45 protein-coding genes and 1 tRNA gene are annotated in these 55118 nt (G+C 73.7%); 18 read left to right on the top strand and 28 right to left on the bottom strand.

What is annotated here, in order from left to right; translation table 11 throughout:
• Window positions 1-78: 78 nt before the first annotated feature.
• The gene (locus OEB99_RS18175; RefSeq protein WP_263578711.1) at window positions 79-681 is read right to left on the bottom strand and encodes a mycothiol-dependent nitroreductase Rv2466c family protein; all 603 of its coding nucleotides are present in this window, start codon (window positions 679-681) and stop codon (window positions 79-81) included.
• 151 nt (window positions 682-832) lie between these two features.
• Here OEB99_RS18175 and pepN point away from each other — a divergent pair, with 151 nt between their 5' ends.
• Window positions 833-3394, top strand: a complete 2562-nt coding sequence (pepN, locus tag OEB99_RS18170; protein ID WP_263578710.1) for an aminopeptidase N — start codon at window positions 833-835, stop codon at window positions 3392-3394.
• A gap of 18 nt (window positions 3395-3412) precedes the next feature.
• On the opposite strand, the gene OEB99_RS19745 is transcribed toward pepN, so the two are convergent.
• The 3 genes from OEB99_RS19745 to OEB99_RS18155 are packed head-to-tail and all read right to left on the bottom strand — an operon-like array spanning window position 3413 to window position 8448.
• On the bottom strand, window positions 3413-4483 hold the full coding sequence (locus OEB99_RS19745) for an AAA family ATPase (protein ID WP_318011437.1): 1071 nt from the start codon (window positions 4481-4483) through the stop codon (window positions 3413-3415).
• On the bottom strand, window positions 4480-6603 hold the full coding sequence (malQ, locus tag OEB99_RS18160; RefSeq protein WP_263578709.1) for a 4-alpha-glucanotransferase: 2124 nt from the start codon (window positions 6601-6603) through the stop codon (window positions 4480-4482). The genes OEB99_RS19745 and malQ overlap by 4 nt, the downstream gene beginning before the upstream one ends.
• A 54-nt stretch (window positions 6604-6657) precedes the next feature.
• Entirely contained in the window at window positions 6658-8448 is a 1791-nt protein-coding gene (locus tag OEB99_RS18155) for a glycoside hydrolase family 15 protein (protein ID WP_263578708.1), read from the bottom strand.
• Window positions 8449-8610: 162 nt separating this feature from the next.
• Here OEB99_RS18155 and OEB99_RS18150 point away from each other — a divergent pair, with 162 nt between their 5' ends.
• Window positions 8611-9642: an SDR family oxidoreductase gene (locus OEB99_RS18150; protein ID WP_263578707.1), complete on the top strand. Its 1032-nt coding sequence runs from the start codon at window positions 8611-8613 to the stop codon at window positions 9640-9642.
• 28 nt (window positions 9643-9670) lie between these two features.
• Here the strand turns inward: OEB99_RS18150 and OEB99_RS18145 are convergent, their stop codons facing one another.
• The 9 genes from OEB99_RS18145 to OEB99_RS18105 form a co-directional block, all read right to left on the bottom strand.
• On the bottom strand, window positions 9671-10846 hold the full coding sequence (locus tag OEB99_RS18145; protein WP_263578706.1) for a bifunctional 2-methylcitrate synthase/citrate synthase: 1176 nt from the start codon (window positions 10844-10846) through the stop codon (window positions 9671-9673).
• An 86-nt stretch (window positions 10847-10932) separates the two neighbouring features.
• Window positions 10933-11835 (bottom strand): methylisocitrate lyase, encoded by a 903-nt coding sequence (gene prpB, locus OEB99_RS18140; protein WP_263578705.1) that lies wholly within the window; start codon window positions 11833-11835, stop codon window positions 10933-10935.
• 12 nt (window positions 11836-11847) lie between these two features.
• A complete protein-coding gene (locus OEB99_RS18135) occupies window positions 11848-13380 on the bottom strand; it encodes an MmgE/PrpD family protein (RefSeq protein ID WP_263578704.1) in 1533 nt (510 codons plus the stop codon).
• Between the two features lie 172 nt (window positions 13381-13552).
• Window positions 13553-14998, bottom strand: a complete 1446-nt coding sequence (locus OEB99_RS18130) for a cytochrome b/b6 domain-containing protein (RefSeq protein ID WP_263578703.1) — start codon at window positions 14996-14998, stop codon at window positions 13553-13555.
• Window positions 14995-15966: an electron transfer flavoprotein subunit alpha/FixB family protein gene (locus tag OEB99_RS18125; protein ID WP_263578702.1), complete on the bottom strand. Its 972-nt coding sequence runs from the start codon at window positions 15964-15966 to the stop codon at window positions 14995-14997. Before OEB99_RS18125 ends, OEB99_RS18130 begins: the two co-directional genes overlap by 4 nt.
• 11 nt (window positions 15967-15977) lie before the next feature.
• Window positions 15978-16754, bottom strand: coding sequence for an electron transfer flavoprotein subunit beta/FixA family protein (locus tag OEB99_RS18120; protein ID WP_263578701.1), 777 nt, complete (start codon window positions 16752-16754; stop codon window positions 15978-15980).
• Entirely contained in the window at window positions 16751-17848 is a 1098-nt protein-coding gene (locus OEB99_RS18115) for a phosphotransferase family protein (RefSeq protein ID WP_263578700.1), read from the bottom strand. Before OEB99_RS18115 ends, OEB99_RS18120 begins: the two co-directional genes overlap by 4 nt.
• Entirely contained in the window at window positions 17845-19065 is a 1221-nt protein-coding gene (locus OEB99_RS18110) for an acyl-CoA dehydrogenase family protein (protein WP_263578699.1), read from the bottom strand. Before OEB99_RS18110 ends, OEB99_RS18115 begins: the two co-directional genes overlap by 4 nt.
• Window positions 19062-19850 (bottom strand): SDR family oxidoreductase, encoded by a 789-nt coding sequence (locus OEB99_RS18105; RefSeq protein ID WP_263578698.1) that lies wholly within the window; start codon window positions 19848-19850, stop codon window positions 19062-19064. The genes OEB99_RS18110 and OEB99_RS18105 overlap by 4 nt, the downstream gene beginning before the upstream one ends.
• 148 nt (window positions 19851-19998) lie before the next feature.
• Between OEB99_RS18105 and OEB99_RS18100 the strand changes: the two genes are divergently transcribed.
• The 4 genes from OEB99_RS18100 to OEB99_RS18085 are packed head-to-tail and all read left to right on the top strand — an operon-like array spanning window position 19999 to window position 25581.
• On the top strand, window positions 19999-21159 hold the full coding sequence (locus OEB99_RS18100; protein WP_263578697.1) for an acyl-CoA dehydrogenase family protein: 1161 nt from the start codon (window positions 19999-20001) through the stop codon (window positions 21157-21159).
• 8 nt (window positions 21160-21167) lie between these two features.
• Window positions 21168-22376, top strand: a complete 1209-nt coding sequence (locus OEB99_RS18095; RefSeq protein WP_263578696.1) for an acetyl-CoA C-acetyltransferase — start codon at window positions 21168-21170, stop codon at window positions 22374-22376.
• A gap of 14 nt (window positions 22377-22390) precedes the next feature.
• Window positions 22391-24580, top strand: coding sequence for a 3-hydroxyacyl-CoA dehydrogenase NAD-binding domain-containing protein (locus tag OEB99_RS18090; RefSeq protein WP_263578695.1), 2190 nt, complete (start codon window positions 22391-22393; stop codon window positions 24578-24580).
• A 14-nt stretch (window positions 24581-24594) separates the two neighbouring features.
• Complete coding sequence (locus OEB99_RS18085; protein WP_263578694.1) at window positions 24595-25581, top strand: NAD(P)H-dependent flavin oxidoreductase; 987 nt, start codon at window positions 24595-24597, stop codon at window positions 25579-25581.
• Here OEB99_RS18085 and OEB99_RS18080 read toward each other — a convergent pair.
• A complete protein-coding gene (locus OEB99_RS18080) occupies window positions 25556-26176 on the bottom strand; it encodes a TetR/AcrR family transcriptional regulator (protein ID WP_263578693.1) in 621 nt (206 codons plus the stop codon). The genes OEB99_RS18085 and OEB99_RS18080 overlap by 26 nt on opposite strands.
• Before the next feature lie 110 nt (window positions 26177-26286).
• Between OEB99_RS18080 and OEB99_RS18075 the strand changes: the two genes are divergently transcribed.
• Window positions 26287-27786: an aldehyde dehydrogenase family protein gene (locus tag OEB99_RS18075; RefSeq protein ID WP_263578692.1), complete on the top strand. Its 1500-nt coding sequence runs from the start codon at window positions 26287-26289 to the stop codon at window positions 27784-27786.
• A 70-nt stretch (window positions 27787-27856) separates the two neighbouring features.
• Here OEB99_RS18075 and OEB99_RS18070 read toward each other — a convergent pair whose 3' ends face one another.
• A complete protein-coding gene (locus OEB99_RS18070) occupies window positions 27857-29059 on the bottom strand; it encodes a TetR/AcrR family transcriptional regulator (RefSeq protein ID WP_263578691.1) in 1203 nt (400 codons plus the stop codon).
• Window positions 29060-29241: 182 nt separating this feature from the next.
• On the opposite strand from OEB99_RS18070, the gene OEB99_RS18065 reads away from it, so the two are divergent.
• The 4 genes from OEB99_RS18065 to OEB99_RS18050 are packed head-to-tail and all read left to right on the top strand — an operon-like array spanning window position 29242 to window position 32894.
• Window positions 29242-30822 (top strand): long-chain-fatty-acid--CoA ligase, encoded by a 1581-nt coding sequence (locus OEB99_RS18065; RefSeq protein WP_263578690.1) that lies wholly within the window; start codon window positions 29242-29244, stop codon window positions 30820-30822.
• A gap of 46 nt (window positions 30823-30868) precedes the next feature.
• On the top strand, window positions 30869-31363 hold the full coding sequence (locus OEB99_RS18060; RefSeq protein ID WP_263578689.1) for an acyl-CoA thioesterase: 495 nt from the start codon (window positions 30869-30871) through the stop codon (window positions 31361-31363).
• A gap of 36 nt (window positions 31364-31399) precedes the next feature.
• Window positions 31400-31900 (top strand): vitamin K epoxide reductase family protein, encoded by a 501-nt coding sequence (locus tag OEB99_RS18055; RefSeq protein WP_263578688.1) that lies wholly within the window; start codon window positions 31400-31402, stop codon window positions 31898-31900.
• Between the two features lie 10 nt (window positions 31901-31910).
• Window positions 31911-32894, top strand: a complete 984-nt coding sequence (locus tag OEB99_RS18050; RefSeq protein WP_263578687.1) for a mechanosensitive ion channel family protein — start codon at window positions 31911-31913, stop codon at window positions 32892-32894.
• Here the strand turns inward: OEB99_RS18050 and OEB99_RS18045 are convergent.
• The 3 genes from OEB99_RS18045 to OEB99_RS18035 all read right to left on the bottom strand — a co-directional run bounded on the left by OEB99_RS18045 (window position 32870) and on the right by OEB99_RS18035 (window position 34168).
• Window positions 32870-33334: a PTS sugar transporter subunit IIA gene (locus tag OEB99_RS18045; RefSeq protein ID WP_263578686.1), complete on the bottom strand. Its 465-nt coding sequence runs from the start codon at window positions 33332-33334 to the stop codon at window positions 32870-32872. The genes OEB99_RS18050 and OEB99_RS18045 overlap by 25 nt on opposite strands.
• A gap of 127 nt (window positions 33335-33461) precedes the next feature.
• Window positions 33462-33926: a PTS sugar transporter subunit IIA gene (locus OEB99_RS18040; protein ID WP_263578685.1), complete on the bottom strand. Its 465-nt coding sequence runs from the start codon at window positions 33924-33926 to the stop codon at window positions 33462-33464.
• Window positions 33927-33937: 11 nt separating this feature from the next.
• The gene (locus OEB99_RS18035; protein ID WP_263578684.1) at window positions 33938-34168 is read right to left on the bottom strand and encodes a PTS sugar transporter subunit IIB; all 231 of its coding nucleotides are present in this window, start codon (window positions 34166-34168) and stop codon (window positions 33938-33940) included.
• A 160-nt stretch (window positions 34169-34328) separates the two neighbouring features.
• On the opposite strand from OEB99_RS18035, the gene OEB99_RS18030 reads away from it, so the two are divergent.
• From OEB99_RS18030 to OEB99_RS18020, 3 genes are all read left to right on the top strand, one after another.
• Window positions 34329-34724: a globin gene (locus tag OEB99_RS18030; protein ID WP_263578683.1), complete on the top strand. Its 396-nt coding sequence runs from the start codon at window positions 34329-34331 to the stop codon at window positions 34722-34724.
• A gap of 7 nt (window positions 34725-34731) precedes the next feature.
• Window positions 34732-35580, top strand: coding sequence for an acyl-CoA thioesterase (locus OEB99_RS18025; RefSeq protein ID WP_263578682.1), 849 nt, complete (start codon window positions 34732-34734; stop codon window positions 35578-35580).
• Between the two features lie 156 nt (window positions 35581-35736).
• Window positions 35737-37305 (top strand): SDR family oxidoreductase, encoded by a 1569-nt coding sequence (locus OEB99_RS18020; RefSeq protein WP_411910708.1) that lies wholly within the window; start codon window positions 35737-35739, stop codon window positions 37303-37305.
• Window positions 37306-37311: 6 nt separating this feature from the next.
• Here the strand turns inward: OEB99_RS18020 and OEB99_RS18015 are convergent, their stop codons facing one another.
• The 9 genes from OEB99_RS18015 to OEB99_RS17975 form a co-directional block, all read right to left on the bottom strand.
• A complete protein-coding gene (locus OEB99_RS18015; RefSeq protein ID WP_263578681.1) occupies window positions 37312-37821 on the bottom strand; it encodes an acyl-CoA thioesterase in 510 nt (169 codons plus the stop codon).
• Window positions 37818-39437: a GTPase gene (locus tag OEB99_RS18010; RefSeq protein WP_263578680.1), complete on the bottom strand. Its 1620-nt coding sequence runs from the start codon at window positions 39435-39437 to the stop codon at window positions 37818-37820. The genes OEB99_RS18015 and OEB99_RS18010 overlap by 4 nt, the downstream gene beginning before the upstream one ends.
• The gene (locus OEB99_RS18005; protein ID WP_263578679.1) at window positions 39428-41209 is read right to left on the bottom strand and encodes a GTPase family protein; all 1782 of its coding nucleotides are present in this window, start codon (window positions 41207-41209) and stop codon (window positions 39428-39430) included. Before OEB99_RS18005 ends, OEB99_RS18010 begins: the two co-directional genes overlap by 10 nt.
• A 38-nt stretch (window positions 41210-41247) precedes the next feature.
• Complete coding sequence (gene ettA / locus OEB99_RS18000; protein ID WP_263578678.1) at window positions 41248-42930, bottom strand: energy-dependent translational throttle protein EttA; 1683 nt, start codon at window positions 42928-42930, stop codon at window positions 41248-41250.
• Window positions 42931-42978: 48 nt separating this feature from the next.
• On the bottom strand, window positions 42979-43464 hold the full coding sequence (locus tag OEB99_RS17995) for a single-stranded DNA-binding protein (protein WP_263578677.1): 486 nt from the start codon (window positions 43462-43464) through the stop codon (window positions 42979-42981).
• 81 nt (window positions 43465-43545) lie between these two features.
• The gene (locus tag OEB99_RS17990) at window positions 43546-45048 is read right to left on the bottom strand and encodes a GTPase (RefSeq protein ID WP_263578676.1); all 1503 of its coding nucleotides are present in this window, start codon (window positions 45046-45048) and stop codon (window positions 43546-43548) included.
• Complete coding sequence (locus tag OEB99_RS17985) at window positions 45045-46667, bottom strand: dynamin family protein (RefSeq protein WP_263578675.1); 1623 nt, start codon at window positions 46665-46667, stop codon at window positions 45045-45047. Before OEB99_RS17985 ends, OEB99_RS17990 begins: the two co-directional genes overlap by 4 nt.
• Window positions 46668-46805: 138 nt before the next feature.
• Window positions 46806-49916 carry a S8 family serine peptidase gene (locus tag OEB99_RS17980; protein ID WP_263578674.1) on the bottom strand — a complete coding sequence of 1037 codons (3111 nt, stop codon included), beginning with the start codon at window positions 49914-49916 and terminating at the stop codon, window positions 46806-46808.
• A gap of 288 nt (window positions 49917-50204) precedes the next feature.
• Window positions 50205-50690, bottom strand: coding sequence for a hypothetical protein (locus OEB99_RS17975; RefSeq protein WP_263578673.1), 486 nt, complete (start codon window positions 50688-50690; stop codon window positions 50205-50207).
• A gap of 232 nt (window positions 50691-50922) precedes the next feature.
• Here OEB99_RS17975 and OEB99_RS17970 point away from each other — a divergent pair, with 232 nt between their 5' ends.
• From OEB99_RS17970 to OEB99_RS17960, 3 genes are all read left to right on the top strand, one after another.
• Window positions 50923-51384, top strand: a complete 462-nt coding sequence (locus tag OEB99_RS17970) for a MarR family winged helix-turn-helix transcriptional regulator (protein ID WP_263578672.1) — start codon at window positions 50923-50925, stop codon at window positions 51382-51384.
• 132 nt (window positions 51385-51516) lie between these two features.
• Window positions 51517-52932 (top strand): MATE family efflux transporter, encoded by a 1416-nt coding sequence (locus OEB99_RS17965; RefSeq protein ID WP_263578671.1) that lies wholly within the window; start codon window positions 51517-51519, stop codon window positions 52930-52932.
• Between the two features lie 129 nt (window positions 52933-53061).
• Window positions 53062-53137, top strand: a tRNA-Arg gene (locus OEB99_RS17960).
• A gap of 18 nt (window positions 53138-53155) precedes the next feature.
• Here the strand turns inward: OEB99_RS17960 and OEB99_RS17955 are convergent.
• Window positions 53156-54064, bottom strand: coding sequence for a LysR family transcriptional regulator (locus OEB99_RS17955; protein ID WP_263578670.1), 909 nt, complete (start codon window positions 54062-54064; stop codon window positions 53156-53158).
• A 72-nt stretch (window positions 54065-54136) separates the two neighbouring features.
• On the opposite strand from OEB99_RS17955, the gene OEB99_RS17950 reads away from it, so the two are divergent.
• A partial coding sequence (locus OEB99_RS17950; RefSeq protein WP_263578736.1) for an EamA family transporter occupies window positions 54137-55118 on the top strand: 982 nt, incomplete at its 3' end.

The following is a 55118-nucleotide window of genomic DNA, read 5'->3' as shown; positions in this document are numbered from 1 at the left end:
GTCGTCCATCGGCCCGCCGTCCGCACGGCATCGTCGGGGGCGGGGCCGGGCCGCCCCCCCGGGGCGGCGCGGCGATGCTCAGAACGACGGGCCCTCGGTGCGGGTGCGCTTGAGCTCGTAGAAGCCGGGCAGCCGGGTCATCGCGACCAGCCCGTCCCACAGCCGCAGGGCGTCGTCACCGGTCGGCGCCGGGGTCACCACGGGGCCGAAGTAGCCCACGCCGTCGATCGCCACGACCGGCGTCCCGACGTCGTCGCCGACCAGCGCGACCGCCCGCGCGTGGGAGGCGCGCAACGCGTCGTCGTACGCGTCCGACCTGGCGGCCTCGGCCAGCCGGGCGGGCAGCCCGACCTCGGCGAGCGCCTCGGCGAGCACCGCGTCGAGGTCCTTGCGCCCCTCGGGGTGCACGCGCGTGCCGATCGCGTCGTACAGCGGCTTGACCGCCGTCTCGCCGTGCTCCACGCGTGCCGCGGTGACCACCCGCACCGGCGCCCAGGCGCGGTCCAGGAACCGACGGTGCCGCTCGTCGACGTCGCGGTGCTCGTTCAGCAGCGCGAGGCTCATCACGTGCCAGCGCACCGGCACGCCGGAGCGCTCCACCTCGGTCATCCAGCGGGTCGTCATCCACGCCCACGGGCACATCGGGTCGAACCAGACGTCGGCCTCGGCCGCGGTGGTCATGGACGGTCTCCTCTCGACGGTGCGCCGGTCCACTGTGCCGTGCCGACGCCGATCCTGCACGGTGCGTCCACGCGGTACGTCGCGCACGGCGGAACCTTCGGGCACGTCGTGAAAGGATGCGCCGAGCCATCCCTTGCGAAGGAGCACCACCGTGCCCGGTCAGAACCTCACCCGCGACGAGGCGCGTACCCGCGCCGTCCTCTCGGTCTCGAGCTACGGCGTCGACCTCGACCTGACGACCGGGCCCACGACGTTCCGCTCCACCACGGTGGTCCGCTTCGGCGCCCCCGAGGGGTTCTCGACCTTCATCGACCTGATCGCACCCGCCGTGCACGAGGTCGTGCTCAACGGCCGGTCGCTCGACCCGGCGGCGGTGTTCGCGGACTCGCGGATCGCGCTGGACGGCCTGACGGCCGAGAACGAGCTGCGCGTGGTCGCCGACTGCGCCTACATGAACACCGGCGAGGGCCTGCACCGGTTCGTCGACCCGGTCGACGACGAGGTCTACCTCTACTCCCAGTTCGAGGTCGCCGACTCCCGCCGGGTGTTCGCGGTGTTCGAGCAGCCCGACCTCAAGTCGACCTTCGCGTTCACCGTCACGGCGCCCGAGCACTGGACCGTGGTGTCCAACTCCCCCACGCCCGAGCCCGAGCCGGCCGCGGACGGCAGCGCCCGCTGGGTGTTCGAGCCCACACCGCGCCTGTCGAGCTACGTCACCGCGATCGTCGCGGGCCCGTACCACCGCGACCCGGGCACCGTGACCAGCACCGACGGGCGGGTCCTCGGCGCCGACGTGCTGTGCCGGCGCTCGCTCGCCGAGCACCTCGACGCCGACGAGATCCGGGCCGTCACGCAGGCCGGCTTCGAGTTCTACGAGTCCCGGTTCGCGATGGCGTACCCGTTCGCGAAGTACGACCAGATCTTCGTGCCGGAGTTCAACGCCGGCGCGATGGAGAACGCCGGTGCGGTGACGTTCCTGGAGAACTACGTCTTCCGGTCCAAGGTGCCCGAGGCGACCGTCGAGCGGCGCGCCGTGACGATCCTGCACGAGCTCGCGCACATGTGGTTCGGCGACCTCGTGACCATGCGCTGGTGGGACGACCTGTGGTTGAACGAGTCGTTCGCCGAGTACGTCTCGCACCTCGCCACGGCCGAGGTGACCCGGTGGAGCGCCGCGTGGACCACGTTCGCCTCGCTGGAGAAGTCCTGGGCGTACCGCCAGGACCAGCTGCCCTCGACCCACCCGATCGTCGCCGACATCCACGACCTCGAGGACGTCGAGGTCAACTTCGACGGCATCACCTACGCCAAGGGCGCCTCGGTGCTCAAGCAGCTGGTCGCGTGGGTCGGCGAGAAGGAGTTCTTCGCCGGCGTGCAGGCGTACTTCGCGCGACACGCGTGGGGCAACACCGAGCTGCACGACCTGCTGACCGAGCTCGAGGCCACGAGCGGACGCGACCTGTCCTCCTGGTCGCGGCTGTGGCTCGAGGAGGCGGGCGTCACCCTGCTGCGGCCCGTGGTCGACGTCGACGCCCACGGTGTGGTGACCCACGCCGAGATCGTCCAGCAGATCCCCGACGCCCACCCCGTGCAGCGTCCGCACCGGCTCGTCGTCGCGGCGTACGACCTCGTCCCGGACGGCGACGGCTCGCGGTTCGCGCGCACGTCGCGCGCCGAGCTGGACGTGGACGGCCCGCGGACCCCGGTGCCGGACCTGGTCGGCCGGGCCCGGCCGGACCTCGTGCTGGTCAACGACGAGGACCTGGCCTACGCGAAGGTCCGCCTGGACGACGCGTCGTTCGCCACCGCGACCGAGCACCTGCGCGACTTCGCCGACTCGCTGCCGCGGACCCTGATCTGGGGGGCCGCCTGGGACATGACGCGTGACGCCGAGGTCCCGGCCCGCAGCTTCGTGGACCTCGTGCTCGCCAACGTCGCGGACGAGTCCGACTCGAGCGTGGTGCAGGTGCTGCTGCGCCAGCTCGCCACCACGATCGACCTGTACGTCGCGCGCGCGGCGCGGGCCGAGACCTCGCAGGCGGCGGCCGACACGCTGTGGTGCCTGGCCGTCGAGGCGGCACCGGACAGCGACACGCAGCTGCAGCTGGTGCGCTCGTTCGCCGCCCGGGCCACGACCGCGGCACACCTCGACGCCGTCCAGGGGCTGCTCGACGGCTCCGCCCCGCTGGAGGGGCTCGGCATCGACACCGACCTGCGCTGGGAGCTGCTCAGCGCCCTCGTCGCGGGCGGGCGCGCCGGCGAGGCCGAGATCGCCGCGCAGCTCGCCGCCGACCGGACCGCGACGGGCGCGCGCGCCGCGGCCGCGGCACGCGCCGCGGTGCCGACCGCACAGGCCAAGGCCGCTGCCTTCGAGGCCGCTGTGCACGACACCGCCCTGGCCAACGCGCTGCAGACCTCGACGATCGCGGGCTTCGGCCGAGCCCACGACCTCGGGCTGCTCGCGCCGCTGGTCGAGCCGTACTTCGACGCCCTGGTCGACGTGTGGCACGAGCGCACCAACGAGACCGCCCAGAACGTGGTGCTCGGGCTGTTCCCGACCCGCCTCGCCGGCAGCGAGGTGGACGTGCTCGCCCTCACCGACGCGTGGCTGGCCGCGCACCAGGACGCTCCGCCGGCCCTGCTGCGTCTGGTCAAGGAGTCCCGGGACGGCGTGCACCGAGCCCTGGTGGCGCAGGCCCGCGACGAGGGCTGACCGCCGGGGCGGCACCGGTCACAGCGCCCGAAGTGCGCGGCGTACCTGGCTGCGGGTCCGCAGCCTGAGCCAGGGGACGTCGGCCCCTGCCATCAGCCGGGCGAACTGCGCACGTTGTCGGGGACCCATCACCCAGCCCCAGCGCAGGATGTTCTCCTCCGGCTCCCGGCGCAGCCATGACCGGGCGCGTTCGCGGTTGCCGTTCCACAGCTCGCGGCGCAGCGCCGCACGGCCGACCGTGCGGCGCACCAGGCGGGACATCTGCCGGGCCCGCGGCGTGTCCAGCCACACGACGAGGTCGGGCTCGAGGGCCGCGACCGCCGTGAGGCTCGAATAGTTGCCGTCGATGACCCAACCGTCGCGGCCGGGACCGTCGAGGAACGCGCCCAGGGTCGCGGCGACCTGCTCCTGCGTCGCCGGCTGCCAGCCCGGCAGGTGATAGGCCGAGTCGATCTCGAGGAAGGCCACTCCGAGACGCTCGGCGAGCCGGGCACCGAACGTGCTCTTGCCCGCCCCGCTCGAACCCAGCACGCGGACCCGGCGGGGCCGGGGTGCCAGCCGTGCCTCGAGCCACCAGCGTGAGTCCCGCGACGGCACCCGCACCCACCGGTCCGGCTCGGCCGCCGCGAGTCCGGCGTAGCGGGCGGTGCGCTCGGCGTGCCGGCGCCACGTCCACCGGGCGAGGTCGGCGCTCGGCCCGCGCCCGACGAGCAGGCCCCACGTCTCCCGGCCGCCGTGCCACGCCCGCGTGTCGGTGAGCAGGTCGAGCAGCGCCCGCCGCAGGACCCGGCCGACGGCGACGGCCCGCGACACGTCGATCCAGATCACGAGGTCCGCGTCGTCGTAGCGCACGCCCACCTGGTCGACGTCGTCACCGTCGACCACCCAGCCGTCGGTGTGCGTCTGCAGGAAGGACCGCACCGCGGCGCGGTACTCGGCCTGTCCCGCGACCCGGCCACCCGGCAGGCGCATCACCGTGTCCAGGTCCAGGCGCGGGACGCCCAGCCGGTGCGCGGCCTCCCGGGCAAGCGTGGTCTTGCCGGAACCCGGCAGCCCGACCACCCGCACCCGGCGGGGAGCGGCCGTCATGCCTGCAGCACGCGGACCAGGGAGCGCAGCCGGGCGTTGTCGAACAGGTCGTCGACCGAGACGAGGGTCTGGGCGGCGTCGGCGAGGGGGACGCGCCAGTTCGGGTACTCCTGGTCGGTACCAGGCTGGTTCTGGGTACGACGCTCGCCGACCGCGTCAGCCAGCGAGACCCCGACGAGCACCGAGGGCGAGGCGAGCACCAGACGGTGCAGGGCCTCGACGAGCTCCCGCTCCGACGGGTCGTCACCGACCAGGCCTCTCGCGCGCAGCACGTCGACCATCCGGTCACGTTCCGCACGCGCATCCGCGCGGACCTTCTCCAACGGTTCGGACAGCAGCCCCAGCTGGTGGCGCAGGTCCACGTGCTCACCGGCGAGGTACCCCGCGGTCGGCGGCAGGTCGTGCGTCGTGACGGTGGCCAGGGCGAGGCGCCGGTAGTGCTCGGGCGGCATCACGCCACCGTCCTCGTACTCGAACCAGAGCACCGAGGTGCCCAGCACGCCGCGGTCGGACAGGTAGTCGCGCACCCACGGCTCGAACGTGCCGAGGTCCTCACCGATCACCAGCGCGCCGGCCCGCTGCGCCTCGAGGCACAGGATGCCGATCAGCGCCTCGTGGTCGTAGCGCACGTACGCGCCGTCGCGCGCACTGTTGCCGGCCGGGATCCACCACAGCCGGAACAGGCCGATCACGTGGTCGATCCGGATCGCACCCGCGTGACGCAGCACGGTGCGCAGCAGGTCCCGGAACGGCCGGTAGGCGGCCCGCGCGAGGGCCTCGGGCTGCCACGGCGGCTGCGACCAGTCCTGGCCCTGCTGGTTGTACATGTCCGGCGGCGCGCCGACGGACGCCCCGGTCGCCAGCACGTCGCGCAGCGCCCAGACGTCGGCGCCCTCCGGGTGCACGCCGACCGCGAGGTCGTGCATGATGCCGAGCCGCATGCCCGCCTCCCGGGCGGTCCGCTGCGCCTCGGCGAGCTGCTCGTCGGCCACCCACTGCAGCCAGCAGTAGAAGTCGATCCGGTCGGCGAGCTCGGCGCGGAGCTGCTGCACGAGCGGCGAGGTCCGGTCCGACGCGTCGGCCGGCCAGTCCTCGCCGTAGCGCTCGCTCAGCGCGCACCACATGGCGAAGTCCTCCAGGCCGCGGCCCTGCTCGGTCCGGAAGTGCTCGAACCGTGCCTGGCGGGCCGCCGACCTGGGCGCCGCGTGGATCACCTCGAGCGCGACCTTCTTCGTGGCCCACACCGCATCCCGGTCGATCGGGCCCGGGTCGGCCGACAGCGGCCGGGCGACCTCGGCCTGCCACTCGACCAGCGAGCGCTCCGCGATCGGGAGGTACGCGACCTCCGGTACGTCCTCGGGCCGCACGTACAGCGGGTGCACGAACCGGCGCGTGGTCGGCAGGTAGGGCGAGGGGGTCAGCGGCGGCACGCACTCACCGGCGTGCAGCGGGTTGACCAGCAGGAAGTCCGCCCCCGCGCGGCCCGAGCCCCACGCGAGGTCCGCGAGGTCGGACAGGTCCCCCAGGCCCCAGGACCGCGGCGAGCGCACCGAGTACAGCTGGGCCATGAAGCCCCACGCGCGCCGCTGGTCGAGGTCGTCGACGAGCTCCAGGCGACGCGGCGTGACGACCAGCGCGCCGGACGTCCTGGCGCCGTTGGACTCGGCGACCAGACGGTGCCAGCCGAGCGGGAGGTCGTCCGGCACCGCAAAGGTCGCGCGGCCGACGGCACGCCCGTCGACGGTGCGCGGCGGCACGTAGCGGTCCAGCTGCGCGGGCTCGCGGCGCTCGCCGCTGCTCTCGAGCTCGATCCACACCTGCACCGGTGCGCCGTCGTCGACGTGCACCGGGACCTCGGCGCCCTGCCCCTCGCGCAGCACGAGGACGGGCGGCACGCCACGGCGCCACACCTCGTCCTCCGCGTGCCCGAGCTCGACCGCGATCCGCTCCGGGCTCGACGCATCGACGCCCAGGGCGCCGAGCACACCGACGAGGGTCCCCGGTGCGACCCACCGGTGCGTGCCGTCGAAGCCCCAGAAGTCGGGCACCACGCCATGGCGGTTCGCGAGCTCGAGGAGAGCGTCGGTGAGGCCCTCAGGCCGCTCGTCGTCGAATCCCACCCCCTGATCCTGCCAGAGCGCGCGGGTCTGGGAACCCCGCCACTCGGGCCTTCGTCAGGCGTGCTCGCGTTTCGCGGTCGGTTCCCCGGACAGCCGCCGCGCCGTGGTGACCAGACCGACATGGCTGAACGCCTGCGGGGTGTTGCCGAGCTGGCGGCCCGTGCTCGGGTCGTACTCCTCGGAGACCAGCCCGAGGTCGTTGGCGAGGGTGAGCAGGCGCTCGAACAGCTCGACGGCCTCATCGGTCCGCCCGGTCTCCCAGAGCGCGTCCGCGTACCAGAAGTTGCAGGCCAGGAACGCGCCCTCGGACCCCTCCAGGCCGTCGCCCTCGGACCCCTCGTCCGTGCTGTAGCGCAGCACGAACCCGTCGCGCAGCAGCTCGCGCCCGACCGCGTCCACCGTGCCCACCACGCGCGGGTCGTCCCAGGGCAGGAAGCCGACCTGCGGGATGAGCAGCAGGGCCGCGTCCAGGCCTTGGGACCCGTAGAACTGGGTGAAGGTGCCCCGCTCGGGGTCGAAGCCCCGCTCGCACACCTCGGCGTGGATCTCGTCGCGCAGGGTGCGCCATTCGTCGACCGGACCGTCCAGGCCGTGCTCCTCGACCGCCTTGACCATCCGGTCCACGCCCACCCAGGCCATCACTTTCGAGTGCACGAAGTGCCGCTGCGGCCCGCGCATCTCCCACAGCCCGTTGTCCGGCTCACGCCAGATCTCGCGCAGGTGGTCCAGCAGCGCACGCTGCACCGCCCAGCCCTCGTCGGTGGTCCCCACACCGGCCCGCCGGGCCAGGTGCAGGGCCTCGAGGACCTCGCCCCACACGTCGAGCTGGCGCTGGTCGGACGCCGCGTTGCCGACCCGGACCGGCGCCGACCCCTCGTAGCCGGACAGCCAGCCGAGCTCGGTCTCCGGGATCCGCCGCGCGCCGTCCAGCGCATACATGATCTGCAGGTCCGCGGGGTCGCCGGCGACGGCACGAAGCAACCACGCCCGCCAGGCCCGCGCCTCCTCGACGTAGCCGGTGCCGAGCAGGGCCTGCAGGGTGAACGACGCGTCGCGCAGCCAGGAGAACCGGTAGTCCCAGTTGCGTGCGCCGCCGAGCCGCTCGGGCAGCGACGTGGTGGCCGCGGCGATGATCCCGCCGGTGACGTCGTCGGTCAGTGCCTTGAGCAGGACGAGCGAGCGGCGCACCTGGTCGGCCCAACGCCCCTGGTAGCTGAGCTGGTCGATCCAGCCGTCCCAGAACCGCACCGTGTCGCACAGCGCGTCCTCCGCGTCGACCGGTGCGGGCACCGACGACCAGGACGGGTAGTGCGTGAGCACCATCGGGACGCGCTCACCTTCGCTGACGTCGAAGGTCGCCAGAAGGTCGCCGTCGTCGCGCTCGAGGGGCACCGGCGTCGACAGGACGGTGGCGTCCGGGCCCGCGACAGCGGTCGCCCGCCCGTCCTCGAGGTCGAGCCAGGGCACCACGTGCCCGTAGTCGAACCGCAGGCGCAGCGTCGAGCGCATCGTCACGGTGCCCCGCAGGCCCTCGACGATCCGCACGAGGTCCGCGGCCTCGCCGCGTGGCGGCATGAAGTCGATCACCCGGACCGCACCGACGTCGGTCTCCCAGTCGGTCTCCAGCACCAGCGAGTCACCGCGGTAGCGGCGCGCGGTGCACACCTGCGCACCGGCGGGGGCCAGCCGCCAGCGCCCGGCGGCCTCGTCGTCGAGCAGCGCCGCGAAGCAGGCCGCCGAGTCGAAGCGAGGCAGGCACAGCCAGTCGACGCCACCGTCACGACCGATCAGCGCCGCGGTCTGCAGGTCGCCGATCAGCCCGTAGTCCTCGATCCGTGTCCCCACCACCGGTCCTCCCTGGGCGCGCGGCGCCCGACTCCTCCAGATGCCCCACGTCAGGAGCTTGCCTACAGTCAAAGACACGGGGCGACCGCTCGCACGACGACGGCGCCGCCGCCCGCCGCGGCGCCGCGGCACCCCCACCGTCGACCGACAGGAGGACCAGCCATGCCCGTGATCGTGGTCACCGGAGCCAGCGGCGGAGTGGGCCGGGCCGTCGTACGCGAGCTCGCCGGACCCGGTGTCTCGATCGGTCTGGTCGCGCGCGGGGCGGCGGGCCTCGCCGCGGCGGCGGCCGAGGTCGAGGAGGCCGGCGGGACCGCCCTGGTGCTGCCCACCGACGTGGCCGACGCCGCGCAGGTCGCCTCGGCGGCGGACCGTGCCGAGGCCGAGCTCGGCCCGATCGACACCTGGATCAACGTCGCGTTCTCCAGCGTCTTCGCACCGTTCATGCAGGTCAGCACGGAGGAGTTCGTCCGGGCCACCGAGGTGACCTACCTCGGCTACGTGCACGGGACCCGCGCCGCGCTGGACCGGATGCTGCCGCGCGACCGCGGCACGATCGTCCAGGTCGGCTCGGCGCTGGCCTACCGCGGGATCCCGCTGCAGAGCGCCTACTGCGGCGCCAAGCACGCCATGGTGGGGTTCACCGAGTCGCTGCGCACCGAGCTCATGCACGACGGCAGCAACGTGCGGGTGACCATGGTCCACCTGCCCGCGGTGAACACGCCGCAGTTCAGCTGGGTGCTCTCCCGGCTGCCGCGCCACCCGCAGCCGGTGCCGCCGATCTTCCAGCCGGAGGTCGCCGCCCGCGCGATCGTCGCTGCGGCCGCGAACCCGCGCCGCCGGGAGTACTACGTCGGTTCCTCGACGGTCGCCACGGTGCTCGGCAACAAGGTCGCCGGCGGCCTGCTGGACCGCTACCTCGCCCTGACCGGGTACGACTCGCAGCAGACCGCCGACCCGGTCTCCCCCGACCGCCCGTCGAACCTGTTCGCGCCGGTCGACGACGAGCACGACCTCGGCTCGCACGGCGAGTTCGACGCCCGGGCCACCGACCGCTCCTGGCAGGCGTCGTTCACGAGCTCGCCATGGCTGGTCGCCGGCGCCGTGAACCTGGTCGCGCTCGCCGCTGCCGGTGCCGCGATGGTCTGGGGCGACCGGGACGCGTTCGCGAAGGCGCTGACCTGGCGACGGTGAGCGACGACGCCCTCGCGGGTCGGGTGAGCTAGCCCGCGAGCTCCTCCTGGCGGCTCATCGCCTCGAGTGCGGCGGCGTCGGGCACGTACCCGCGGATGTGCCGCTCGGGCTTGCCGTTGTAGGCGCTGAGCGGGCGGATCAGCGAGTTGTCCGCGAGCTGCTCCTGGATGTGCGCCGTCCAGCCCGCGACCCGGGAGGCGACGAACACCGGGGTGAACACCGAGGTGTCGAACCCGATCAGGTGGTACGCGGGCCCCGACGGGTAGTCGAGGTTCGGGTAGATGCCCTTGCGGGTGACGAACTCCGACTCCAGCGTCGTGTAGAGGTCGGCCAGGTCGGGGCGCTCGAAGTGCGCGACGAGCGTGTCGAGCGCGGCCTTCATCGTCGGGACCCGCGAGTCGCCCCGCTTGTAGACGCGGTGCCCGAAGCCCATCACCTTGCGCTTGTGGGCGAGCGCGTCCTCGAGCCAGGGCACCACCTTGTCCGCCGAGCCGATCTCGTCGAAGGTGCGCATGACCGCCTCGTTCGCGCCGCCGTGCAGCGGACCCTTGAGCGCGCCGATCGCGGCCACGACGGCGCTGTAGTAGTCCGACAGCGTCGAGGTCACCACGCGGGCCGTGAAGGTCGAGGCGTTGAAGGAGTGCTCGGCGTAGAGGGTCATCGACACGTCGAACGCCTTCCGGACGACCTCGGACGGCACCTCGCCGAACGTCATCCAGAGGAAGTTCGCGGCGTAGCCGAGATCGTGCCGCGGCTCGATGCTCGGCAGGCCCCGCCGGTGCCGCTGGATGTGGGCGACCACCGCCGGGAGCTTGGCGAACAGGGTGAGCGCCTTCTCCCGGACCGCCTCGGGGTCGCTGTCCCACGCGTCCGGGTCGTCCGCGCCGAGCACGCTCACCGCGGTCCGCACGACGTCCATCGGGTGCGCGTCGTCGCGCAGCGCGTCGAGCATGCGCACCAGGTCCGGGTCGAGCGCACGCCGGGAACGCTCGCGCCGGACGAAGTCCTTCAGCTGGTCGGGCGTCGGCAGGTCGCCGTGCCACAGGAGGTACACGACCTCCTCGAACGACCGCATCGCGGCGAGCTCCTGCACCGGGTAGCCGCGGTACAGCAGCGAGTTGGTCTCGACGTTGACCTTCGACACGGCGGTGTGGTCCACCGTCACGCCGGCGAGGCCCTTCCTGATCTCGGTGGTGTCGCCCATCGTCACTCCTTCGTGGTGGCGGGAACTTCGTGGTGGCCGGAACGTCGTGGAGGCGGGATCGTTCGCTTCGGCGGTGCCGGAGCGGGTCAGTCCTTGGCGACGGTGAAGGTGAAGACACCGCCGTCGAACCGGCTGTAGCCCTCGTAGTCGAGGAGCTCGTACAGGTCGGCGCGGTGCTGCATCTCGGGCAGCCGGTTGGCCAGGTGCCCGTCCCGCACGAGCGAGTCGAGGCCCCGCTCGGCGGCGCCCATCGCCAGGCGCAGCAGCGAGACGGGCCAGATGACGATGTTGATGCCGACGTCGCGCAGCTGGTCGACGGTGAACAGCTCGGACTTGCCGAACTCCGTCATGTTCGCGAGCACGGGCACGTCGACGGCCCGTCGCACCGCCTCGAACTCGGCCAGCGTGGCCATCGCCTCGGGGAAGATCGCGTCGGCCCCGGCGTCGACCAGCGCCTTGGCCCGGTCGACTGCGGCGTCCAGGCCCTCGACCCCGCGGATGTCGGTGCGCGCCATGACCAGGAAGTCGGGGTCGCGCCTCGCCTCGACCGCCGCGCGCACCCGGCGCAGTGCGGTCTCCCGGTCCACCACCTCCTTGCCGTCCAGGTGACCGCACCGCTTCGGGTTCACCTGGTCCTCGATGTGCATCCCGGCCACGCCGGCGTCCTCGAGCTCCTGGACGGTGCGGGCGACGTTCATCGGCTCGCCGAAGCCGGTGTCCGCGTCGACGAGCGCGGGGAGCTCGGTGGTGCGGGCGATCTGCTTGGCCCGGCCGGCGACCTCGGTGAGCGTCGTCAGGCCGATGTCGGGCAGGCCGAGGTCCGCGGAGAGCACGGCGCCGGAGACGTAGACGCCGTCGAACCCCTTCTGCTCGATGAGCCGGGCGGACAGCGGGTTGAAGGCACCCGGCACCCGGAGCAGCTCACCGGTCGCGAGCCTGGCGCGAAAGGCACGGCGCTTGTCCGCCGGCGTCGAGGTGGCGTAGAGCATCCCGATCCCCTCCTAGAGAAGTCCGGCCGGTGCCGGAGCCGCAGCCCGCGACGCGGGGTCGACCGTGAACGACAGCTGCCCGAGCTGGTCGGACGTGAGCTCGGGCAGGCGCTGCGCGACGTCGAGGAACCGGTCGATCTCGGTCTCGGGGACGACGCCCTCGGCGAGCCGGCGGAACTTCGCCACGTAGTCCGCTCGCGCGAACGGACGGGCGCCCAGCGGATGCGCGTCGGCGACCGCGATCTCGTCCCGGAACACCGTCCCGTCGGTGAAGGTCACCTCGATCGACCCGCCGAACGCCTTCTCCGCCGGGTCGTTCGAGTGGTACCTCCGGGTCCACTCGGGGTCCTCGGTCGTAGAGATCCGCTGCCACAGGGCCACGGTGTCCGGCCGCGAGGCACGCTCGGGCCGGTAGGACGCCTCGTGGTCGAAGACGCCGTCCTGCACCGCGACCGCGACGATGTACGGCAGCGAGTGGTCGAGCGTCTCGCGGGACGCGCCCGGGTCGTACTTCTCCGGGTCGGCCGAGCCGGAGCCGATCACGTAGTGGGTGTGGTGGGAGGTCGCGAGCACGATGCGCTCGACGCGTTCGGGGTCGGCCACCTCCGGGTGCTCGCGGTGCAGCCGGCGCGCCAGGTCGATCCACGCCTGCGACTGGTACTCCGCCGAGTGCTCCTTCGTGTACGAGTCGAGGATCGCCCGCTTCGGCTCGCCGGGCTCCGGCAGCCGGACCTCGTAGCGCGCGTCGAAGCCGCCGAGCAGCCAGGCGATGACACCGTCCTCGCCCTCGTAGATCGGGGTGGGCGAGGTCTGCCCGCGCATCGCGCGGTCGACGGCCTCGACCGCGAGCTTGCCGGCCAGGGCAGGTGCGTAGGCCTTCCACGAGGAGATCTCGCCCTTGCGCGACTGCCGGGTCGCCGTGGTCGTGTGCAGCGCCTGGCCGACCGCCTGGAAGATCGTCCCGGGATCGAGCGAGAGGAGCGCGCCGATCCCCGCTGCCGCGCTCGGGCCGAGGTGCGCGACGTGGTCGATCTTGTGCTCGTGCAGGCTGATCGCCTTGACCAGGTCGATCTGGATCTCGTAGCCGGCGACGATGCCGCGGAGCAGGTCCCGGCCGGTGAGGCCACGAGCCGCCGCGTGCTGCGCGACCGCGACGACCGGCGGGATGTTGTCCCCGGGGTGGGAGTACTCGGCCGCGAGGAAGGTGTCGTGGTAGTCCAGCTCCCGCACCGCGACGCCGTTCGCCCAGGCTGCCCACTCCGCGCTCACCCGGGTCGTCAGCGGCTCGCCGACGACGCACGCACCGGCACCCCCCGACGAGGGTGGGTGGGCCAGAGCCTGGGCGCGCGCGGCGGACGGGGCACCCCGCGAGTAGGACGCCGCCGCCACGGCCGCGTTGTCGATCACCCGGTTGACCACCATGTCGGCGACGTCCGCCGCCACCTCGACGGGGTCGGCGGCGACCTCGGCGATCCGCCAGGCCAGCTGCTCCTTGGTCGGCAGCGCCTCGGCGGATCGGTGGGCGCGGACGGTGTAGGCCTTCACGGGCGGTACTCCCTCGAGGTCGGGCGGTCGGGCGGGGCGCAGTGGCCGGGCGGGGCGGAGCGGACGGGCGAGGTCGCGCGGCCCGGCCGGGCGGGGTGGCCCGGCGAGGGCGGGCGGCCGGAGGGGGCCGAGCGGCCGGGACGGGCTCGGATCGTGGTGCGGAGCCGGGCGATCATCGGCCGCTCACCGCCCCGAACCGGCTCGCGACCGGCGCGACGAGGATCGGCCGGACGGCGACGAGTGCCCCGGCGATCACGGCGAGCGCCACGAGGAAGAGCACCGAGCCCACCCAGCTCACGTCGTCCCGCGCGGCGAACATGTGGTCGAGGTTCCGGCGCGCCCCGGTCGCGAACGCCATCGCCACGTGCGAGGCGATGAACGCGACGAAGTAGAGCATCACCGGGACGTGGATGCGCCGGGCCAAGGCGATCGGGTAGACCCGGTCCCATCGCGGTCCGCCGCGCCAGAAGATGCTCATCCGCACGCCGGTCGCGATCGCCAGCGGCGCCGCGACGAACACCGTCACCGTGTAGGACAGCTGCTGCAGGCTGTTGTAGTAGACCCACCCGTCCTCGACCGGCCAGTCCAGCGACAGGTACTGCAGCGCGGTGGACACCGCGTTCGGGAACGCGGTCCAGCTGGTCGGCACGGTCCGCATCCACTGGCCGGTCGCGACGAGCAGCACCACGTAGGTGACCCCGTTCGTGACCCACAGCACGTCGAGCGCCTGGTGCGTCCAGGCGACCAGGCTGATCCGGGTGCGCGGCTCGGAGCGCTTGGCCCAGTACGCCTCCGGTCGCGCCTGGCGACGCACCTGCAGCCCGGTGCGCAGGATCATCGAGATCAGGAACACGTTGAAGAAGTGCTGCCAGGACAACCACACCGGGATGCCGACCGGCGCGCCCTCGGGCGGCGGGTACGAACCCGGGTAGGCGGCGAGGAAGTCCTGCACCGGCGCGAACTGCACGAGCAGGCGCGCGACCAGCACGGCCACCGCACCGGCGAGGACGAGTGCGCCGGTCCAGACGGCCGCCCGGCGCACGCCGGCACGCCGCTGCGTGAGCTCGGCGCTCGCGGGTCGTGATCGGCCGCGCCCGCGAGGAGCGGACCCGTCGGCGACCTCGGCCACGGATCCGGCGACACCGACCACGGCCGCGGCGCCACGGTCCATCACGAGGTCGGGCTCGGCTCGGCCGGCGGCGCCGAGAGCCGAGGCCGGCGGCCGCGCGGGTGCGGACGCGACGACGACCTCGCCCGCGGGTGGCCAGGGCTCACCGCCGACCACGCGGGGCAACCCTCGGCGCAGCGGGACCGCCGTCAGCGCGGCCGGCTCCACCGCCGGTGCAGCCGCGGCCCGGTCCGCACCCGACGGCGCGACGCGAGGAAGGCCACGGCGGCGCGCCTGGCCCAGGACCGGGACGGGCTCGTCCCGGACGGCCACGCCGCCGACCCCGGTGCCGCCGACCCCGATGCCGTCCGCCCCGATGCCCTCCGCCCCGATGCCGTCGGGCTCGATGCCGTTGGCCTCGACGCCGACCGCCACCCCGCCGGGAGCCCTCGGCGGCCAGGCCGGCCCGCCCGGGCGACGCGGCAGCCCCTGCCGCACCGTCACGGTCATGACCGCCGCCGTTCGCCGAGCGCCGAGATCAGCTGCGGCACCACGGTGAACACGTCGCCGACGACCCCGAAGTCCGCGATCGAGAACAGCGGGGCGTCCGCATCCTTGTTGACCACCACGATCGTCTTCGCCGTCTGCATCCCGGCACGGTGCTGGATCGCGCCGGAGATGCCGAGCGCGACGTACAGCTGCGGCGACACCGACACCCCGGTCTGCCCCACCTGGCAGGACGCCGGGACGTAGCCCGCGTCGACCGCCGCACGCGAGGCGCCCACCGCGGCGCCGAGGGCGTCCGCGAGCTGCTCGACCAGCACGAACTGCTCGGCCGATCCGAGCCCGCGCCCGCCGGACACGACCTTGGCCGCCCCGCGCAGCTCGGGCCGCTCCGTGGCCACCTCGACCGGTTCGACCCACCGGACCGTGACCGCCGGGAGACCGGACGGGCGCACCTGGATCTCCTCGACCTGCGCGTCGGGCACCGCGGGCGCGCGGCCGTCGATCGCGCCGGGGCGAACGGTGACGACCGGCGCGCCGAACGTGGCCGCGGAGTCGACGAGGTACGCCCCGCCGTAGGCCGAGTGGTGCACGACGACGCCCTCGTCGTCACGCGAGACGCCCACCGCGTCGACCGCGAGCGCCGAGCGGGACCGGGCGGCGTAGCGGGCCGCGACCTCCCGCCCCTCCACCGAGTGCGAGGCCAGGACGGCGGCCGGCCGCACGAGCTCGGCGGCCGCCGCGAGCGCGTCGACGGACGACACCGCGTACGCCCCGCCCTCGGCGGGCGCGACGAGCACCCGGCCGGCACCGAGGGCGGCCGCCACGTCGGTCTGCGCCGAGGCGCCGGAGCCGACGATCAGCAGGACCGGTGTGCCGATCGACGCGGCGGCCGCGAGCAGGCCGGCGGTGGAGGACGCCAGCGCGCCGTCCGGGGCGCGGTCGGCGAGGACCAGGATCGTCTCGTGGGTCATCTCGGTCTCCCTCACGCCAGCCGGTTCTCGACCAGGAAGTCGGCGAGCCGAGCACCGGCGTCGCCCGAGTCGACGATCTTGACGCCCGCGGTCCGCGGCGGCCGCTCGCGGACGGCGATCATGATCGACCTCGCGGCGTCGGTGGCGTCGGGGTCCACGTCGAGGTCGTCGAGCGCCATGGCGTCGAGCGGCTTCTTCTTCGCCGCCATGATCCCCTTGAAGCTGGGCAGCCGCGCGTCGGGGAGCGCCTCGGTGATCGAGATGACCGCCGGAAGCGGCGCCTCGATCCGGAGCGCGGCGCCCTCGGTCACCCGGGTGCCCGTGACCGCGGCCTCGGTGAGCTCGACCTCGCTGAGCGACGTGGCGCACGGCACCGCGAGGAGCTCCGCCATGGCCGCCGGCACCGCTCCCCCGGACCCGTCGGTGGACGCGTTGCCGGCGACGAGCAGGTCGAAGCCCAGGTGCCTGGCCGCGGCGGCGAGCACCTGTGCGGTCAGCACGACGTCAGCACCCACCAGCCGTTCGTCGGTGACCTGCACCGCCGCCGAGGCGCCCATCGCGAGCGCCTTGCGCAGGCTGGCCTGCGCGAGTTCGGGGGCCATGGCCAGGACGACGACCTCGGTACCGGTGTGGGCATCGGCGTGGGCGAGCGCGACCTCGAGGGCGCGCTCGCCGATCTCGTCCAGGACCGCGTCCTCGGCGTTCCGGTCGGCGAGCCCGGTCTCGAGCGACAGCGCGCGGCTCTTGTAGGTGTCCGGGACCACCTTCACCAGGACGAGGATCTTCATCGGCTTCCCTTCGCCAGGCGCGCCAGCGCCGCGTGCGCGGCGTCGGCGAGCTGTGGGACGCCGGCCACGAGGGACGGCGCGAACGTGTCGCCAGGTCGCTGGCCGTCGAGCCAGCGGGTGAGCATCGCCTCGCAGAAGATCGCGGACTTCCACAGGGCGAGCGCCTCGTACCAGGGCAGGACCGACAGGTCGGCGCCGGTCCGCTCGGCGTAGTGGTCCGCGATGTCCTGCCGGGTGGGGAAGCCCGGTGCCGCGGTGACCGGTGTGAGGTCCATCGGGGTGCGTGGGATGTCCGCCTGGCTGTACGTGGCGACCAGGTAGCCCAGGTCGGCCAGGGGATCGCCGAGCGTCGCCATCTCCCAGTCGAGGATCGCCGCGACGCGGTCGGGGGCGTCGAGCATGAGGTTGCCCAGGCGGTAGTCGCCGTGCACGACGCTCGACCGCCCCTGCGTCGGGATCGTCGCGGCGAGCCGTGCACCCACCTCGTCGACCAGCGGCACGGACCGCCGCGTGTTCATCGGCCACAGCTCGGCGAACCTGCGCACCTGCCGCTCGAGGTAGCCGACCGGCCGGCCGAGCCGGGCGACGTCGCCGTCGAGCGGCACGGCGTGCAGCGCGGCCAGTGCGTCGACGGCGGAGCGCACCATCGCGGACCTCGCGGCCGGGCCGTCGAAGCCCGCCGGGAGGCGGTCGGTGACCACGTGACCCTCGACGAAGGCCATCAGGTAGAAGGGCACGCCCAGCGCCGAGGTGTCCTCGCAGACGGCCAGGACGCGCGGGGCCGGCACCCCTGCCGCGGTGACCGCCGTCACGACCCGGGCCTCGCGGAGCATGTCGTGCGCCGAGGGCGGGTAGGGCGGGCGCGGGCCGCGTCGCAGCACGAGGCGCTCGCCACCGCGACGCAGCTCGTAGGTGACGTTCGCCTGCCCGTCGCCGATCCGGCGCCACGCGAGCTCGCCGCGCGGCACGCCGATCGTGTCGAGGAAGCCCTCGAGCGGCTCCAGCACGAGCAGCGGGGACTGCGTGGCCCGCGCGGCGGCGTCGGCGTCCCGCACGACCTCGAGGTCGTCGGGGGTGGAGACGAGCACGCTCATCGGCGTGCCTCCGGGGTGTCGAGGACCGCCTCGCCCGCGTCGACCTCACGGCCGCGGCGCGCGACGGCGCGGCGTGCGATCGCCCACCGATGGGTCTCGCTGGACCCGTCGTAGACCCGGAACGGGCGCACCTCGTTGAGGAACGCGACGAGCGGGAGCTCGAGGGTCACCCCGTCCCCGCCGCACAGCTGCACGGCCCGGTCCACGACACGTCCGACCGCCTCCGAGCAGTGCACCTTGGCGATCGACGACGCGGTCGCGCCGGCGCGGGGGTCCCGCGCGAGCAGCCGCGCGGCCCGGTCGATCACCGCGGAGCACGTGGTGAGGTCGATCTCCGAGTCGGCGATCAGACCCTGGGCCAGGCCGAGGTCGGCGAGCCGCGAGCCGAACAGCTCGCGCTGCCGCACCCGGTCGAGCGCGGTGTCCTGCGCCCGGCGGGCCAGGCCGAGCCAGCGCATGCAGTGGGTCAGCCGGGCCGGGCCGAGCCGGACCTGGGCGTGCCGGAACCCCTCGCCCGGCGCGCCGAGCACGTCGTCGTCGCTCACCCGGCAGCCGGCGAACCGCACGTGCGGGTGGCCGCCCGTGATCGCGGTCTCGAGCGTGTGGATCGGGTGGCCGACCTCGACGCCGGGCGCGGCCATCGGCACCAGGAACAGGGTCGCGGCGTCGTCGCCCAGCTCGGGCGTCCGGGCCATCACGATCGCGAAGTCGGCCTCGTCGGCACCCGAGATGAAGCGCTTCTCGCCGTCCAGGACCCAGCCGCCGGGAACGCGCCGGGCGACCGTCGCGAGCGCGGCCGGGTCGGAGCCGGCGCCGGGGTGCGGTTCGGTCATCGCGAAGCACGAGCGCACCTCGCCCGCGGCGAGCGGCGCCAGGTACCGCTCCTGCTGCCGCTCGTCGGCGATCGTCTCGAGCAGCAGCATGTTCCCCTCGTCGGGGGCCATGCAGTTGAGCGCGGCGGCGCCGATCGGCGAGTACCCGGCCTCCTGGAAGACCGCGGACCACTCGGTCAGCGGCAGCCCCAGCCCACCGAGCCGGACCGGGACGTGCGGCGCGAACACGCCCGCCTCGCGCGCGCGCCGCTGGAGGTCGCGACGGCTCGCCGGGTCGAGCGCGGTCCCCGTGCGGGGCTCGGCCGGAAGGACGACGTCGCGGATGAACCGCCGGGTGCGGGCGACGACCTCGTCGGTGGTGAGGCCGCGCTCCCGGGCGCTCACGCTGTGCCCCCCGCCGCGAGCAGCCCGCCGTCGAGGCCGAGCACCTGCCCGGTGATCCACCCGGCCTCGTCGGAGCAGAGGAACCCGGCCGCGTCGGCGACGTCCTCGGGCGTGCCGAGCCGGCCGAGCGGGTAGCGCGCGGCGACCTCGTCCTCGCGGCCCTCGTAGAGCGCGCGGGCGAACTGGGTCCGGACGACCGCGGGCGCGAGCGCGTTCACCCGGATCCTCGGGCCGAGCTCGGCGGCCAGGGTCACTGTCAGGTGGGACACGGCGGCCTTGCTCACGCCGTACCAGCCGATGCCCGGCGACGGGACCGAGGCCGTGACCGACGACATGGTCAGCACCGCGGCACCGGCGCGCGTGCCGAGACCCGCGGCGCACGCCTGCTGCACCCAGCCCAGCGTGCCCAGGACGTTGACCTCGAGCACCTTGCGCGCGGCGTCGAGGTCGAGCCCGTCGAGCGGTCCGTACACCGGGTTGATGCCGGCGTTGCACACCAGGATGTCGAGCCCCCCGAACTCGCGGACGGCCGTCGCGACGGCCTCACGTCGGTGCTCGGCGTCCTGGGCGCGACCTGCGACGACGCGGACGCGGTCGGCCGGAAGCGACTGCGCGGCGGCGGCGAGGCCGTCCGCGGACCGCGCGGTCAGGACGACGGACGCGCCGTCCGCGGCGAGGCGCCCGGCGATCGCATGCCCGATGCCTCGGCTGGCGCCGGTGACGACGGCCACCCGCCCGGTCAGCCGCCCGGGGGCGCCGCCGCGTCGCGAGGTTCCCGCACCCATGCCACGCTCCTTTGCGTGATCACTTAATGCCTGTTAAACGCTTCGGCGAGCAGGTCGTCCGATCCAGCGGCAGACTTGTGCTCGCCATCGCAGTTTCTAATATGGTATAAAAACTCGCAACTCGAGATCAAGGGCGATCGGAGACGGGATGAGCGACATCGTCGGGCCTCGCGACCTCTACGAGGAGGAGCACGAGCAGTTCCGCGACATGGTGCGGGCGTTCGTGGAGCAGCACGCGCGCCCGAACGCCGACCGGTGGGACGAGGAAGGCAAGGTCGACCGCTGGCTCTTCACCAAGGCCGCAGAGGCCGGGATCCTCGGGTTCGGCATCCCGGACAAGTACGGCGGCGGAGGGTCCGAGGACATCCGGTTCAACGCCGTCATGGGCGAGGAGCTCGCCCGCAACCCCGTGTCCTCCGGCATGGCCGGCATCGCGCTGTCGAACGACATCGTGATCCCGTACTTCACCGACCTGACCGACGACGAGCAGAAGCTGCGCTGGCTGCCCGGCATCGCGGCCGGCGAGCAGATCGTGGCCGTCGCCATGTCGGAACCCGGCACGGGCAGCGACCTCGCCGGGATCCGCACGGCGGCCGTGCGTGACGGGGACGACTACGTCGTCGACGGGTCCAAGATCTTCATCTCCAACGGGCAGAACGCCGACCTGGTCGTCACCGCCGTGCGCACCGGCGAGGACCCGCACCGCGGCCTCAGCCTGCTTGTCATCCCGACCGACTCCCCCGGGTTCTCCCGCGGGCGCAAGCTCGACAAGATCGGGCTGCACGCGCAGGACACCAGCGAGCTCGCGTTCACCGGCGTCCGCGTCCCGGTCGCCAACCGGCTCGGCGACGAGGGCAGCGGGTTCGCCGGCCTGATGCGCAACCTCCCGCAGGAGCGCATCTCGATCGCGGCCGCGGCCGTCGCCTCCGCCGAAGGCGTCCTCGAACGGACGCTCGCCTACGTCAAGCAGCGCTTCGCGTTCGGCAAACCGATCGGCTCGTTCCAGAACACCCGCTTCGAGCTCGCCGAGATGGTCACCGCGGTCCGGGCGAGCCGCGCCTGGATCGACGCCCTGCTCGCCCGGCACAACGACGGCCGGCTCACCCCGGAGGACGCCGCCGCCGCGAAGTTCCACACCACCGAGCAGTACGTCGACGTCGTCGGCCGCTGCCTGCAGCTGCACGGCGGCTACGGCTACATGCGCGAGTACCGGATCGCGCGGGACTACGAGGACGCCCGCATCACCACCATCTACGGGGGCACGACCGAGATCATGAAGGAGATCGTCGGCCGGGGCCTCGGACTGTGAGGACCGACATGACCGAGGCATTCATCTACGACGCGGTCCGCACCCCGCGGGGCAAGAACCGGGACGGCTCGCTGCACGGCATCAAGCCGGTCGACCTCGTGGTCGGGCTGATCCACGCGATCCAGGAGCGCAACCCCACCTTGGACGCGTCGCTGATCGACGACATCGTGCTCGGCGTCGTGTCGCCGGTCGGCGAGCAGGGCGGGGACATCGCGCGCACCGCGGCACTCGTCGCCGGCCTGCCGGAGACCGTCGCGGGTGTGCAGCTCAACCGCTTCTGCGCGTCCGGCCTGGAGGCGGTCAACACGGCCGCGCAGAAGGTGGCGAGCGGGTTCGAGAGCCTCGTCCTGGCCGGTGGCGTCGAGTCGATGTCCCGCGTGCCGATCGGCTCGGACGGCGGGGCCTACGTGCAGGACCCGACCACGAACTACGACCTGCACTTCATCCCCCAGGGCGTCAGCGCGGACCTGATCGCCACGCTCGAGGGGTTCAGCCGCGAGGACGTCGACGCGTACGCGGTCGAGTCGCAGCGGCGCGCGGACGAGGCCTGGCGCGAGGGGCGGTTCGCGAGATCCGTCGTGCCGGTGCGCGACCTCAACGGCGTGACGGTCCTGGACCACGACGAGCACCGCCGGCCGGGCTCCACGGTCGAGTCCCTCGGAACGCTCCGACCGGCCTTCGCCGCGATGGGCGCCGAGGCCGGCTACGACGCGGTCGCGCTGCAGAAGTACCACAAGGTCGAGGCGATCGAGCACGTGCACACCGCCGCGAACTCCTCGGGCATCGTCGACGGCGCGGCGCTGATGCTCGTCGGCAGCCGCGAGATCGGCGAGCGACTCGGCCTGACGCCGCGCGCCCGCATCGTGTCGGCCGCCGTGACCGGCTCCGAGCCGACCATCATGCTCACCGGCCCGGCCCCCGCGACGCGCAAGGCGCTCGCCAAGGCGGGCCTGGAGATCGACGACGTCGACCTCTTCGAGCTGAACGAGGCCTTCGCGTCCGTCGTGATGCGCTGGGAGCGCGAGCTGGGCGTCCCGCACGACAAGGTCAACGTCAACGGCGGCGCGATCGCCCTCGGCCACCCGCTCGGCGCCACCGGGGCGATGATCCTCGGCACCCTGCTCGACGAGCTCGAGCGCCGCGACCTCCGGCGCGGCCTGGCCACCCTCTGCGTCGGCGCGGGCATGGGCGTCGCCACCGTCATCGAGCGCGTCTAGCGAAGGAGCAGGACATGAGCCTCACCGAGGACCGGACCGACGTGTCCCCCACCTACGCCTGGGAGCAGGACTCCGACGGCGTCGTCACCGTCACCATGGACGACCCGGACAGCGGGGCCAACACGATGAACGCGCACTTCGTCGGCGCGCTCGAGGCGACCGTCGACCGCCTCGAGGCCGAGCGCGACCGGGTCACCGGCGTGATCCTCGCCTCGGCGAAGAAGAGCTGGTTCGCCGGCGGCGACCTGACCCTGCTGCGCGCGGCCGACCCCGCGAGGTCCGCCGAGGAGACCGCGCACATCGAGCACGTGAAGTCGCTGCTGCGACGGCTGGAGAAGCTCGGCCGGCCGGTCGTCGCCGCACTCGACGGCACGGCTCTGGGCGGCGGCCTCGAGGTCGCGCTCGCGACCCACCACCGGATCGCCGCGTCCGACGTGCCGAAGGCGCGGTTCGGGCTGCCCGAGGTGTCGCTCGGCCTGCTGCCCGGCGGCGGTGGCGTGACCCGCACGGTGCGGATGCTGGGCCTGCAGAAGGCCCTCGCCGACGTGATCCTGCCCGCGACCAAGTTCACCGCGGAGGGCGCGCTCGCCGCGGGGCTCGTCGACGAGCTGGCGCCGGCCGCCGAGATCCGCGCCCGGGCCAAGGCCTGGATCGCGCAGAACCCCGAGCCGGTGAAGCCCTGGGACGTCGCCGGCTTCCGGCTCCCGGGCGGCTCCCCCGCCTCGCCCTCGGTCGCGACCATGCTCGCCGCGATGCCGGCGCTGCTGCGCAAGCAGCTCAAGGGCGCACCGATGCCTGCGCCGCGCGCCGCCATGGCCGCCGCGGTCGAAGGCGCGTACGTCGACTTCGACACCGCCTCGACCGTCGAGACCCGGTACCTCGTGCAGCTGACCCACACCCAGGTCGCCAAGAACATGATCAAGGCGTTCTTCTTCGACCTGCAGACGATCAACGCGGGCGCGAACCGGCCGATCGGCTACCCGCCGCACCAGGTGCGCAAGCTCGGCGTGATCGGCGCGGGCATGATGGGCGCGGCGATCGCCTACGTGGCCGCGCGCAGCGGCATCGACGTGGTCCTCAAGGACGTGTCCACCGACGCCGCCGAGCAGGGCAAGGACTACGCGCGCCGCCTCGAGCAGAAGGCGCTCACGCGGGGCACCACCACGCCCGAGCGCAGCGCCGAGCTGCTCGACCGGATCACCACCACGGGTGAAGCCGCCGGCTTCGCCGGGGTCGACTTCGTGATCGAGGCCGTCTTCGAGTCCGTCCCGGTCAAGCAGGCGGTCTTCCAGGAGGTCCAGGACGTCGTCGAGCCCGACGCCGTGCTCGGCTCCAACACCTCGACGTTGCCGATCTCGCTGCTCGCCGAAGGGGTCGACCGGGTCGAGGACTTCATCGGCATCCACTTCTTCTCCCCGGTCGACAAGATGCCGCTGGTCGAGATCGTCCGCGGCCGGCGGACCAGCGACGCGGTGCTCGCCAAGGTCTTCGACTTCGTCCTGCAGATCCGCAAGACCCCGATCGTCGTGAACGACGCTCGCGGCTTCTTCACCTCGCGGGTGATCGGCCGGTTCATCGACGAGGCGGTGGCCGCGGTCGGCGAGGGCGTGGAGCCGGCGACCGTCGAGCAGGCGGCGCTCCAGGCCGGTTACCCGGCGGGGGCGCTGCAGCTCCTCGACGAGCTCACCCTGTCGCTGACCCAGAAGATCCGCCGGGAGACCCGCGCGGCCGAGGAGGCCGAGGGCGGGACCTGGGTGGAGCACCCCGCCGCGGCCGTCGTCGACTGGATGGTCGACGACCAGGGCCGCCCCGGGCGCAAGGCCGGCAAGGGCTTCTACGACTACGACGAGACGGGTCGTCGGGTCGGGATCTGGCCCGGCCTGCGCGAGCGGTACGGGTCCGGGCGCACCGAGCTACCGATGAAGGACCTGCAGGAGCGGATGCTCTTCGCCGAGGCGCTCGACACGATCGACTGCCTGGACGGCGGCGTGCTCACCTCTGTCGCCGACGCGAACATCGGCTCGATCTTCGGCATCGGCTTCCCCGCGTGGACCGGTGGCGTGCTGCAGTACGTGAACCAGTACGAGGGCGGGCTGGACGGGTTCATCGCCCGTGCCGACGAGCTCGCCGACGCCTACGGCGAGCGCTTCCGACCCCCCGCGTCGCTCGTCGCGCGGGCGGCCTCCGGCGAGATCTACGAGTAGCCGGCGGTCGCCCCGTGCTCACGACGCGATTCACCGAGACGTTCGGCATCGATCACCCGATCGTGCAGGGCGGCATGATGTGGGTCGGCCGGGCCGAGCTCGCCGCGGCGGTGTCCGAGGCCGGCGGGCTCGGCATCATCACGGCCCTGACCCAGCCCACCCCGGCGGACCTGGTCAAGGAGATCGAGCGGGCCCGGTCGATGACGGACAAGCCGTTCGGGGTGAACCTGACGATCCTGCCGTCGATCAACCCGCCGCCGTACGACGAGTACCGACGGGCGATCGTCGACGCGGGTGTCACGATCGTCGAGACGGCCGGCTCCAACCCCGAGCCGCACATGGACCTGTTCCGCGAGCACGGCGTGCGGGTGATCCACAAGTGCACGAGCGTCCGGCACGCGCTCAAGGCCGAGCGGGTCGGCGTGACGGCGGTGTCGATCGACGGCTTCGAGTGCGCCGGGCACCCCGGTGAGGACGACGTGCCCGGTCTGGTGCTGATCCCGGCCGCGGCGGACCGGCTGACGATCCCGTTCATCGCGTCCGGCGGCTTCGCGGACGGGCGTGGGCTCGCGGCCGCGCTCGCGCTCGGCGCGGACGGCATCAACATGGGCTCGCGCTTCATGTGCACCCAGGAGTCCCCGATCTCCGAGGCTGTGAAGCGGCGGATCGTCGAGGCGTCAGAGCTCGACACCAACCTGATCTTCCGCTCGCTGCGCAACACGGCGCGGGTCGCCAAGAACGCGGTGAGCGACGAGGTGGTCGGGATCCTCGAGCGCGGCGGCCGGTTCGAGGACGTCCGCTCCCTGGTCTCGGGCGCTCGCGGGCGGCGGGTGTTCGAGGAGGGCGACCTCGACGCGGGCATCTGGACCGTGGGGCTCGTGCAGGGCCTGATCCACGACGTCCCCCCGGCGGGCGAGGTGGTGCGTCGGATCGTCGACGACGCCGAGGAGATCCTGCGGACGCGGCTGGAGCTGTTCAGCCGACCCCGGCTCCATGTCTGACCATGTCCTGCGCGGTCGCGACCAGCTCGTCGAGCGACCGGGTGCGCGGGTTCCACCACTCGACGACCCAGTTCATCGCGCCGAGGAGCAGGAGGCGGAACACGTTGATGTCGAGGTCCGCACGGACCTCGCCGGCCTGCTGCGCGGCGACGAACAGGTCGCGCCACAGCCGGCTGTACAGCGCCTCCTCGGCGGCCGGCCGGACGCGCAGCTGCTCGGGGACGTGGCCGGCGTTGCGGATCGAGGCGGTCGCGTAGTCGGACAGCTGGAGCTCGTAGCGCAGGTGCGCGTCGACCGCGACCATCAGCCGGTCCATGTGCGACGCGTCCTCGGGCAGCGCGGCGAGCACCTCTTCCACGTGCAGGCGCACCCGGTTGGCGCCGACCCACATGACCTCTTCGACGAGCTCGTCTCGGGAGGCGAAGTAGTAGTAGATCGCCGGGGCCTGCACGCGGGCCACGGCGGCGACGTCGACCAGGCGCGTCCCGGCGTACCCCTTGCGCGAGAGCACCTCCGCCGCGGCGTCGAGGATGCGCTGGCGGGTGAGGGCCGACTTCGGCGTCGGGCTGGTCGACTCGGTCGCGGTCGTGTTCATCGCGACCATTCTAACCCGGATTAGATTCCCTGTTGCGAAGCCCGACACGTCGACATACGATGTGACTCGCCATTAACTTATCTGCTCGACGAGGAGTAGGAGACGCGGCAATGGCCCTCCTGGACGAGACCCCGCACGCGATGCAGGTCACCACGCGCAACCCCGGGGACGGATCCACCGTCGCCACCTACCCGCTCGGCGATCGGGCCGCCGTGGACGCCGCCGTCGAGCGCGCCCGCGCCGGCGCAACCTGGTGGCGCGAGCAGGGCTTCCGCGGCCGCCGCGACCACCTGGTCCGGTTCAAGGCCGCGATCGCGACCAACGCCCAGGAGCTCGCCGAGGTCATCTCGGCCGAGACCGGCAAGCCCGGGAGCGACGCGCTGATCGAGATCATGCTGACGCTCGGGCACCTGGACTGGGCGGCGAAGAACGCCAAGCGGGTGCTGCGGCGGCAGAAGGTCAAGGCCGGCCTGATGAACTTCAACCAGCGCGCCACCGTCGGCTACGAGCCGTACGGCGTGATCGGCGTGATCGGCCCGTGGAACTACCCGCTGTACACCCCGATGGGCTCGATCTCCTACGCGCTCGCCGCGGGCAACGCGGTGGTCTTCAAGCCCAGCGAGCTCACCCCGGGCCCGGCCGTCTGGCTCGCCGAGCAGTGGGCCCGCACCGTGGGCCACGACGTGCTCGTCACCGTGACCGGCGACGGGTCGACCGGGTCCGCGCTCGCCGCGTCGAGGGTGAACAAGATCGCGTTCACCGGCTCGACGGCGACCGCGAAGAAGGTCATGGCGACGGCGTCGCAGCGACTCACGCCGATCGTCGCCGAGTGCGGCGGCAAGGACGCCGTGCTCGTCGCGGCCGACGCCGACCTCGACGTCGCGGCCGACTTCATCGTCCTGGGCGGCATGGGCAACGCCGGACAGACCTGCGCCGGGGTCGAGCGGGTCTACGTCGTCGACTCGGTCCGCGACGAGCTGGTGCGGCGCGTGGTCGAGCGTGCGTCGCGGCTGCGGGCCGGCGGACCGGACGCGCACTACGGTCCGATGACCCTCGCCGCCCAGACCGACGTCGTGCGACGCCACGTCGAGGACGCGCTCAGGTCCGGCACCGCGGTGCTCGGCGGTCCGGAGAGCATCGGGGGCCGGACGATCGCGCCGATCGTCATCACGGACGTCGACGAGATGTCGGACGCGATGCAGTGCGAGACGTTCGGGCCGCTCGTGGTCGTCAACCGGGTCACGTCACTCGACGAGGCCGTGCGACGCGCGAACGCCACGCCGTACGGGCTCGCCGCGGCGGTGTTCACCCGCAGCCGGGCCACGGCCGACCGGGCCGCAGCGGCGCTGCACACCGGCGCCGTCTCGATCAACTCCGTGCTCGGCTTCGCGTCGGTCGGCGCGCTGCCGTTCGGCGGCGTGAAGGAGTCGGGCTTCGGCCGGATCCACGGCGCCGACGGGCTGCGCGAGTTCAGCACCGCGAAGTCGGTGGCACGCCAGACGCGCAAGGCGATGGTCGACCTGTCGATGGAGCGCACCGACAAGGACGTGCACATGGTGGCCAGGATGATCCCGATGCTGCACGGCCGGTCGAAGGGCTCGCACCAGTAGGGACCACGCTTCCCGCAGGTCACCGCCCGGGCGGCGGTCGGCACGAGCCGGCGGGCGTCCGGGCACTGCGCTACACGCCGAGGACCGCCTCGAGCATCGGCGCGATCCACGCCTTGGCCACCGGCGCCGGCTGGTGCCGCAGCGCGACGCTCACGTCGGCGACGACGTTGAAGCCCGCGTGCACCAGGAACCGCACCTCGCGCGCCTCGAGCTCCGGGCGGACCCGACCGAGCAGCTCGACCCAGTCGTCGACGTGCGCGCGCTGCAGGCGTCGCAGCCCGCGCTGGTCCTCGACGTCCAGCGCGCCGACGTCGGCGACGTACACGCCCATCAGGTCCCGGTCGTCCACCGCGAAGTCGATGTAGGCGGACTCGAGGATCCGTAGCGCCTCGCGCCCGTCGTCCCTGCTCAGCGCCTCGTCGGCGGCCTGGTCGAGCGTAGACGCGGCGCGCACGCAGGCCGTGCGCAGGATCTCGGACTTACCGCTGAAGTGGCGGTACACGCCGGACGGCGTGAGCCCCACGGCGGTCGCGATGTCCTCGATCGTCACCTCGTGGTACCCGCGCTCGGCGAACAGCTCCACGCCCGCCTGGGCGAGCTGCTCGCGGCGCCGACGGGGCCGGACGGCGTGCTCGTACGGAGCGTCCACCGCGACCGGCCCCGGCACCACGGTCCCCATCAGGACCCGCACCGAGGCGTCCCGGAGCAGCGCGCGCAGCGGGGCGGCCGGCATCGCCGTCCGGTGCGTCGTGATGCTCGCGATCACGCTGAGGGCGCCGAGCGCCGCGCGGTCGAGCGTCTCGGCGTCGAGGTCCGGTCGCAGGACGCCGGTCGGCCGCGCGACGCGACGGCGCAGCGCCGCGAACTCGGCGCCGAGCGCGTGACGGTCCACGGGGTGCAGGTAGCGGCTCTCCCAGCGGTAGATGCCGCCGGAGCCGCGCAGCGCGATCGTCCCGCCGGCGATCGCGTCGAGCACCGCGTCGAGGTTCGCCCGAGCGGACTCCGCGGTCGGCCCCGGGTCGTCCTCGACGGTCGCGACGGCGTCGGCCAACCGCGCCGCGAGGCCCAGCGCCACCTCGCGGAACAGGTCGTACTTGTTGTCGAAGTGCCGGTAGAGCGCTGCCGCGGAGATCCCGACGGCGTCGGCGACGTCCTGCATCGCGACGCGGTGGTAGCCGTGCTCCGAGAACGCCGCGGCGGCGGCCGCCTCGATCGCCTGACGGCGGTCGCGGGGACGTCGCCGGACCGGCGCCGCTGCCGTCGTCTCGCTCACCGACTCACACTAACGGGGGCGGCAGATCGCGACAATCGCTAGCCATGTGATGTGAATCATGAGTAACATGCGATACACCGGTCCTGGCCGATGAAAACCGGAACCGGCGAGAATCAGCTGCCGGCGGCGTGAGGCAACGGCGCCCGCGCCGCGACGACTCGATGTACGAAGAGGTGCATGCGATGAGCGAGTCCCCGTCCGTCATCCCCGCGGCCGTCCGTCGCAACCACTGGATGAACCAGGTGCTCGGCCACGCGGCGATGCGGCCCGACGCGACCGCGTTCCGGTTCCGCGGCGAGGACACGACGTGGCGCGACGTCGCCGAGCACATGGACGCCCTGGCCGCAGCCCTCCAGCGGCGCGGCGTCGGCTTCGGCGACCGCGTGCTGCTGCTCACGCTCAACCACCCGCTCGTGGTCGAGACCGTGTTCGCGATCAACCGGCTCGGAGCCATCGCGGTGCCGGTGAACTTCCGGCTCTCCCCCGCCGAGTGCGCCTACATCATCGACGACGCCGACGCCGACGTGATCGTCGTCGACCAGCCGCTCGCCCCGCTCGTCGCGGCGGCGAGCCAGATCACCGACCGGCTGAGCAGGGTGATCGTGATCGGCGACGCCGGCGAGGGCCAGGAGAGCGTCGCCGACCTGCTGTCCGAGCCGGTCGGCGACTTCGAGGCGCCGGACGTGCCCGAGGACACCACCTGCCTGATCATGTACACCTCGGGCACCACGGGCCGTCCCAAGGGCGCGATGCTCGACCACGCGAACATGACCGCCCAGGCGCTCACCGTGCTCCGGGTGAACAACATCGTCGACGAGAAGGACGTCTCGTTCCTCACGGCGCCGCTGTTCCACATCGCCGGACTCGGGTCGATCGGGGCGAACTTCGTCGTCGGCATCCCGACCGTCCTGCACCCGCTCGGCGCCTTCGACCCCGTCGAGATCATCGACGCGTGGGAGCGCGAGCGCGCCACGATCGTGTTCAACGTGCCCCAGCAGTGGCAGGCGATCTGCGCCGTGCCCGGCATCCGCGAGCGCGACCTCGCCCTGCGCGTGATCAGCTGGGGCGCCGCCCCCGCGTCCGACACGCTGCTGCGGACCATGGCCGAGACGTTCCCCGACACGCTCATGGTCACCGTCTTCGGACAGACCGAGCTGTCGCCGATCACGTGCGCACTGCGCGGCGAGGACGCGCTGGCCAAGCTGGGCTCGGTCGGCCGCCCGCTGCCCACCGTCCAGTACCGGATCGTCGACCCCGAGCTCCACGACGTCGCTCCCGGCGAGGTGGGCGAGATCGTCTACCGGGGCCCGAACCTGATGAAGGGCTACTGGCGCAAGCCGGCCGAGACCGCCCTCGCGTTCGAGGGCGGCTGGTTCCACTCCGGCGACCTGGTGCGCAAGGACGCGGACGGCTTCGTGTGGGTCGTGGACCGGCTCAAGGACATGGTCATCTCGGGCGGCGAGAACGTGTACTGCGCGGAGGTCGAGAACGCGCTGATGTCCCACCCGTCGATCCTGGACGCGGCGGTCTACGCGCGCCCGGACGAGCGGTGGGGCGAGGTGCCGGTCGCGTCGCTCGTCCTGCGCCCGGGCGAGTCCGTCGAGCTCGCCGACCTGCAGACCTGGCTGGGCGACAAGCTCGCACGCTACAAGCAGCCCAAGGCCGTCACGGTCGTCGAGGCACTCCCCCGGAACGCCGCCGGCAAGGTCGACAAGGTCGCGCTGCGCGCCGCCGACCGGGTCTCCGTACCGCTCGCCTCGTAGTGGGCTGCGACCGGCGGACCGTGACGACCCCCGACGGGAGGGCCCCGTGGCGCGACTGACCATCCCGGTGAGCCTGCGCTGGTCGGACCTGGACCCGAACGGGCACGTGAACAACGTCGCGTACCTCACGATCCTCGAGGACGTCCGCATCCGTGGGCTCCACCCGATCATCGGGACCCTCGCGGACGAGCGGGGCGCGCTCCGCAGCGCGGGCCGCCCACCGGTCGTGGTCGCTCGGCACGAGATCGAGTACCTCCGGCAGATGCCGTGGTCACCGCGCCCCGTGCAGGTCGACCTGTGGGTGTCGCGGCTCGGGACCTCGAGCATCGACGTGTGCCACCAGCTCCGCTCGCCCGCGGGCGAGGACGAGGTCGTGTACGCGCGGGTCGTCTCGACGCTGGTCTACCTCGACCCCGCGACCCAGCGGCCCCGCCGCCTCACCGCAGCCGAGCGGGACGCCTTCGCAGCGGTCCTCGACGAACCGGTCGCGATGCGGCACGCCGAGCAACCGACCCTCGAGGACGCCCTCCTGGAGACCTGAGTCGTCGGTCCGTCCGGGCCGCCTTACGGTGGATCGATGGCTCGGACAGACCTACCACGACAGACCGACCTCGACCGCGGCCCGTCCGACCTCCGTCTGCGCCGCCGCCTCGCGCTCGGGGCGGCGCTCGGCGCCGTCCTGGCGACGTACCTCACGCTCGTGCAGGTCGGCGTCGCACCGGCGTGGGACCCCGTCTTCGGCACCACCGACGAGGTGCTGCACTCCTGGGTGTCGCAGCTCTTCCCGGTGCCGGACGCCCTGCTCGGCGCGGTGCTCTACACCGCCGAGGCCGTCCTCGCGCTGGTCGGCGGGCCGCAGCGATGGCGCACGGCGCCGTGGCTCGTGCTCACGTTCGAGGCGCTCCTGGTGGCGACCGCGGGTGCCGGGCTCGCGCTCACCGCGGTGCAGGCGTTCGTGCTGCACGCGTTCTGCCTGCTGTGCCTGGTGCAGGCCGGGATCGGGGTGACCCTGCTCGCGGCCTCCCGGTTGCGCGAGGCCCGAGCCGCCCTCGCGCACCTGCGCGCCCGAGGTGACTAGCCTGCTGGCCATGCTCGCGACCGGATACCCAGCCGCCCCTGCCGTCCTCGCCGTGTCGGCGGACACGATGCCCGCCTGGCTCGAGTGGTTGCTCGGCCCACCGCTGAGCACCGCGATCACGATCGCGATCGGCGCGCTCGTGCTGGTGATCCTGCGCCGGATCATCGGGCGCACCGTCCGGTCGGTCATCGAGGGCGGGACGCAGGTGCGCGCGCACGCCCGTCGCCTGATGCTGCGGTCCGGCATGGAGATCCCGGAGGACGACGTCCTCGCCGAGGCCCGCCGGGCGCAGCGCGTCCAGACCATGGGCTCGGTGCTCAGGTCCGCCGCGGCCCTGCTCGTCGGGATCGTCGTCATCACGGTGCTCGCGAACATCTGGGGGTGGGACCTGGGCCCGCTGCTGGCGTCGGCCGGTGTGGTCGGCGTCGCGCTCGGCTTCGGCGCGCAGACCCTGGTCAAGGACTTCCTGTCCGGCCTGTTCATGCTGGTCGAGGACCAGTACGGCGTCGGCGACGTGGTCGACCTCGGCGAGGCCAGCGGCGTGGTCGAGTCGATCGGGCTGCGGGTCACCCAGGTCCGCGACCTGCAGGGCACCCTCTGGTACGTCCGCAACGGCGAGGTGCTGCGGGTGGGGAACCAGAGCCAGGGATGGTCCCGGGCGTTCGTCGAGGTGCTCGTCACCCCCGAGCAGGACGTCACCGCGGCGGTCGACCAGCTCCGCAGCGCGGCCGCGGCGGTCGCGGACGACCCCGACATCGCACCGCTCCTGCTCGACGAGCCGGGCGTGACGGCGTACGAGGACCTCAGCGCGGAGGCCGTGCGCCTGCGGGTCATGATCAAGACCGTGCCGGGCAAGCAGTGGGACGTGCAGCGCGCGCTACGGTCGAGGATCCGCGACACGTTCGCGCGGGCGGGCGTGGCGCTCGCGCTGCCGCACCGCGAGGTGCAGGTCCGCAACCGGGCGGCGGCTCAGGACCAGAACAGCAACGGCTGACCCCGCACGACCCGGTCCCCTGCCTCGGCGACGGCCAGCACTGCCGAGACCGAGCCCTGCAGCGCGACCACCGGGCTCGCGAGGCGGTCCGGACCGCCGTCGGCCTCACCGACCGACCAGGACAGCAGCGGCTCACCGGTCCGCACCCGGTCCCCGACGGCCGCGTGCGCGGCGACGTGCCCGAGCGTCTCGAGCCGGACGCCGAGATGCACCAGCACGGAACGGCCGGCCTCGGCCACCACCATGACCGCGTGCGGCAGCAACGCATGGACGAGCCCGTCGCAGGGTGCCGTGACGACCAGGGCGCCGTCGGTCAGGTCGGGCTGCACCGCGATGCCCGGGCCGACCACGCCCCCGGCGTAGACCGGGTCGGGCACGTCGGCCAGGGGGACGATGGTGCCGGGGAACGGCGCGACCACCTCGAGCACGGACCGTGCCACGGGCGCCTCCCTTCGGCAGGTGCGAGACGCACGCTACCGGCGCTCCGGCGGCCGCGCCCGGCCAGTGCATCACCAGTGCGAGGTCACAGCGGACCCGGCTGAGCGTCAGGCGTTGGTCAGGCCGAGGTCAAGCCCAGGTGAGCAGGTCGTCGAGCGCAGCGACCGTGCTGCCCTCCGGCGCGGCGAGGTGCAGCGCACCCGGCTCGGCCTGCAGCGCGACGACGGGGCACAGCGGCGGGTTGCCGTGCTCGACCGCGGCGCCCAGGTCCCAGGTCACCAGCACCTGCCCGGCCTTCACCTCGTCGCCCTGGCCACAGTCGAGCGTGAAGGTCTCCCCGAGCAGCCGCACCGTGTCCAGCCCCAGGTGCACCAGCACGGCGCGGCCGTCGGGAGCCTGGATCACGAACGCATGCGGGTGGAGGGCGGACAGCACACCGTCGATCGGAGCGACGACGTCGACGACGCCCGTGCTGCCGGGGTCCACCGCGATGCCGGGGCCGAGCATCTGCTGCGAGAACACCTCGTCCGGCACGTCGCTCAGGGCGACGACCGCCCCGGCGATCGGGGCGCGGACGGTGAGCTGCTCGGCCATGGTCGGCACCCTCACTGCAGCTCGCCGATCTCGGCGGCCAACGAGTCCGCCTCGGGACCGACGACCACCTGCACCACTCGGCCGGAACGCACCACGCCGAAGGCGCCCGCCTGCTTCAGGGCGGCCTCGTCGACCTTGCCCGGATCGGTGAGCTCGACCCGCAACCGCGTGATGCAGGGTTCCAGGTCGACCACGTTAGTGCCGCCACCCAGTGCCGCGAGGATGTCCTCGGCCTTGCTCATCGGTCCTCCTTGGCGCTGTGCGGACGCCGCAGGTCCAGCGTAGCCCGGTCCTGCGTGCCCGCACTGCCTGCGACCAGGGGCCGAACAGGGACCTGCGCCGGCACCGCCGTCCCACCGGCGACGTGCAGCGGCTGCCGTCGCGACCTGGAACACTGTCGCGGTGACCGACACCGCCCCGAGCTTCTACCAGGCCGTCGGAGGTACGGAGACCTTCGCGCGGCTGGTCGAGCGGTTCTACGCCGGCGTCGCCGAGGACGAGATCCTGCGACCGATGTACCCCGAGGAGGACCTCGGCCCCGCGGCCGAGCGCCTGCGCCTCTTCCTCGAGCAGTACTGGGGCGGGCCGAGCACCTACTCCGAGACCCGCGGGCACCCGCGGCTGAGGATGCGGCACGCACCGTTCCCGGTGGGCCCGGCAGCGCGCGACCGGTGGCTCGTGCACATGCGGGCCGCGGTGGACTCGCTCGGCCTCGCGCCGCTCCACCAGGCCGAGCTGTGGGACTACCTCGAGCGGGCCGCCCACTCCATGGTCAACACGTTCGACGAGGGACGGTGAGCAGGCGGTGAGCGAACGACTCGACCGGGTGCTCGAGACGCTCCGGCTGGAGCAGGTGGACCCGGACACGTTCACCGGGCACAACATGCCGATGCCGCACGGCCGGGTGTTCGGCGGGCAGGTCCTCGCCCAGGCGCTGCTGGCCGCCGCGGCCACCGTCCCCCACGACCGTGTGCCGCACTCGGTGCACGGCTACTTCCTGCGTCCCGGCGACATCACCACGCCGATCACGTTCGCGATCGAGCGGCTCCGGGACGGTCGCTCGTTCACGGCGCGACGCACGCACGCGCTGCAGGACGGTCAGCCGCTGCTGTCGATGATCACGTCGTTCCAGCTCGACCAGGACGGGCTCGAGCACACCTCCACGGCGCCGGACGTGCCCGACCCGGAGAGCCTGCCGATGTCGCTCGACGTGCTCGCGCCGCTGGACCACCCGATGGCCACGTTCTGGGGCCGCTACGGCGCGTTCGACGTCCGCCACGTCGAGCAGGAGCTCTACCTGAGCCCCGACCCGACCCGCACCGACCTCCAGCACGTGTGGATGCGCTCACGCGGGCCGCTGCCGGACGACCCGGTGCTGCACCGCGCGCTGCTCGCGTTCGCGTGCGACCAGGTGATGCTCGAGCCCGTGCTGCGCCGGCACGGTGCGAGCTGGGCGTCCCGGGACCTGTCGGTCGCGAGCCTCGACCACGCCATGTGGTGGCACCGGCCCGCGCGCGCCGACGAGTGGCTGCTCTACGTGCAGAGCTCGCCGAGCGCGCAGGGCGGGCGAGGACTCGGCAGCGCCTCGGTGTACGACCGCGCCGGCGCGCTGGTCGCCACGATCGCCCAGGAGGGCATGGTCCGGCTGCCCTGAGCGCCGGGCGGCGCCCGTCGCGGCTCGGCCCGGCCCACCGCGCACGGCGCACGGCACACGGCACACGGCACACGGCACACGGCACACGGCACAGCGTCGGCCGCGGCGGGCGCGCTCGCCGTGCGAGCCGTTCGGGCGCCCCGCAGACTTGGGACGGTGAGCGACACAGCGGAGCCCGCCACGCCGGAGGTCGCCGGGCCGACCGACGACCTGGCGCCGCAGCAGTGCCTGGTCTGCGCCGTCACGGGAGTGACCGGCTACGTCGGCGGACGTCTGGTCCCCGAGCTCCTCGCGGCGGGCCATCGGGTGCGTGCGATCGCTCGCCAGCCGCACCGCCTCCGGGACCGCCCCTGGGCGGGCGACGTCGAGATCGTGGAGGCCGACGCGGGTGACCTCGATGCGATCCGCGAGGGCCTGCGCGGCGCGGACGTCGCGTACTACCTCATCCACTCGATGGCCGGCGGGAAGCGCTTCGAGCAGCGCGACCGGCGCCTCGCGCTGACCTTCGCCCAGGCCGCTCGGGAGGCGGGTGTGCGGCGGATCGTCTACCTCGGCGGGCTGCACCCGGACACCGACGACCTGTCGCCGCACATGGCCTCCCGGCGCGAGGTCGGCGAGATCCTGCTGGCCGGCGGCGTGCCGACCACGGTCCTGCAGGCCGCCGTGATCCTGGGCTCCGGCTCGGCGTCGTTCGAGATGATGCGCTACCTGACCGAGCGCCTGCCGGCGATGACGACCCCACGCTGGGTGGAGAACAGGATCCAGCCCATCGCTGTCCGGGACGTGCTGCGCTACCTGGTCGGTGCGGCCACGATGCCGCCGGAGGTGAGCCGGGCCTTCGACATCGGCGGGCCGGACGTCCTCACCTACCGCGAGATGATGCAGCGCTACGCCGCGGCCGCGGGGCTCCGGCGACGGCTGATCGTGCCGGTCGGGGTGCTGACCCCGCGGCTGTCCAGCCTGTGGGTCTCGCTGGTCACGCCCGTCCCCGCGTCGATCGCCCGGCCGCTGGTCGACTCGCTCATCCACGAGGTGGTCTGCCGCGAGCACGACATCGCCCGGTGGGTGCCGGACCCGGCCGACGGCCTGGTCGGCTTCGACCGTGCCGTGCGGCTGGCGCTCGCCCGGATCGCCGGGGCGGACGTCGAGACCCGCTGGTCCTCGGCCTCGGTCCCCGGCGCCCCGAGCGACCCGCTGCCGTCGGACCCGGACTGGGCCGGTGGCTCGCTGTACCGGGACGACCGCGCTACGCACGTCGACGCCCCGCCGGATGTGGTGTGGCGGGTGCTCCAGGAGCTCGGCGGCGAGCGCGGCTGGTACTCCTGGCCGCTGGCGTGGCGGATGCGCGGGCTGATCGACCGGCTGGTCGGCGGGCCCGGGCTGCGCCGCGGGCGGCGCGACCCGCACCGGCTGTGGGTGGCCGACGCGGTGGACTTCTGGCGGGTCGAGGAGGTGCAGCCCGGTCACCTGCTGCGGCTGCGCGCCGAGATGCGGCTGCCGGGACTCGCCTGGCTCGAGCTCGAGGTCACCCCCGACGGGGACGGGAGCGAGCTGCGCCAGGCCGCGATCTTCCACCCGCAGGGTCTGGGCGGGCACCTCTACTGGTGGTCGGTGACCCCGTTCCACGGCGTGGTGTTCGGCTCGATGCAGCGCGGGATGGCGGCCGAGGCCGAGCGGCGGGCCGCACAGGGCGGGCCGCCGCAAGCCCCCGTCCAGGGCAGCTGAGCCGGGTCAGCGACGACGCCGGCGGAAGACGACCGGGTCCTCGACGTAGGGCAGCCAGGCTGCGCGCTCGCCGTCGGTCAGGCGCCGCGGGCGGCCGGTCCCGGCATCGACCATGACCATCGTGGTCCGGGCATGCACGTGCGCCACGAGGTCGGCCGGGGCGACGGGTGACCCGGTCAGCGCTGCACCCGGGGTCCGGGGCTCGGCGGGTGCGAGCACGCGGTAGCAGACGTCGATGCTCGCGCCGCCGAGGTGACCGATCCACAGCTCCACGATCACCGGTTCCCGGTGGTAGCCGAGCGGCGCGAGGTACTCGACCTCGGTCGCGGCGACGAAGGTGTGGGTCGCGGCGCCCGGACCGGACTCGATGACGGCCGTCGGTGTGGAGCCGGGACCGTGCCGCCAGAACGCCGCGATCCGGGCCTCCTCGAGGAGTCTGAGGGCCTCGACGTTGTTGACATGGCCATAGGCGTCGAGGTCCGCCCAGCGCAGGGTGACCGGGATCTGCAGTCTCATCGCCCTCCTCCTCGGCGCCGCGCCGACTCCTCGGCAGCGGCTCGCAGTGCAGCCGCCCGGCAGTGCTCGTGACGCTCGACGAGCTCGGCGACCGGCTCGACGACCACGCGGTCGGCGACGTCGGAGATCGATCGCCGCAGCGCAGCGGTCGCCCGGCGGGCCTGTCGCCGCGCCCCCGCCCCCGCGACGAGGCGGGCGACGCCCGCGAGCACCAGTCCGGCGACCACCCCGGCGAGCAGCATGAGCGTCGGCACGGGCCAGCCGTGCCACTCGGGTGGCTCGCGTGAGGGCATCCGCAGTGCGTCCAGACCCGCCAGGGCGCCGAGCCAGCCCAGTCCACCCACCGCGACGGCGAGCAGCAACCACTGCGCGACGCCCACGGCGCGCCACCACAGCGGCCGGCGCAGCCTGGTCACGTGGGTCCGGGCGACCGCACGGTCGAGCTCGTCCGCGAGCGCCTCGGTGGGCTCGGTCCCGCGGGCGGCGAGGACCCACGCGTCGGGCAGCCCGTCGGTGGCCCGCTCCCGCCAGTCCCGGATCGCGCCGGCCGCACGGGCGAGCTCGGCCGGGCCGGGGGCCGGCAGCGAGGTGCGAGTCACGTCCTCGCCTGCACCGGCATCGTCCCGGGCGCCCGCCCGCGGTGCGGCGAGGTGCAGGGTGTGCAGCGGGTCGGCGCGGAGACGGCCCACCCACCGGGTCGGTGGCCAGCCCGTCGCCAGGTGCGCGGAGAGCCGCGCCGAGCCCTCGACCGCGGACACCACGGTCGGGACCCCGGCCGCCTCGGCGAACGCATCGACGAGCTCGCGGTCGGCGGTGGGCCGCGGAACCGCCGCCGCCCCGCACTGCGACAGCACGTCGCCGGCGATCGTGACGACGTCTGCCCGGAGCCGCGCAACGCGGGCCTCCCGCCGTCGCGCGGCGTCGCCGAGCGCATCGCGCAGCGCGTCCACGCCGGCCCCGGTACGCGCGGAGACCGGCAGCACCGGCACGCCGTCGAGCCCGTCCTCGGCGAGCAGCCGACGGGCGTCGGCGACGGTGGCGTCCACCTCGCCGGGCGTGAGGCGATCGCTCTGGTTGAGCACCACGAGCAGCACGTCACGGTGCGCACGCAGGTTGCGCAGGTAGCGCTCGTGCACCGCGGCGTCGGCGTACTTCTGCGGGTCGAGCACCCACACCATCAGGTCCACGAGCGCGATGAGCCGCTCGGCCTCGAGCCGGTGCTCGGTGCGCACCGAGTCGTGGTCGGGCAGGTCGAGCAGCACGAGACCTGCGTCGGCGTGCTCGGCGACCACGACCCGCTCACGCACTCCGAGCCAGTCCAGCAGCGGCGTGGACCCGTCGGCGCCCCAGACCGCGGCGAGGGCGGCGGACGTGGTGGGGCGCAGCACGTCGACCTTGGCGACCGGCCCACCCACCAGCGCGTTGACGATGGACGACTTGCCGGAGCCGGTCGCGCCCGCGACGGCGACGACGGTGTGCTCCTCGGACAGCCGCAGGCGGTCGCCGGCCCGCGCGCCGACACCGCGAGCGCGGTCGACGAGCTCGACGGGCAGCACGTCGTGCCCCGCGGCGACCGCCTCGGTCAGCGCCTCGAGCCGCTCGACGATCAGGACCACAGCCGCCTCCACCAGGCGCGCAGACCGCCGGTCTCCGGTTCGGGCTCGGTCTCGACCTCGGGCACGGCCGGCGCCGGCGGCGCCTCGGGCACACCGATCCGGGCGAGCGCTGCGCGGATCTGCGGACCTGCCGACGTCACGTCGAGGGCTGCGAGCGGCGTCGCCGCGCGGGTCGCCTCGTCGGCGAGGACCCGTTCGACCCTGGCCTGCAGGTCCGCCTGCGCGACCCGGGTGAGGCGCCGCACCGCGTCGTCGCCGAAGATCGCCTCGAGCAGGCGCTGAGCGAGCACCGCGGTGCCGCCGGCGACCCCGACCTCGGCGCCGGTGAGGCCGCCCGAGTGCGCGAAGATCACGATCATCAGGGCGGCCCCCAGGCCGTTGACGCCGAACGACAGCACGCGCGCGGTGACCCGCCGGTCCGCGCCCTCGCTGCTCACCAGCTCGAGCACGGAGGTCTGCCAGCCGCGGACCTCCTCGGCGACCCGGTCGCGCAGGTCCGGCGAGGACCGCGACAGGCGCAGCCCGTCGAGGAGCCGCGCCCCCGCGGGGTCGGCGTGCCACGTCGTCCAGGCCTGCTCGGCGGCCCGGTCGGCGGCGTCGGCGACCACGTCGACCAGGCTCGCACCGATCGCGGCGGCGACCGGCTCGGGCGCGGGGCGGCCGCGCAGCGCGGCGGTGAGCCTGTCGCGCCACGAGCTGACCTTGGCCTCGACCGCGCGGAGCAGCTCCCCGGTGCCGATGAACTCCTGCCAGCGGGCGAGCACCTCGCCACGCAGCATGGTGCCGTCGGAGGTCGCGTCGGCGACGGTGCGCGACGCGTTCGCGTAGGCGTCGTCGACGGCGCCGGCGAGCCACTCGGCGTGGGTCACCTGGTCGTCCGCGGCCGCTGCCAGGTGCGGTGCGCGCGCGACGAGGTCGGCGACCGCGCCGCGCACGGTGGCCCGGACCAGGTGCTCGCGTGCGTCGGCGTCGTCGGCGACACGGTGCAACCAGTCCCGCACGCCTGCGATCGCGTCGGGCGGCAGGAGGCCGTCGCGCAGCGCCGCCTCCGGGACGGTCAGCAGCCGCGCCCCGGCCAGCCCACGCTCGGTGAGCATCCGCCCGAGGTCCGCGGTGACGGCCTCCCGCTCGTGCGGCTCGAGCCGGTCGAGCACGACCCCGACCGCGGCCTGGCGCGCGGCGGCCTCGGCGAGCAGGTCCCAGGGCACGGCGTCGGCGTAGCGCGCCGCGGTGGTGACGAAGACCCACAGGTCGGCGGCTCCGAGGAGCTGCGCGCCGAGCTCGCGGTTCGCGGTGACCACCGAGTCGATGTCCGGTGCGTCGAGCAGCGCGAGGCCGCGGGGCACCGCCGGGTGCGCGACCAGGCGGAGCCCGCCCTCGCCGCCCTCGCCCGTCCAGCGCGGGAGCCCGGGCAGGATCCGGTCGGACGCGAACCAGGCGAGATCGTCGGGGTGGTGCACGAGCACCGGCGACCGGGTGGTCGGCCGCAGCACCCCGGCGGGGCTGACCACGGCCCCGACGAGTGAGCTGACCAGGGTGGACTTGCCGGCGCCGGTCGAGCCGCCGACGACTGCGAGCAGCGGCGCGCCCATCTGCCGCACCCGCGGAAGCAGGTAGTCGTCGAGGTGCGCGACGAGCCGCGCCGTCTCGACCCTGGCCGCGGCCGCGCCCGCCACCTCGAGCGGCAGGCGCATCTCGGCCAGGGCGGCCCGCAGCGCGGTGAGCCCGGCGACCAGCTCGTGGTCGGCCGGTGCCGTGCTGCTCTGCGTCACAGGTCGATCATGCCCGAGCGAGCGCGGGCGCGGCCCGCTCAGTCGCGGGTCAGCTTCCGGTACGTCACCCGGTGCGGACGGGCTGCCTCGATGCCGAGGCGCTCGACCTTGTTCTGCTCGTACGCCTCGAAGTTCCCCTCGAACCAGTACCAGCTCGCCGGGTCCGCGTCGGTGCCCTCGTAGGCGAGGATGTGCGTCGCGACGCGGTCCAGGAACCACCGGTCGTGGGAGACCACGACGGCGCAGCCCGGGAAGTCCAGCAGGGCGTTCTCGAGCGAACCGAGCGTCTCGACGTCGAGGTCGTTGGTCGGCTCGTCGAGGAGCAGCACGTTGCCGCCCTCCTTGAGCGTGAGCGCCAGGTTCAGGCGGTTCCGCTCGCCGCCGGAGAGGACCCCGGTGGGCTTCTGCTGGTCGGGACCCTTGAAGCCGAACGCGGCGACGTAGGCGCGCGACGGCATCTCGACGTTGCCGACCTTGATGTAGTCCAGCCCGCCGGACACCGTCTCCCAGAGGGTCTTCTTCGGGTCCAGGCCGCCGCGGGACTGGTCGACGTAGGAGATCTTCACCGTGTCGCCGACCTTGAGGTTGCCGTCGTCCAGCGGCTCGAGGCCCACGATCGTCTTGAAGAGCGTCGTCTTGCCGACGCCGTTCGGGCCGATCACGCCGACGATCCCGTTGCGCGGCAGCGAGAACGACAGCCCGTGGATGAGAGTCCGGTCCCCGAAGCCCTTCTTCAGGTCCGTGGCCTCGATGACCTGGGTGCCCAGACGCGGACCCGGCGGGATCTGGATCTCCTCGAAGTCCAGCTTCCTGGTGCGCTCCGCCTCGGCCGCCATCTCCTCGTAGCGCTGCAGACGTGCCTTGGACTTGGCCTGGCGACCCTTGGCGGACTGCCGGACCCAGTCGAGCTCGTCGGCGAGGCGCTTGGCGAGCTTCGCGTCCTTGCGGCCCTGGACCTCCAGGCGGGCACGCTTCTTCTCCAGGTACGTGGAGTAGTTGCCCTCGTACGGGTAGAGCCGCCCGCGGTCCACCTCGGCGATCCACTGCGCGACGTGGTCGAGGAAGTAGCGGTCGTGGGTGACCGCGATGACCGCGCCCTCGTACTGCGCGAGGTGCTGCTCGAGCCACTGCACGGACTCGGCGTCCAGGTGGTTCGTGGGCTCGTCGAGCAGCAGCAGGTCCGGCTTCTCCAGCAGCAGCTTGCACAGCGCGACGCGCCGCCGCTCACCGCCGGAGAGCACCGTGACGTCGGCGTCGGCCGGCGGGAGCTGCAGCGCGTCCATCGCCTGCGAGAGCTGGTTGTCCAGGTCCCACGCGTCGGCGTGGTCCAGGGCCTCCTGGAGCTCGCCCATCTCGGCGAGCAACGCGTCGTAGTCGGCGTCCGGGTCCGCCATGAGCTCGCTGATCTCGTTGAACCGGTCGAGCTTGGCCTTGACCTCGGCGACACCCTCCTCGACGTTGCCGAGCACGGTCTTCGACTCGTTCAGCGGGGGCTCCTGGAGCAGGATGCCCACCGAGTAGCCGGGCGACAGCCGTGCCTCGCCGTTCGACGGTTGGTCCAGCCCGGCCATGATCTTGAGGATCGTCGACTTGCCGGCGCCGTTCGGGCCGACCATGCCGATCTTGGCACCCGGGAAGAACGCCATCGTGACGTCGTCGAGGATGAGCTTGTCACCGTGCGCCTTGCGCGCCTTGTGCATGGTGTAGATGAACTCGGCCACTGCGGGCTCGCTCCAGTCGTCGCGGGGTCGTTGTTCCGACCCGACAGCCTACGGCGTGAGGACGGGCTCCGGCGCATCGACCTCGGCCGCGGCCGGCTCCGTCGCCCACGGGTCCTCGGCCGGCTCCTCGGGCGTCGCGTCCTCGACCCGCTCGACCCCGGCGGCACCGGAACGGTGCACCCTGCGGCGGAACGTCCCCGAGCCCCACACCATGTCGTGCCCCACGGAGTCGGCCTCGATGACGAACCCCGCGTGGGTGCCCTTGTCCGACTCCCACTGGTCGGTGCGCAGCCGGCCCATGACGATGACGGGATCTCCCTTGCGGATCGACTCCGAGACGTTGATCGCGAGGTCCCGCCAGGCCTTGACCGTGAACCACTCGGTGGGCCCGTCACCCCACTCGCGGGTCTGCGGGTCGAACCGCCGCTCGGCCACCGACACCCGGAACGACGTGAACGGCACGCCCTCCCCCGACACCTCTCTGGGCACCGTGCCGACCCACCCGGTCACCGTCACGGTCGCTGCCTTGCGCATGTCTCGCCTCGATCCCGGCCGGTCCGTCCGGCCACGGGGCGACGGTGCCCGGCCGAGGGCTCCCCTGCGGGCGGCGCCCGGTCAGTCGGTGGACGCGTCCTCGGGTCCGGGGTCCGTGGAGGGCACCTCGACGTCCGCGCGCGCCGCGGCGAGGCGGACCAGCTCGTGGTCGCCGAGCACCTCACGGGTCGGCGCGCCCAACGCCTCCTCGACGGCGGACTGCACCGCGTGTCGGCCCGCGGCGAGCAGCTGCGCGGCGGCCGCACGTGCTGCCCGTCTCAGCGAGCGACGCGTCCACCAGAGCGAGCCCGCCGCGAGCAGCAGGGCGCCACCGCACACGGCCCACCACCACGGGTCGAGCAGCACCGCGGCGGCGGCCGCTCCGGCGGCGAGCAGGACGAGCACCCACGGCGCCCACCGTTGCACTGTCGAGCGCCTCGCCCGTGGCGGGATCTCGACGGCGGCGAGCGCGGTGTCCACGGCGCGGACCAGGCCGGCGTCGTCCGCAACCGCGTCGACCAGCGAGTCGCGCCACGGTGCGGGAAGCCCGGCGGTCGTGTCGGCCAGCCACGCCTCCCGCACCAGTCCCGCGCGCTCGGCCTGCACCGGTCCGAGCGTCGGCGCCAGCGTGGACGGCTCCGAGGCCGCCGGAGCACCCGCCCGCACCGCCTCGACCTCGCCGGGCACCCCGGCCGCCTCGAGCAGGGCGTCGACCGCACGACCGACCGGCGGCTCGGGCTCGCCGTCGCCGACGGCCGTGGCCAGGGCGGTGGCAGCGTCGTCGAGCTCGGCAGCGGCGTGCGCCTCGGCGACCCCGTGCGCGGCGACCACCTCGGCGAGCACGTCGTGCACGTCCGTCAGGCCCGCACCGGTGGCCGCGCTCACCGGCAGGGTGCGCATGCCGTGCAGGCCGTCGGCCTCGAGCAGCCGCTCGACGTCGGCCACGAGCTCGTCGCGGGCCCGCTCCGGCACCGTGTCGATCTGGTTGAGCAGCAGGAGCATCGTCGCCTCGTGCCCGGCCAGGCGGGACAGGTACCCGGTGTGCAGCGCGTCGTCGGCGTACTTCTGGGGGTCGACGACCCAGGCGAGCAGGTCGACCTGCGGCACGAGGCGGTCGACCACCTCGTGGTGGGCCGCCTCGACCGAGTCGTGGTCCGGCAGGTCGAGCAGCACCAGGCCGCGCAGCGCCGCCTGGGTCTCGCCGTCGAGCGCCGACTCGCGCTCGATCCGCCGCTCCAGGTCGACACCGAGCCAGTCGAGCAGCGCCGTCGCGTCGTGCGCCCAGACGCACGCGGTGACCTTGGAGGTCGTCGGCCGGCGCACCCCGACGTCGGCGAACTTCAGCCCGGACAGCGCGTTGAACAGGGACGACTTGCCCGAACCGGTGCCACCCACGAGCGCGACGACGGTGTGGTCGACGCCGAGGGCGAGCCGTTCGCGCACGCCCGCGAGCAGGGTGCCGACCCGGTCACGCAGGTCGGCGTCGGCCCGCTCGCCGGCGAGGGCGAGCGCCGCCTCGAGGTTCTCGACCTCCTCGAGCAGGGCCGCGGTGCGCTCCCCGGGCGCGACCGGTGCGTCAGTCATGTCCACTCCTTGAGCACGGCACGGCGCAGCTGGAGCCGGGCCGCCGCGTCCGCGGCGAGGTCGGGCGTGTCCAGCGCGGCGCGCACCGAGGCCCCGGCGGCGAGCACCTGCGCACGGACCCTGGTCACCAGGTCGTCGGCCGCCTGCTGCACCAGCTCGGACCCGGCCTGCGAACCCATGGCCTGCTCCACATGCACCCGGGCGGCACCGAGCCCCACCGCCGCACCGGCGACGACGACGCCGGCTCCCCGCGCACCCGCGAGGCGGACGAGCCGCGCGGCGCCCCTCGAGCGTGCCGCTTCGTGCTCCACGGCCGCGGCGGTGTCCGCGAGCCAGGCGACGGCGTCGACGTCGGGGGCCGGGACCACCGGGGCGGTCTCCGGCACCGGCAGGTCGTCGAGCTCGTCCCCGACCGCAGCGTCGACCGCGCGCGCGCCGGAACGCCGTGCCGCGACGAGCGCGACCCGCGCCGCACCCTCGAGCTCGGACCCGACGTGCTCGAGTGCCTCGACCCGTGCGGCGTGCCCGCGACGCGAGGTCCAGCCCCGGCCGAGCGGCCCCGACCCCGCGCGCGAGGACCAGGCGCTGCGCACCGGCCCCTCCGCGACCCCGCCGCGCTGCACCGAGGCCGCCGCGGCCGCACCGGGCTTCTCCAGGCACGCGTCGACCCGGCGCTCCAGGTCGGCCCTGGCTTCCACCTGGGCCTCGACCGCGTCCGCGAGCTCGCCGATCCACGGCCGCAGCGCACCGATCGCGCCGCGCTGGGTGCGCGCGATGACCGACTGCGCACGGTCTGCACCGGCGAGCACGGTGAGCCACCGGCGCACCGGGGCGACGGCCTTGTCGTCGAGCAGGCCCTCGTGCGGCCCGGCGTCCGGCACCAGGAACAGCGGGACGCTGGACAGCCCGCGCGCGCCGAGGCGGGCGAGCAGGTCGGAGCGCACCGTGACGACCGCGTCCTTCGGGACCCGGTTGAGCACCATCGCCATGGAGACCTTGCGCTCGGCGGCCTGGTCGAGCACGTGCCAGGGCAGCGCATCGCCGTACCGCGCCGCCGTGGTGACGAACAGCCACAGGTCGGCCGCGTCCATCAGCCGCTGCGCGACCCTCCGGTTGTCCTCGACCAACGAGTCCAGGTCGGGAGCGTCGATCAGCGCGATCCCGCGCGGCACGACGTCGCGCGCCGCCACGTCGACCTCGGCCAGCAGGGGGTGCTCGGCCAGCAGGTCGCCGTCGGCCGGGTGGTGCACGAGCACGGGTCGACGGGTGGTCGGCCGCAGCACGCCCGCCTGGCTGACCTCCTCCCCGACGATCGAGTTCACCAGCGTGGACTTGCCGGCCCCGGTCGAGCCCGCGACCACCACGAGACCGGGCGCGGACAGCTCGCGCAGCCGGGGCAGCAGGTGGTCGTCGAGCTGCTCGAGCAGCGCCCGGCGACGTTCCCGGGCGTGCTCGACGTCCGCCAGCGGCAGCGGGAAGACCGTCGCCTCGACGTCGGCGCGCAGGTCGGTCACGGCATCCAGCAGGGACGCGCGCGCCACCGGCCGCTCGGGGTCGTGGTCGCCGTGCACGTCGGCGACCCGACCCCACTGGGTCGAGGTGGACGGGGTCGGCTGCACGCCGTCATCCTTGCGCGGCCCGCCGCAGGCACCAAGGGAGCACGCCGGACGATCGGCTCGGCCGCACGACTCCGCGGCCGCATCGCACCGGGCCGGTCCACGGACCAGGACGCTCTCAGCGCCCCGATCGCACGCGGATCACAGCTCGATGCCGGTGCACCGCCCCGTGCACGACAGCGACCACAGGCTGGTCGGGACCGACCACACGGTGGAGGCGACCAGGCGCTCGCCGTTGGGCCCGACCCGCTGCGCCGGGCCGGCGCCCGAACCGGAGTCGGACGAACCCGAGTCGCCCGCTCCGGACCCGCCCGAGCCGGTGTCGGACCCGGTACCGGATCCGCCGGAGTCCGATCCGGTGCCCGAACCGTCCGTCCCGCTGCCCGAGCTGCCGGAGCTGCCGGAATCGGTGCCCGACCCGCCGGTCCCGCTGCCCGTGCCCGAGTCCGTGCCGGTTCCGTCGCCCGAAGAGTCGGCGCCCGAGCCACCCGTGCCGGATCCCGAGTCGCCCGTCCCGGTTCCGGTGCCTGCTCCGCCGGATCCCGAGTCGCCCGAGGAGTCGGCGCCCGATCCGCCGGAGCCGGAGTCCCCGAGGCCGGAGGACCCGCCACCCGTGCCCGCATCCGCCGGCGGGTCGACGGAGTACACCAACGCGTCCGGGAGGACGCTGCTCAGGCCCGAGCCGTAGACCGTGACGTCGTAGGTCCCGGTCGGCATCGCCGGGGTGAGGAAGGCCAGGGTGCCGTTGGCGCCGTCGAGCACCAGACCGATGACGTGGGCCGTGGCCGACGGCCCCACCCGCACACCCGACGCCTGGGTCATGGCCAGCCCGCGCACCAGGACCAGGTCGCCACCGGCGGTCGCCACGTGGACCTGGCTGATCGAGGTGACCTGGAAGTCCCCGACCGCGTCGAAGTACTTCGCGTCGGACCCCGACCCGCCGGACGACGAGCCCGAGGAACCCGACGACCCGGAGCCCGACCCCGCGTCCGTGCCGGAGCCACCTGACGAGCCCGACGACCCCGAGGAGTCCGACGAGGAGTCGGTCCCGGAGCCCGTGCCGGAGTCCGCGCCGGCATCCGAGCCGGAGGCGCCGGACGAACCGGAGTCGGACGAGCCCGAGGACCCCGAGCCCGTGTCCGAACCGGACCCGCCGGACGAACCGGAGTCGGACGACGAGCCGGTGTCGCTGCCGCTCGACGAGCCGGAGTCCGAACTCGACCCGGAGTCCGAACCCGAGCCGGAGTCCGTACCCGACCCTGCGTCGGAACCTGACCCGCCGCCGGACGACGACCCCGAGTCGGCGCCCGACCCGCCGGAGGCGTCGCCCCCGCCGGCACCCCCGGCCGGCGTGTCGGCGACCACCAGCGGTGCGGCGAACGGCCGGGTCAGGGCCTCGCCGTCCTTGAGGATCTGCGCGCTGAGCCCGAACTGGCCGGCGCCCAGCTCCATCGTCGGGTTCAGGATCTGGGTCCCGAGCTCGGACAGGACGCCGAGGTCGAAGCTGACCAGCCCGTCGTCGTCGGTCGCTGCGGTGGTCCCGCCGAGGGACACCTGCTCACCGGAGACCGCCCACACCTGCCCGTCGACGAGCATCGACAACCCGAGCACAACCTGGTACGAGCCCGCTCCCGCGGCTGAGGTCACCTCGACGCTCGGGGCGATCTCGCCGGGCTGCGCGACCATCTGGTCGAACGCGTACGCGACCGTCCCGTCCGGCCCGTGCAGCCCCGCGATCGTCAGCCGCCCGCCGGTGACGCACAGGCCGGACAGCGACGGCAGCGGCGTCACCCCGGCGAGCAGCAACGCCCGGAGCTCGGCCAACCCGGCGCCGGGGTTGACCGCCACGTAGTCCGCGATCGCCCCGGCCACGTGCGGTGCTGCGATCGACGTGCCGGACACCAGGCGGTACCCGCCGTCGTCCCACGTGGTGACGACCTTCTCCCCCGGCGCGAACAGGTCGACGCTCGTGGCGCCGTACGCGCTGGACGCGGCCGGCACGTCCGCGGCACTCGTCGACCCGACGGTGATGACGCCGTCGCTGGTCAGGCTCGCCGGGTACAGGATCGAGGAGTCCCGGTCGCCGGTGTCGTTGCCGGCGGCGGCGACCACCAGCACGCCCGCGGCCGCGGCGTAGTCCACCGCGGACCGCAGGTTCGTCAGGGCCGCGCCGGTGAACTGACCGCCGAAGCTCGCGTTGATCACGTCCGCGCCGTGGTCGACGGCCCACCGGATCGCCTCGGAGGCGAGGTTGACGTCGACGGTCTCCCCGCCCCCGACGACGAGCGGCATGACCCGGGCCTTCGGGGCGACACCGACCGTCCCGGCGCCGTTGTTCATGGCCGCGGCCACGACTCCGGCGACCGAGGTGCCGTGCGATCCGTACCCGGTGTTGTTCACGTCGGCGGAGTTCGCGTAGAAGTTCCACCCGTGGCACGCGCCGGCCTTGCCGTCGCCGTCGACGTCCGCGGCCCCGCAGGGCTCGGCGGGGTTGGTCCACAGCGCCGCGGAGAGGTCGGCGTGATCGGTGTCGTACCCGGTGTCGACGATGGCGACCACCGCGCCCTCACCCTGGCTGACCGACCAGCCCGTCGGGGCGTCGATGTCCGCTCCGGCGACAGCCTCCGGCTGCAGGTAGGCGTTCGACCCGGTGTTGTTCAGCGACCACGCGTACGTCGAGTAGTAAGGGTCGGTCGGGTTGACCGCCTCGCCCGCGACCGGAACCTGCTCGGAGACCTCGACGTCCGCCACGACGTCCAGCGCGGCGAGCTCGCTGCGCTCGAGCGTGGTCGCGACCAGGACCCGGCCGTCGTCGAGCAGCTGGGCCGAGACCACCCCCGGCGTGGCGGCGAGCGCCTCGAGCGCCTGGTCGGCATCGGGTTCGGCGGTGGGCGCGTCGACGACCGCGGCGTCGCCGTCGGCCGAGACCGCCACGGCCGAGTCGCCGAGGACGTAGTAGAGCACCCCACCGCTGACCTGCAGCGTCCCGCCCGGCCCGAGCTCGTCCTGCGCGACGGCCAGGGCGGCCATGTCGAGCGGCGCGACCGGGTCGGCCGGAACCGGCAGCGCGGTCGGCGCCCCCGCCGGCCCGTTCTCCAGCGCCACCGTGACCACGTACCGGGTGAGCCCGTCACCGTCGCCGAACCCGTCGGCGACCGCCACCTCGGTCCGGTCCGGCAGCGCGACCGCGCTCACGGCAGCGGTCACGACTCCGGCCGCGACGACGATCGCGAGGGTTCTGCTGAGGTTCATCCGGTACCTGGTCCTTCAGGTGGCGGGCGCGGGGGTGCGTCCGGGGTCCGTCATGGTCCCTGCGCACCCTGCCCACGACCTGCGCACGAGCAGCGGTCCGCACCTCTCCGTCGGCCGGGCAGCGGCGGTCGTGAGGTGGTCGCGAGGCCTTGCACCCGCATGGCGGAGACGATCGGGACAGTCGGGACATGCGCCGCCCGGCCCGCGGCGGGCCGACATCGATCCGAGCGGGCCTGGCCATGCCTCATCGGCGTGCGAAACGGCCCGGGCCCACCTCAGCGCTGGGCTTCAGCCACCGTCGGCCTCGGAGCGCATGCGCTCGAGAGTGCTCGTGAGCGCAGCCGTGACCTCGTCCGGGTCCGGCCGGGCCTCGCCACCACCCGCCTGCCGGGTAGTGATGACCAGAGCGGCATCGTCCGTGACCTGGGCGGCCGCGAAGGTCGCGTAGGCGTCCCCGTCGAGGCACCCGACCTGAGCGGCCGGAAGCTCGTCGATCAGGACGGCTTCTCCGGCTGCCCCGTCGCAGAACTCGTCGACACCAGCGGCGACCATCGGCACGAAGCCGGATGGGAAGACGCCGATGCCGACGAGGCCGTCCGGGTCGGACTCGGCCGTCCGTGCCATGCAGAAGGCCCACGGGCTGCCGCTCGCGAGGTCTCCGGACCCGGTGCCAGGCGCCGGATCACCCAGACGTGCGTCGACGAGCGCGGCGAGGTCGCCCTCGGTGAATGCCTCGCACAGGAGCGCGGGATCCGACGTCTCGTCCAGAGGCACGTCTCCGAGCCGGAGTGGAGTCGGCCCCGGTGCACACGCCGCCACCGATGCGACCACGACAGCTGCCAACGCCACCCGCGTGTACCTCACTGCGCCCCCGCTCGCCGACACTCGGTTGATCCATCGGCGGTCCGACGGGTCAACTCAAGCCCTGGGGAGTGTCGGCAGCCCACGTCCACGACAATAGTTAGGTTCTTGACAGTTTGAGTTCTATCTATCTATCGTCGTCCCCATGGCAGACACCAGCGCCGCAACGGTCGTCGAGCTCATCGCACGGGTCTCGAACCGCCTGCGACAGTTCATGGCGACCGGGATGGACGCCGCTGACCTCGGTGGCCTCACCATGCACCAGGCGCGGATGCTCGGCTTCATCGAGGCGACGCAGGACCGCGGAGTGATCGCCCGCGACATCGCCGAGGCCACCGGCACCCGGCCGGCCAGCGTCTCACCGGTCCTGGCCGGCCTCGAGCAGGACGGCTGGATCGAGAGACGGCCCGACCCTGCGGACTCCCGACGCAAGACCCTGCACGTCACGCCGAAGGGCTACGACCTGGTCAAGAATTTCGAAGCCGGCCTGTGGTCCGGCGTCGAGCCCCAGATCGAGGCTGCGCTCGACGCGGCCGACCGCGCCGCCCTGGTGGCCGCGCTCACCAAGCTCGACCGTCACCTCGCCGAGGTATCGCCGACGACCTGACGGGCTGCACGCCGCACGCCGGCCCGGACCCCACCTACCGCGCCCCGACCCCGGGCCCGCGCAGCACACCGACCCACCCACGCCCCGCGACGCCTTCGCGCGCCCTCGCACGCCCTCGATCAGGAGGTTCCGATGTCCGAGATCACCACCGCAGACGCCCCCGCGGCGCGCGACGACGCCTGGTACCTGCACCACGCGCCGGTCGGCCGGGCGCTCGCGCACCTGGCCGTCCCGATGATGGCCGCGACGTCCGTCGGCGTCGTCTACAACGTCGTCAACGCAGGCTTCATCGGCTCGCTGCACTCGACGGCGCTGCTCGCCGCGCTCACCTTCGGGCTGCCGCTGACGTCGTTGCTGATGGCCGTGGCCGGGGTGTTCGGCACCGGCGGATCGGCAGCGATCAGCCGCCTGCTGGGACGGCTCCGGCAGGCCGACGAGGCATCTGCCGCCGCACTGCGCAGCCGGGTCCGCAACCTCTCCGCGCTGACCACGTGGGGCGCGGTCGCGGCCGGCGCGACCGTCGGGGCGTTGGGTCTGATGTTCCTCACCCCGGTCACCCACCTGCTCGGTGCGACGGGAGATGCCGCGGTGCCGACCGCCGACTACCTGCGCGTCATGCTCATCGGTGCGCCCGTCCTGACCGCCGCCTTCGCCCTCGAGCAGCTGGTGCGCTCGGAGGGCGCCGCACGCGCGTCGATGACCGGGATCATCATCTCGACCGTCGCCAACCTGGTCCTGGACGTCGTGTTCATCCTGGTCATGGGCTGGGGCGTGGCGGGCGCGGCCGGCGCGATGGTCGGCTCGAACGTCGTCACCGTCATCTACTTCCTCACCTACCTGCACCGGCAGTCACCGCTGCTGACAGCGAGCCCCCGATGGCTGACCCCGAACCGCAAGGACACGCTCGAGGTCCTCTCCGTGGGGTCCTCGGAGCTCCTGATGATGGGCTTCATGACGCTGAGCGGCGTGCTGTTCGCCCGCGTCGCGGCCGGGTACGGCGAGTCCGCGCTGGCGGCGTTCGGCGTCGGCCAGCGGATCGTCCAGGTGCCGGAGATGCTCGCGATGGGCGTCCAGCTCGGTGCGATGCCCATGCTCGCCGCGGCCTTCGGGGGCGGGGTGTCGACCCGGCTGCGCGCCGGGCTGAGGGCCTCCGCGGTCTGGGTGGCCGCGATCGTGGTCGCCTTCTTCGTGCCGGTCCTCGTGCTCGGCCAGGACCTCTTGAGGATGTTCTCCGCCGACCCGGACGTGCTGAGGATCGGCTTCGTCGTGCTCGCCGCCCAGCTGGTGTCCGCGCTGTTCAACGGCTTCACCGGCCTGGTGACCACGCTGTTCCAGGCGACCGGGCAGGCCGGCCCCGCCGCGGTGCTGGCGACCGTGCAGGGCGTTCTGTTCGTGCCCCTGCTGTTCGCCGGGTCGGCGTGGGTCGGCCTGAACGGGGTGATCTGGGCGATCACCGTGACCGAGGTGGTGTGCTTCGCCCTCGCCATGGCGCTGCTGGCCACCCGCCGGCGGCAAAGCTTCGCCGGACCCGTCCCCGCCTCGGCCTGAGCCGGCAGAGGTTCGCGGCCAGCGCGCCCGCGCACACCCACGGGTGCCCACTCCGGCTAGCCTGGTCCGTCGGTGCGGGTTCTCCCGCACCGTGCAACGCGCCGCGGTCGTCCGGCGCCCGCACGTCCCGCCCCCGTAGCTCAGTGGATAGAGCGTCGGACTTCTAATCCGTTGGTCGCAGGTTCGAATCCTGCCGGGGGCACCAGCCGGGGGCGACGCGTGGTCAGTGCCGGGCCGCGACCCCCTCGACCTCCCGGCCGCTCTCGACCAGCGCCGCGAGCGCGACCCGGACGGCCGCTCGTTCGAGCCGATCGGGGCGGCCCAGCGCGACGATCGAGCGAACCGCGCGGACGTCGGACAGCGGCACCAGGACCACGCCCGGGCGCGGGCGGGTGGTGAACCGGGGCAGCAGCGCGCAGCCCCGGCCCGACGCGACCAGAGCCTCGACCACCCGGTTGTCCCGGATCCGCTGGACGATCTCCAGGGGCACACCGGCCCGGTGCTCGATGGCGATCCGGACCGTGTCGAACGGGTAGCCCAGCGGCACCCCGATCCAGGCCTCTGCTGCGAGGTCGGAGGCGAGGAGGGTGCGGTGTCCGGCCAGCCGGTGGGACGCCGGCACGGCGACGTCCAGCGGCTCGCGCGCGATCGTGCGGGTGACCAGGCGATCCGAACCGGCCGGCGCCTCGGCGAGGCTGTGCGCGATGACCAGGTCGTGGTCGGCCGCCCGGCTCGCATAGTCGGCCTCGGCCACGTCCTCGTCGGTGAGCGCCACGTCGACACCGGTGCCGGCCAACCGGGACACCAGCCCCGGCGCCAGGAACTCCACGGCGCTGGGCAGCCCCGCGATCCGGACCAGGCCGGACGGCCGGCCGCGCAGGTCGTCCAGCTCGCGCTGCAGCCGCCCCAGCTCGGTCGCCACGCCTACCGCGCCGTCGGCGAGCAGGCGTCCGGCCGTGGTGAGCCGCAGACCGCGTCCGTCCGGCTCGACCAGCGCGACGCCGAATGCGCGCTCGGCGCTGCGCAGCTGCTGGCTCACGGCGGACGGTGAGCGGAAGGTGGCCTCCGCGACGGCCGTGACCGTTCCGCGGTCGGCCAGCTCGCGGAGCAGCTCGAGGTGCCGGACATCCATGAAGGAATCCTAAAGCGACCGTTCAGCACCGTGCGCTGGTTCTTCACGATCACCTGGCCGACCATGGTGTGCGTGCCCGCCCGTCACCGACTGCTCGCCATCGCCGTGGCCGCCCTGTGGGGCGTCAACTTCCTCGCCATCCACGCCTCGCTGGAGCAGTTCCCGCCGTTCCTGCTCGTCGCGGTCAGGTTCACCCTGATCGCCGTGCCGACGCTCCTGTTCGTGCCCCGCCCGCGGGTCCCGGTGCGCTGGCTGGTCGGCTACGGGCTCGGCTTCGGGGTCGCGCAGTTCACCTTCCTGTACTGGGGGATGGCAGCAGGCATGCCCACCGGGCTCGCCTCCCTGGTGCTGCAGGCATCCGCACCCTTCACGCTGGCGCTCGGGGCGCTGCTGCTCCGCGAGCGCGTGCGTGGACGCCAGTGGGTGGGCATCGCGGTGGCGATCGCCGGGATGGCCCTCGTGGGGTTCTCCCGTGCCCAGGCCGCCGCGCTGGTGCCGTTCCTTCTCGTCCTCGCCGGCGGCCTGGGCTGGGCGTTCGGGAACCTCGCCAGCCGGCTGGCCCAGCCGCCGAACCCGCTGCACCTGACGCTGTGGATGTCGGTGGTCGTGCCCGTGCCGATGCTCGCCCTGTCCCTGGTGTTCGAGGGGCCCACGCGGATCTGGGCGGCGCTGGCGGGTTCGGTGTCGGCGGACGCGCTACCCGCGTGGGCGGGCCTGGCCTACACCTGCCTCGTCGCGACCGTCATCGGCTCGGGGATCTGGACCTGGTTGCTGGCCCGGCACCCGGCCGGCGTGGTGGCCCCGTTCTCGATGCTGGTACCCGTGGCGGGCCTGCTCACCGCGGCGCTCGTCCTCGGCGAGCGGCCCACCTGGCTCGAGCTGCTCGGTGGGGTCGTGGTGGTCACCGGCGTGCTGGTCGGTGCGTTGCCCTCCCGCCGGACGCGGCCCTCCCTTGGCCGAGACGGCACGCTGGCAACGACCAAAAGCGCGGCCAGCCAAGAAGCGGCTTCGCCTCGGCCCACAGGAGCGCTGGGCCGAGGCGAAGCCGCGCCTG

Source organism: Actinotalea endophytica (assembly GCF_025717005.1).
GTDB lineage: Bacteria > Actinomycetota > Actinomycetes > Actinomycetales > Cellulomonadaceae > Actinotalea.
Note: the sequence above shows the minus strand (reverse complement) of the source record. Positions and strands in the feature narration are given on the sequence as shown.

Bases quoted from the DNA above. Each gene is read 5' to 3' on its own strand.
- prpB (WP_263578705.1), bottom strand. From the start codon at position 11,835: ATGCTCTACGCCACCTCGACGCCGGCGGACAAGCGCCGTGCCTTTCGC.
- OEB99_RS18150 (WP_263578707.1), top strand. From the start codon at position 8,611: ATGCCCGTGATCGTGGTCACCGGAGCCAGCGGCGGAGTGGGCCGGGCC.
- OEB99_RS18120 (WP_263578701.1), bottom strand. From the start codon at position 16,754: ATGAAGATCCTCGTCCTGGTGAAGGTGGTCCCGGACACCTACAAGAGC.
- OEB99_RS18095 (WP_263578696.1), top strand. From the start codon at position 21,168: ATGACCGAGGCATTCATCTACGACGCGGTCCGCACCCCGCGGGGCAAG.
- OEB99_RS18115 (WP_263578700.1), bottom strand. From the start codon at position 17,848: ATGAGCGTGCTCGTCTCCACCCCCGACGACCTCGAGGTCGTGCGGGAC.
- OEB99_RS18105 (WP_263578698.1), bottom strand. From the start codon at position 19,850: ATGGGTGCGGGAACCTCGCGACGCGGCGGCGCCCCCGGGCGGCTGACC.
- OEB99_RS18035 (WP_263578684.1), bottom strand. From the start codon at position 34,168: ATGAGCAAGGCCGAGGACATCCTCGCGGCACTGGGTGGCGGCACTAAC.
- OEB99_RS18080 (WP_263578693.1), bottom strand. From the start codon at position 26,176: ATGAACACGACCGCGACCGAGTCGACCAGCCCGACGCCGAAGTCGGCC.
- OEB99_RS18015 (WP_263578681.1), bottom strand. From the start codon at position 37,821: ATGAGACTGCAGATCCCGGTCACCCTGCGCTGGGCGGACCTCGACGCC.
- OEB99_RS18065 (WP_263578690.1), top strand. From the start codon at position 29,242: ATGAGCGAGTCCCCGTCCGTCATCCCCGCGGCCGTCCGTCGCAACCAC.
- OEB99_RS18055 (WP_263578688.1), top strand. From the start codon at position 31,400: ATGGCTCGGACAGACCTACCACGACAGACCGACCTCGACCGCGGCCCG.
- OEB99_RS17965 (WP_263578671.1), top strand. From the start codon at position 51,517: ATGTCCGAGATCACCACCGCAGACGCCCCCGCGGCGCGCGACGACGCC.
- OEB99_RS18075 (WP_263578692.1), top strand. From the start codon at position 26,287: ATGGCCCTCCTGGACGAGACCCCGCACGCGATGCAGGTCACCACGCGC.
- OEB99_RS18130 (WP_263578703.1), bottom strand. From the start codon at position 14,998: ATGACCGTGACGGTGCGGCAGGGGCTGCCGCGTCGCCCGGGCGGGCCG.
- OEB99_RS18145 (WP_263578706.1), bottom strand. From the start codon at position 10,846: ATGGGCGACACCACCGAGATCAGGAAGGGCCTCGCCGGCGTGACGGTG.
- OEB99_RS17990 (WP_263578676.1), bottom strand. From the start codon at position 45,048: ATGACTGACGCACCGGTCGCGCCCGGGGAGCGCACCGCGGCCCTGCTC.
- OEB99_RS18125 (WP_263578702.1), bottom strand. From the start codon at position 15,966: ATGACCCACGAGACGATCCTGGTCCTCGCCGACCGCGCCCCGGACGGC.
- OEB99_RS18175 (WP_263578711.1), bottom strand. From the start codon at position 681: ATGACCACCGCGGCCGAGGCCGACGTCTGGTTCGACCCGATGTGCCCG.
- OEB99_RS17955 (WP_263578670.1), bottom strand. From the start codon at position 54,064: ATGGATGTCCGGCACCTCGAGCTGCTCCGCGAGCTGGCCGACCGCGGA.
- OEB99_RS19745 (WP_318011437.1), bottom strand. From the start codon at position 4,483: ATGACGGCCGCTCCCCGCCGGGTGCGGGTGGTCGGGCTGCCGGGTTCC.
- OEB99_RS18050 (WP_263578687.1), top strand. From the start codon at position 31,911: ATGCTCGCGACCGGATACCCAGCCGCCCCTGCCGTCCTCGCCGTGTCG.
- OEB99_RS17970 (WP_263578672.1), top strand. From the start codon at position 50,923: ATGGCAGACACCAGCGCCGCAACGGTCGTCGAGCTCATCGCACGGGTC.
- OEB99_RS18090 (WP_263578695.1), top strand. From the start codon at position 22,391: ATGAGCCTCACCGAGGACCGGACCGACGTGTCCCCCACCTACGCCTGG.
- OEB99_RS18040 (WP_263578685.1), bottom strand. From the start codon at position 33,926: ATGGCCGAGCAGCTCACCGTCCGCGCCCCGATCGCCGGGGCGGTCGTC.
- OEB99_RS18100 (WP_263578697.1), top strand. From the start codon at position 19,999: ATGAGCGACATCGTCGGGCCTCGCGACCTCTACGAGGAGGAGCACGAG.
- OEB99_RS17980 (WP_263578674.1), bottom strand. From the start codon at position 49,916: ATGAACCTCAGCAGAACCCTCGCGATCGTCGTCGCGGCCGGAGTCGTG.
- OEB99_RS17995 (WP_263578677.1), bottom strand. From the start codon at position 43,464: ATGCGCAAGGCAGCGACCGTGACGGTGACCGGGTGGGTCGGCACGGTG.